The sequence below is a fragment of the Streptomyces sp. NPDC032472 genome (assembly GCF_040636955.1).
Taxonomy (GTDB): Bacteria; Actinomycetota; Actinomycetes; order Streptomycetales; family Streptomycetaceae; genus Streptomyces.
This window is the reverse complement of sequence record NZ_JBEZVK010000058.1, coordinates 1-43,320: the sequence shown is the minus strand read 5'-3', so window position 1 is coordinate 43,320 and position 43,320 is coordinate 1. Positions and strand designations below refer to the sequence as shown.

The following is a 43,320-nucleotide window of genomic DNA, read 5'->3' as shown; positions in this document are numbered from 1 at the left end:
TGAGGCGCGGGTCCGGGCAGAGCCCGGTACCCGGCGAAGCCGGGTTCCTCGGGGCGCCGCCCCAACCCCGCGCCTCAAACGCCGGCGAGGCTGAAATGGCCGACCTCCCGTCACGCCTTCGGCACACCCAGCCGGGGCTGAGCGGGGCTCCGCCCCACGCCCCGCGCCTCAAACGCCGGCGGGGCCGGAATGCCGGATCCCGTCCCACGCGTCGGCGAAGCCGGCCCGGCCTCCTGGGGCGCCGCCCCAGACCCCGCGCCTCAAACGCCGACGCGGCTGAAGCGGCCGGCCTCCCGTCACGGCCCTCGGCGAAGCCGGTCGCCCGCGTCGGAGCCGCAGCCGGCAAATCCAGCCCCGCCGGCGATTGAGGCGCGGGTCCGGGCAAAGCCCAGTGCCCGGCGGAGCCGGGTTCCTGGGGGCGCCGCCCCGTATCCCACCGTTCCCGCATCAGAAGGAGAGACACCCCATGACCATGACCACCGCTTCCCCGACCCTCCGCAACGTGATCGGCCTCGACAACGGCCTGCCCCGACTCGCCGACGCCACCCTCGTCATGATCGACTTCCAGAACACCTACCGCACCGGCGTCATGGCCCTCGAAGGCGCCGACCAGGCCCTCGCCGCCGGCGCCCGGCTGCTCGCCGCCGCGCGGGCCGCCGGGACGCCGGTGGTCCACGTCGTCAACGACGGCGGCCCGGACACCCCCTACGACATCCGCGCCGAGATCGGCGCGATCAGCCCGGAGGTGGCCCCGGCCGACGGCGAGCCCGTCGTGGTCAAGGGGTTCCCGAACGCCTTCCACGGCACCGATCTCCAGGAGACCCTGCGCACGCTCGGTGCCGGCGCCGGCACCGACCTCGTCCTGGCCGGCTTCATGACGCACATGTGCGTCTCGTTCACCGCCCAGGGCGCCCACGCCCTCGGCTACCGCCCCACCGTCGTCGCCGAGGCCACCGCCACCCGCCCGCTGGCCGCACCCGACGGCACGGTCGTGCCCGCAGCCGTCCTCCAGGCGGCCGCCCTGACCACGATCGCCGACCTGTTCGGCCCCGTCGCCCCCACCGTGGACGACCTCACCGCCTAGGTACCGCCGGCCCATTCGGGCGGTATGCCCTCGGGTGGCCAGGAAGGCCGCCGGCCGCGGTGGGTGGGCCGTGGGGACTACGTCCGACGCCGCGGCCCACCTGCGACCGGGGCCTGATCCGCCCACGCAGGTCAACGGCATAGCGTGCTGCTCGGGTCCGACCACCATCCGCCCCGAGGAGAGAACATGAGCACCACCGCGCCGGTATCGCTGGTCACGGGCGCCAACCGGGGAATCGGCCGGGAAACCGCCCGCCGGCTCGCCGCGCTCGGCCACACCGTCCTGCTGTGCGCCCGCCGTCCGGAGGACGCCGAAGAAGCCGTCGCCGCCCTGGCCCCGGCCGTGCCCGGCAGGCTGCTGCCGCACCGGCTGGACGTGACCGACGCCGAAGGCGTCCGTACCCTCGCCCGCACCGTGGAGGTGGAGTTCGGGCGCCTCGACGTCCTCGTCAACAACGCCGCCATCAACTACGACACCGCCCGGCGCGCCGTCTCCGTCGACCTCGACGAGGTACGCCGCACCCTGGAGACCAACCTCTTCGGCGCCTGGCGGACGGCGCAGGCGTTCCTGCCGCTGCTGCGCCGCTCGGCCCACCCCCGTCTGGTGAACGTCTCCAGCGAGTCCGGTTCCCTGGAGCACATGTCCGGCGGAACCCCCGCCTACGGGGTCTCCAAGGCGGCCCTCAACGCCCTCACCCGGAAGCTCGCCGACGAGTTGCGCGCCGAGCGGATCCTGGTCAACGCCGTCTGTCCCGGCTGGATCGCCACCGACATGGGCGGCCCGGGCGGCGCCCCCGTCGAGCAGGGCGCCGCCGGGGTCGTGTGGGCTGCCACCCTGCCCGACTCCGGCCCCACCGGCGGCTTCTTCCGGGACGGCGAACCGCTGGCCTGGTAGGCGGCGCGGTTGCGCCGGACGCGGGCGCGCCGGTCACAGCGCTAGGCCGGCTCGGCGCGCTCGGCGGCCACGTCCGGCCTGACCAGGTGGGCCGTCAGGGCCGTGCCGAGGGGGGTGCAGCCCGGGGACCAGGCCACGTAGCCGTCGGGGCGTACGAGGAGGGCCTCGTACGGGACTTCGGTGACGGGCCGCGCCTGCACCACCCGCAGCAGCGGCTCGAAGGCGCGGGCCTCGCCGCCGTGGCGGAGGTCCGCGTCCTGCCCGAACAGGAGCAGCAGGGGCCGGCCTCCCTGGAGCAGGGTGATCACGTCAGTGGTTCCGGCCGGGGTGGTGAGGGCCAGGTTCGGGAGGAACGTTCCTTCCCCGCCGGCCGGCGCGCTCTCCGTGCACCCCGGCAGCACCGTGTCCTGGGCGCTGATCATGTTCCTGAGGTGCCCGGCGACCCGGTCCGCGCTCAGCAGCCCGCTGAACAGCGAGCGCAGCGCGTCCAGTTCGGGCCCGGGCCGCATCAGGGCCAGCTGGGCCCGGGTGTTGTCGATGACCCGCTGGGCGGCGGGCCTGCGCTCCGCGTCGTAGCTGTCGAGCAGGCCCGCCCCGGCTCTGCCGCGCACGGCGAGGGCGAGCTTCCAGCCCAGGTTCAGGGCGTCGAGCACGCCCGTGCTCAGGCCCTGGCCGCCGATCGGGAAGTGCGTGTGCGCCGCGTCCCCGGCGAGGAAGACCCGCCCCTGGCGGAAGTTCCGGGCCAGGCGGGCGAAGTCGCTGAAGCGGCTGAGCCACCGCGGCTCGTCCATGGCGACCTCGCGTCCGGCGATCCACGCCACCTCCCGTTCCAGCTCCGCCAGGGTGGGCTCCCGGTGGCGGTCGGTGTGGGCGCGGGCGCAGTTCAGCGTGCGTATGTGGGTGCGGGGACCGCGGGCCCGACCGGCCACCCCGCCGCCCGCCCCACCCGTCTCCCCCCCGGCCTCCCCGGCGGCCCCCGCGCCGCCCCCCGCCGGCGCCGCTTCCGTCTTGGCCACGATCCAGCCCCGCGGCGTCCGGTGCCAGCCGTCGGCCAGGGCGCCCGGCTCCCGGAGGGTGACGGTGCCCATCAGGGCGGCCACGGTCGCCGGGTGCGTGTCCGAGGCGATGCCCGCCCCTTCGCGGACGAGGCTGCGCACACCGTCGGCTCCCACCAGGTACCCGGCAGTGCAGTCGACCGGGCCCTGCGGCCCCTCGGCCCGCACCGTGACCCCGTACGCGTCCTGCCCGATCCCGGTGACCCGGTGTCCGCGCAGGATCCGTGCGCCCGCCGCCCGGGCCCGGGCCTCGAAGAGCCGCTCCAGCTCCGCCTGGGGGCACTTGAGGATGGGCCCCGGCTCGCCTTCCGGGGCGGTGATGACCAGCCCGGGCAGGCCGGCGAAGTGGAAGGGACTGCCGCTCCCGTCCCCCGAGGGCCCCGCGGACGGGGACCCGTGCTCCGGCAGATGGCCGCGCCGGGCCAGGCACTGCACCGCCCGGGCGTGCAGGGTCGTCGCCTTGGGCCGATCGGCGACGGCGGTCCGCGCTTCGAGGAGCGCGGTGTCGATTCCGTACCCGGCCAGCTCGGCCGCGACCAGCAGGCCGACCGGCCCCCCACCGATGATCACCACGTCTGCCTCTACCCGCATGCGCTGCGCCCCCTGGTCCGGTCTTCGAAGACAAGCCGTGCCGTGCGCGACGTCCCCCGACGCGCGCGAGCCGCGGCCGGGCGGCGGGATCCCGCGGCGCGGCACAGCCGGGCGCGGAGCGCGGAAGGAGTCGGGCGCGCTCGGTTCGTCCGGGGCGACGCGGCGAAAATATACCGGATGGCCGGTTCTTTTATAGGGGTTGTCGTACAAAGCCGGTGCGGCGCGCGCGGATCCGTCCCCCGCGTCGTCCCCGCTACGTCCCCGCTACGCCAGCGGTCCGCGCAACGCCGTCGACACCGACGACATGGGGCCGCCCTCCGACCGTTCGGTCTTGCGCCCCTTGCTGCCCGGCGCCAGCGTGCGCGCGTCCACGGCCTCGGCGGGCGCCCCCTTCGCGTACAGCCCCTCCGGCTCGGTGTCCCGGTCGTGGGGCAGCAGCCAGAAGACGCGGCGCCGGAAGGTGCCGGAGGAGCGGGACGGCTTGGCCCGCGGCCCCAGTTGGGCGTAGCCGACCATCCGGCCGTCGCGGTGGTAGGCGGGTTTGCCGCGGCGGGTGGGGAGCCTGTCCAGGCTCTGGCGGACGTAGTCGAGCCCGCTGACGTCCTCCAGCCAGACGAGCTCGACCTCGTGGATGATCTCGTCTTCTGTGATGAGGGAGCTCATACCGTCTCCTCGTGCGCGAGCAGGCCGATGCCCGGGTAGAACTTGCGCTGGTTGGACAGGATCATCTCCTTGGGCGACGCCAGCCCCACCGTCTCGCGGACCCGGGCCGCGAAGGCCCGGGAGGAGATGGCGGGGGCGCCCTCATTCTGGCACCAGCCGCGGTAGGCCGCGTAGAGCTGCGCCTGTTCCACCCTCAGGTCCGGCTCGAGGCGGCAGGATTCGCCGAGGAAGCGCCCCGTGTGGTCCTCGGTGTCGGCGTACGCGGTCGTCGCGATCCGCACCCGCTCGGGCCCGGTGAGGTCCTTGTCGCCGCCCAGGTAGCGGCCGGCGCCCGCGATGAGCCAGTTGAGGATGCCGGGGCCCTCCTCGGTCACCAGGATGTCCGCCAGGTTGTCGATCTTGCGGTCGTCGGACACGACGCGCTCGAACGGTATGAGCCGCATGCGCCGCCAGAACGCGAAGCCGCCGGTGCCGACCTCGGGCCGGTGGTTGCCCAGCAGCCACAGCTTGTGCGTGGGCTGGAAGCCGAAGAAGTCCTGCCGCATGCGCCGCGCCTTGATCCGGTCGCCGCCGGTGAGGAGCTTGACGCGGGCCTCGTCGAACTTGTCGCCCGGCTTGACCTCGCTGCACACGATGACGCGCCGGCCGTGCAGTTCGGCGAGGTCGGTGGGGTGGCCCTCGTAGGGCCGCGCCATCAGGAAGCCGGGCGGGGCCGCGTCCGCGTAGTCCCCGAGCAGCTTCATCAGCACGTCGAGCAGGACGGACTTGCCGTTCTTGCCGGAGCCGAACAGGAACGGCATCACCTGGCCGCCGACGTCCCCGGTGACGGAGTAGCCGAGCAGCAGCTGCAGGAACCCGATCATCTGCGCCCCCTCCGGCCCGCCGCCGAAGGTGTCGACGAGGAAGCGGTCCCAGCGGGGCGTGGGGATCGGCTGCGGCGCGACGGTGGTGGAGCGGGAGTGGAAGTCCCTGCCGGGGACGGGGGCGCGCAGGCGCCCGGTGAACAGGTCGACGATCCCGGCGGGCGTGCACAGGGCGTAGGGGTCCGCGTCCAGGCGGGCGGCGTTCAGTATCATCCCGGGCGCCGACTTGGCCTGCGTGAGCATGGCGTTGATGCCGCTGGTGCTCAGGGCCCGGCGCCGGTGCTGGTGCAGGGCGGTGGCGGTGTGGGTGCCCGTCGGGTCGGTGGTGGCGATGGACTCGGCGAGGTCGCCCGCGGCCCACAGGACGGTGTCGTCCTCGTCGATCAGCCAGCGGGTGCTGTCCCAGCGGTACCAGCCGAGGCCCGGGACGTGCCGGTAGTCGTCGGCGTAGAGCCGGACGAACAGCTTGGCGTTGCCGCGGTCGCTGAGGGTGTCGGGCAGCAGCCCGTCGGCGGTGACGGTGGCCCCGGTGACGGCACCGGCGGAGGCACCGGCGACCACGCCCGGAACCACGGCCGGTCCTGAGGTCGGCCCCGGGACCGGTCCCACGTCGGCTGCGGTGGTCCCGTCGGGCTCCTGCGCAGGCCCGAGCGCGAGGATCTGCTCGGCGACCGCCTGTGCGTCGAACTCCTTGACCGCGGCGCTGACCGCGGCGCTCTGCCGCTCGGCGGTCACAGGCGGCCCCCGGGCGGCGTCAGGGGCCGCTGCAGGCCCGCGCTGAGGCCGCTGCGGATGATGGCCCCGTAGCGGCGCTCCTGGCCGGGACGGGCGTGCTCGGCGGCGTCCGCCAGGGCGCGTTCGGCGTCGGCGGGGGTGAGCAGCCCGGCGGCGACCAGGCCGCCGGCGGTGTACGCGGCGCGGTTGAGCTTCTCGGAGAAGGCCGCCCCCTCGGGTACGGCGGCGCAGGCGGCCACGATCGCCAGCACGGTGCCCAGGGCCTTGCCCGCACCCCGGCCGAGATGGCCGAACTGCCCGCCGCGGGCGGCGAGTACGGCCTGCCGGGCCCGGGGCGGGACGGGGCGCGGGGCGGGCACGTCGGCCGGCGGGAGGTGCCCGGTGCGCTCCAGCTCGCGGGCGAGCCAGGCGGGCAGCGGTGCGGGCTCGCAGGTGTCGCCGACTCGGGTGTAGGTGCCCGCGGCGGTGACGGTGCCGGGCGCGACGATGTAGCCGCCGTGGGCCCGTACGTCGACCTGCCAGGCCAGGGCGCGCCCGGAGCCGGAGCCGGTGGAGCACTGCCAGCGGTGGCTGCCGCGGGCCCGGTACCAGACGTGCAGCCCTCCCGAGGGGGTGCGCACCCGCAGGGTCGCGGTGTCGGCGGCGGGGCTCTGCTCGCGGCGCAGGGCGGCCAGTACGCCCAGCGTGTGGTAGCCGTTGGCGAGCCCCGTGAGGTCGACCTCGTCGGAGACGGCTATGCCCGGCAGGAGCCGGCTGCGGTCGGGCAGGGGCTGCTCGTGGGCGTCGATGTCGAGGACGACCAGGCCGGCCGGGCCGCAGGAGATCCCGACGCCGAGGGCGGGCTGCTCGCCCCACCAGCGCTCGATGCGGGAGAAGTCGAGGGTGGCGGCGTGGAAGCCGTGGCACCAGCGGCCGGAGCGGATGCACCCGCAGTCCCGGCGGTCGTGGCCGGGGGCCCGGCAGGCCTCGCAGTTGCCCGCGGGGGTCTTGCGTCCGGGAGCCAGCGGGTGGACGGGCCAGCCCTTGCTGGCGCACCAGCGTGCGGTGGCCAGCGAGCGCCCGACCGCAGGGCCCGGCTGCTCTGAGTCGCTGCGCGAAACGAGCAGCTCAGAAGCCATTCCCATCCCCTGTCAGCGACCGAAGCGACTCAACGACGGACTTACCTTAGCGAAGGTCAGGTGCGGAAGAGGCACCTCCAGCCACAACAACCCCGCGCCCCCCGGCGGCAGTTCGGGGACGACTCGCTTCCGCTTCTGGCGGCTTCCAGCGGCCGGGCCCCTCCGCCCCCGAGCGACCGAAGCCCTCCGCCCCCAGCGACTGAAGCGTCTTCGGTCGCTGTCACAGTAGCTCGAAGGAACCACAGGTCAGAGCCACGACACAACCGAAATAGCGACTGAAGCGACTCAAGACCCCTATATATGACGCTCACACGCGCACGCATGCCCGCGCACACGCGCACACGGGAATGTCTTCATATACCCGGACCTTGAGTCGCTTCGGTCGCTGATGCCCCTCCAAACCCACTCTGACCTGCGGTTCTTCTCAGCGACCGAAAGCTACCGAAGCCCCGTTCAGTCGCTGGCTTTCAGTCGCTGCGCCGCCTCCGGGCCGGTTCCGGGACCCCGAACGGGTCGAGCAGTCGTCAAGCAGGATTCGATCGCCCCCCCGTGTGGGGGACCCCAACGCCCCTGCCCCGCCCGCGGCTTCGGTCGCTTCGGTCGCTACGGTCGCTCCCGGACCCCGAGGCCTCGGCGGCCCCGCGCGAAAGGAAGCCCGACACGTGCACACGACCACCCGCCCGACGGCCCGCTTCGAGCAGGAACGGCCCCGGCTGCGGGCCGCGGCCTACCGGATGCTGGGCTCGCTCGCCGAGGCCGAGGACGCGGTCCAGGAGGCCTGGCTGCGCTTCGACCGCGCCGACACGGACGAGGTGGAGAACCTGTCGGGCTGGCTGACCACGGTCGTCTCCCGCATCTGCCTGAACATGCTCCGCTCGCGCGCGACCCGGCGGGAGGAGCCCCTGGTCCCGGAGGTCCGCGTCCCGGACCCGGTCGTCACCCGCGAGCACGTCGTCGACCCCGAGAGCGAGGTGCTGCTCGCGGACTCCGTCGGCCTGGCGCTGATGGTCGTGCTGGAATCCCTCTCACCCGCCGAGCGGATCGCCTTCGTCCTGCACGACATGTTCGCCGTGTCCTTCGACGAGATAGCCGAACTCCTCGACCGGACCCCGGCGGCGACCCGGCAGCTGGCCAGTCGGGCCCGCCGCCGGGTCCAGGACCAGGCCCCGGCCCCCGACCCGGACCGGGCCCGCCAGCGCGAGGTCGTCGACGCCTTCTTCGCCGCCTCCCGGGACGGCCGCCTGGAGGCCCTGGTCGCGGTCCTGGACCCGGACGTCGTCCTGCGCTGCGACGGCGGCACGCTGCGGGCCGGCCAGAGCGTGGTGCTGCGCGGCGCCGCGACGGTGGGCTCGCAGGCCGTCACGTACAGCAGCCTGTGCCCGTTCGTCCGCCCGGCGCTGATCAACGGGGCCGCGGGCGTCGTGGTCGTCAAGGACGGCCGCCCGCTGTCGCTGATGGCCTTCACCGTCACCGACGGCAGGATCGCCGCCATCGACGTGATCACGGATCCCGAGCGCCTCGTGGCCCTCGGCCTGGCCGGCTTCGACGCCGCCTGACCGGGACCCGTAGGCGGCACCCGCCCACGTACGTCCGGCCCCGGCGCGGGGGAACGCCGGGGCCGGACGGGATGGGGGGAGTGACTTGGGCTACGAGGCCCAGGCGCCCGGAGGCTGGTAGCCGGGCAGCGCCCGCGGCCACAGCGGCACCGGGGCAGGCACGGCCTCGGGCTCCGGCTCGGGCGCCTGCATGCGCGCCGTCAGCAGCACCGCGAGCGCGGCGAGTTCCTCCATGGTGGGCGCACCCTTGACGATGCGCAGCGAGGCCAGGGGCAGTTCGGGATGCGTCACAGTGGCAGGTTTCCGTGTTTGCGGGCGGGCAGGGCGGCCTTCTTGGCGCGGAGCATGGTGAGGGCGTCGATCAGTCGGGTGCGGGTGTCGGCCGGGTCGATGACGTCGTCGACGAGGCCGCGTTCGGCCGCGTAGTACGGGTGCATCAGCTCGGTCGTGTACTCCTTGATCCGCTGGGCCCGTACGGCGTCGGGGTCGTCGGCCGCCTTGATCTCGCGGCGGAAGATGACGTTGGCGGCGCCCTCCGCGCCCATTACCGCGATCTCGTTCGAGGGCCAGGCCAGGGCGAGGTCGGCGCCGATGGAGCTGGAGTCCATGACGATGTAGGCGCCGCCGTAGGCCTTGCGCAGGACGAGGGAGATCCGCGGGACGGTGGCGTTGCAGTAGGCGTACAGGAGCTTGGCGCCGTGGCGGATGATGCCGTTGTGCTCCTGGTCGACGCCGGGCAGGAAGCCGGGGACGTCCACGAGGGTGACGAGCGGGATGTTGAAGGCGTCGCAGAACTGCACGAACCGCGCGGCCTTCTCGCTGGCCTGGATGTCGAGGACGCCGGCGAGGGCGCCCGGCTGGTTGGCGACGATGCCGACGACCTGCCCGCCGAGGCGGCTCAGGGCGCAGACCACGTTCTGCGCCCAGGCCGTGTGGACCTCGAAGTACTCGCCGTGGTCGACGATCTCCTCGATGACGGCGCGGATGTCGTACGCCGCGTTGGCGCGGGCCGGGACGAGGTCGAGGAGGCTTTCGCAGCGGCGGTCGGCGGGGTCTTCGAGGTCGCCGGAGGGGGCGAGTTCGCGGTTGTTGGAGGGGAGCAGCGACAGCAGGTGGCGTACGTCTTCGAGGCAGCTCTGCTCGTCGTCGTAGGCGAAGGTGGCGACGCCGGAGGAGCCGGCGTGGCTGTCGGCCCCGCCGAGGTGTTCCATGGTCACGGCCTCGCCGGTGACGGCCTGGACCACGTCCGGGCCGGTGATGAACATCTGCGAGGTGCCCCGCACCATGAACACGAAGTCGGTCAGCGCCGGGGAGTAGGCGGCGCCGCCGGCGCAGGGGCCGAGGATCACGGAGATCTGCGGGATGACGCCGGAGTTGCGGACGTTGCGCTGGAAGATGCCGCCGTAGCCGGCGAGCGCGGTGACGCCCTCCTGGATGCGGGCGCCGGCGCCGTCGCAGAGGCCCACGATGGGGGCTCCGGCTGCCTCGGCGAGGTCCATCAGCTTGTGGATCTTCTCGGCGTGGGCCTCGCCCAGCGCACCGCCGAAGATCCGGAAGTCATGGGCGTACGCGAACACGGTGCGGCCGTGGACCTTGCCCCAGCCCGTCACGACGCCGTCGGTGTGCGGCTTCTTGAGCTCCAGGCCGAAGCCGGTGGCGCGGTGGCGGCGCAGGGCCTCCGTCTCCGTGAAGGTGCCTTCGTCGAAGAGGATGTCGATGCGCTCGCGGGCGGTCAGCTTGCCCTTGGCGTGCTGGGCCTCGGTGGCCCGCGGGTCGGGGCCGTCGACGATGCTGCGGCGCAGGGAGTTCAGCTCGGCGGTGCGCTCGCGCAGGGACGGCGCGGGGGCGGGGCCGACGGCGGTCCGGGGCGCGGCCGGGGCAGGGACGGGGGCCGGGGGTGGCGGAGTGTGGACCGGCCGTTCCTCGGTGATGCTCATGCGGACCCCTTTCGGCGCGTGTGCGCCCGACTGGCTGGTTGGGCGCCGGTGAGGGTCGGCCGAGGCGCTAAAGGGGGGCTTGGGCGGGTACTTGCGCCGCTTCAGCGGACCCCGGCGGCGTTCTCGGCGGCGACCGCTGTACGGGTGTCCTGCTCCGGGGCCGTGGCGGGCTCTGACGCGCCCGTGGTGCGGCGGCGGCCGATGCGGAGGGCGAGTACGCCGGCCAGCGCGGCCAGGGCGGGCAGTACGGCCATGCCGGCGACCACGCCGACCTGGGCGGTGTGGCTCTGGACGGCGGCGTGCCCGGTGTCGGAGGAGGCGTAGCCGGAGGCGTCGAGGGCCAGGGCGTACAGGAACGGGCCGACGGCCAGGCCGAGGGACTCCGCGCCTCCGAAGAGTCCGGCCAGGGCCCCCGCGCGGGACCGTCCGGCCTCGGAGGCGGTGGTCTCGGCGAGCATCCCGTACAGGAACAGCAGCTGGCCCGCGTGGCCGGTGCCGAGCAGCAGGAAGACCGGCAGGGCGCAGGCGGCGGGCAGGAGCGCAGTGGCCGTCAGGAGCAGGCAGGCGGCGGCGAAGACGGCGGTGGCGGCCCGCAGGCCGGTGCGCTGGCCCCAGCGGGCGCCGGCCCGGGTCCACAGCGGCACGGTGAGCAGGTTGGGCAGGACGAAGGCGGCGACCAGGGCGCCGGTGAGGCCGGGGGCGTGCAGGGCGTGCTCGGCGAAGTAGGGGCCGCCGGCCAGCAGGCAGCCTGTGGCGGCCACTTGGAGGATCACACAGAGCAGCAGGGCGGTGAACTCCCGCAGGCCGCGCAGCAGGACCCAGGGCCGCAGCAGCCCGGCCCGGGCCGGTCCCGTGTCGGCGGCCCCGCTCCCGGCCCCGGACCCCGGGCGCACACCCGCGTGCGCCCGGGTCGCGCCGTGCGTGGCCAGGGTGCCCGCGAGGATCAGGGCGGCGCCCAGCAGCCCGGCCCAGCGGTGGGCGGCGAGCCCGCCGCCGGCCGCGGCGACCACGGCCGGAGCGAGCGCACCTGCCGAGAGGGCGGCCACGGCGATGCCCGCGACCCGGGCGCCGACGAGCCGGATCCGCTCGGCGGGGGTGGCCGCGAGGTCGCCGGGCAGGGCTGCGTACGCGGCGTGGAAGAACGCGAACGCGGTGGCCGTGAGCAGGAATCCGGCGGTGGTGAGCAGGGCGCCCGTCAGGCCGCGGGCGAGGCCCGCGAAGGTCAGGGCGAAGCCGGCGGCCGCCCCGGCCCCGCCGAGCAGGAGGTGCGCGGTGCGGCGGCCGCGGTCGCCGAGGCGCCCGGCGGTGGGGGTGAGCAGGACGTCCCAGATCTTCGGGAGCAGGACGAGCGCGCCGGCGAGGGCCGCGCCGACCCCGAGGGTGTCCGTGAGGTAGGGCAGGAGCAGCAGGCCGGGCAGGGTCGTGAAGACGCCGGTGACCATGGAGCCGCCGGCGTAACCGAGCCGAATCCGTGTGCCGCGGGCAACCGGCATGATCCGTTCCTCCAAGTCAGCATGATGCGGGCAAGAATGCGACTGATCATGACGAGTTGGACGCGGGGCACCAGTCGGGGATTCCCCGGGCAGCCCCTGCGCGGCGCATGCGCGCATATCGCGGCCGGCTCGGACTTGACGGAAACCGCGCCGGGACCGGCCCCGTCCTCCGGTCGTCCTTGAGTGGCCCTTGAGCGGCGCTTGGGGCGCCGAGGCGATTCCTGGCGCTTTGCGTGTACCTTGCCGCGACTTTGCTGCCTCCATACCCTGTCCGTGAATTCCCTGACACAAACCGCACTTCACCTGCGGTTGCCTGAACTTCCTGCCATGCAGGCTCCGGTCAGCAGGCAGAGCTGGGAGGGGGAGGAGTGATCGGCGAGGCTGGTGCGCAGTTCCATTGACGGAGGAGGGCACCGTGTCGTACGTGTCGCTCGAGGACACGGGCCGGACGACTTCCGCATCGGCTCCGCATGCCCGCGAGTGGGCGCTGCTGGGCGAGCAGCGCAGGCTCTGTCGGACCTCGGCCAGGTTTGTCGCGCTGAGCGGGGAGCCCTGGATCGGCAAGAGCCATCTGCTGGGCCGGCTGGCGTCGGAAGCCCGGCGCGATGGGTGGACGGTGGCCCGCGGGCGGTCCCCGCGGGGAAACCGCGGGCTTGCGTTCGGGAGCTTGGTGGACGCGCTCGACGATCATCTGGCCGCGGCCGACGGGGATCTGTTCGAGCGGCTCGGCGGTGAGCACGTACAGCACCTGGCGCAGGTGTTCCCGGCGCTCGGGGGACCCGGACTGCCGCAGGAGTACGAGGTGTTCCGCGCGGTACGGGCCCTGCTGGAGCTGCTTGCGGAGCGGACCGGGGTGCTGCTCGTCCTCGACGACGCGCACCGAGCCGGGTCGGAGGTCTGCGACCTGCTGGAGCACCTGCTCCACCATCCGCCCGCCGGTCCGGTGCTCACGGTGGTGGCGTACCGCAGCGGCCCGGCCGCGCGGGGCCTGTCCGGGCTTCCCGACCAGGCGGCTGCCCCGCTGACCCGGATCGGGCTGCGGCCACTGGGCGACGCGGCCGCGCGCGGGCTGCTGCCGGCCGCGCTGAGCCCGCTGCGCCGCGATCTGGTGCTGCGCGACGGGGCGGGCGTACCGGGCCTGTTGCGGGCGCTGGCCCAGGCGGAGACCGAGGGCCCGCGGTCGGTGCGCGGGCCGTACAGCGCGCTCGAACTGTCCACCGGTGTCCCGCCGCTGCTGGCCCCGCCGCCCGGTCTCGACCTGCACGCGCTGAGCTCCCTGGCCTGGCGCACCGCGTGCGCCGCGTCGGTGGTCGGCGACCCCTTCGCGCCCGGCCCGGTCGCCGATACGGCGGGCCTGCCGCCGGCCGACGTACTGCGCGGGGTCGACGAGTTGTACGGCGAGGGGCTGTTGGTGCAGGCCGAGCCGACCGGACGGTTCGCCTTCGCCCGTCCGGCGGTGCGGGCCCTGGTGCACCATGCCTCGGGGGCGGGCTGGCGGCACGGTGCCCGGGAGCGGGCCGTGACCGCCCTGCGCGAGGACCCGGGCAGCCCGGTGCCCGCTCTGTCGGCGCTGCTGGAGCACGCGGCCCCGCTCGGCGGCGATGACCTGGACCTGCTGGAACGGGCGGCGGACGAGGGCCTGTTCCTCCAGCCCGCCCGGGCCGTACGGGCGGCCCGGCGGGTTGCCGTGCAACCGGACGCCCCGCTCTCGGCGCACCTGCTGCTCCAGCGGGCGCTGGTCGTGGCCGGTCGCCCCGCCGAGGCCGTGGCGGGTTACGCCCGGCTGTGGCCGCACCTCCCGGACGCCCCGGCGGCGGAGGCGGCCGGGGCCGTGGTGTGGCGGGCCCGGGCGCTGCGGCTGCTGGGGCAGTACACCCAGGCCCGCGCCGTACTGGAGGAGCCGGGCGGCGGCGACGGGCCGGACACCGCGTACGGTGCCGTGCCAGGCGCGCCGCGGGGTCCGGAGCCGGATCCGGAGCGGGAAACGGAACTGGCCGCGCTGCTGCTGGAGGTGGCGGCCGCGCCCGCCGCGCTGGCGGCGGCCCGGCGGGCCGTGGCGGCCTGCCCGGATCACCTGCCGGCCCGGCGCGGGCACGCCCTGGCGCTGCTGGCGGCTGCCGCGGCGGCCACCGGTTCCGCGGACCTGGCGCGGTCTGCGGCCGACGAGGCCGGGTTGCTGCTGGCGGGGGTCCGCGAGTCCGCGGCGGCCCGGCACCTGGAGGCGCTGCGCTGGCTGGGCGGCGCCGAGGGCGGCCTCGGCGAACCGGTCCGGGCCCGGGACCATCTGGAGCAGGGATTCCGCATGGCGCTCCGGCACGGCCAGGGGCATCTGCTGGGGCGCCTTGCCCTGGATCTGTCGCACTGGTGTCTGGAGTCCGGCGACCCGGTGGCGGCGACCCGTCACGCCGAATTCGCCGAGGCGGAATTCCTCCGCTTCGGCAGCCGAGTGCTCGTGCTCACGTCGAACGCCTTGCGCAACCGCATAGCACGGTCATTCGACGAAAAAGAACGGAAAACTCCCTCAGTTCGGCTGAGCGGCCGCGAGGAGGAAATCGCAGAATTGGTCGGACCCGGTCTCACCAATCAGCAGATCGCCGACCGGCTGAGCATCAGCGTGAAGACCGTGGAGACCTACATGGCCCGGATATTCAAGAAACTCGGCGTGAATTCCAGGGCCCAGGTTGCGCATTTCATCTCGGGCCGGCACTCCGGCCGCTGAACCGCCCGACTCGGCCCGGCGGGCGCGGCTTCGACGGCAGCCCTGCCGCCCCCGGGCGACCGGACACATGCCCGAAGTGTTTGCCAGCGAAAGGACCTGCCGGACGGGCGGCAACACCGGCGCCCCGTCGTGCGGCCAGGAGGCCGACGCGGCGGGGCGCCGCTTTCGGGACCCCGCCGCGCGGAGCGAAAAACCCGTGCGTTCCGTCCGGGTCGACCACAGGGACGGGAGGCCGACCGCGACGGCCGAACCTCTCCGGAACCACCGGCAGGCGCCGCTCGACCGTCGACAAATATGTAGACAAACGGGCAGGTCGCCCCCGGCGACCTGCCCGTCCTACGCCATCGGCGGCGGACCTTCCGGTCCGCCGCCGACTGTTCTTCACTTCTCTTCACGTCCACTGGTCGTCACGCATGCCCGACTCCCCCGTTGTCATCCGCTCGCCATCCACTGTTCCTGCAACCTGCGCGATCAGGACCAGTCGTCGTCCAGCACAACGTACTTCGTTGCATCTGAAACCATCTCACCCTTGGCCGTCACGGCCGCTCCACCCTGCCCCGCCGTCGCGGCTTCCGAGACGCCGACCCCCGCCGTGGCAAGGAATCCGGCGACAACCAGAACGCCGGTCACGATCTTTCGAACTACTACCGTGCCCATCGATACCCCCGTGTGTGCTGCGGTCTCGGGCACTACCTTGCGTTCCCCGGGCATTCGATTCCAAGGCAAACCCGATGTCGTAAACTTGCCTGACAACAAGTTCGCGCCGCCGCGGGGGAGTAACGCAGGATGTCGGATAGCGCCCTCTCTGTTCCTGGTTTCGCCGAATTGGACGACAGCAGTGCCCTGGCCTACCGCAAAGCGGTCCTCCACGGCCGCTATGTCCGGGAGGAGATCGCCGGGTCCCTGGGAACCAGTACCGAGGAGGCCGCGGCCATCGAGCAGGTCCTCACCGCCCTGAGCCTGCTGCGTCCGATGCCCGGTGAGCCCGATCTGCTCGTTCCGGTCAGCCCGGACGCCGCCGCGACCGACCTGGTGGGGGCGACGGAGAGTCACATACGCGAGCTCCAGCAGGCGGTGACCGATGTCCGCACGCGGATGCGCTCGCTGCTGCCCGCGTACTTCGAGAGCCGCCAGCAGCGCAACCAGACCGAGGCCATCGACGTGATCAGCGACGTCGAGGTGCTGCAGGCGATGCTCGACGAGTGGGGCGAGCGCTGCCGCACCGAGGTGCTCACCGCGCAGCCCGGCGGCCCCCGCTCTTCCGAGGCTCTGGCCCGGGTGCGGCCCAAGACCCTGCACCGCCTGGAGCGGGGCGTGCAGATCCGCCACCTCTACCAGCACACGGTCCGCCGGGACCTCGGCACGACCGCCTACGTACGGGCGATCACCTCGGCGGGCGCCGAGGTGCGCACGACGGACGAACTCATCGACCGGATCGTCGTGTACGACCGGGAGGTGGCCTTCCTGCCCGAGCAGCACGTGGTGGGGCGTCAGGCCGGCGCGGTCGTGGTGCGCGAGCCGACGCTCGTGGCGTTCGTGTGCAAGGTCTACGACCACCTGTGGTCGGGAGCCACGCAGTTCACCGCGGACGCGGAGGACACCCCGGAGGTCACCGACGACCTCAAGCGGTCCATCGTCAGGCTGATGGCCCAGGGCTACAAGGACGAGCTGGTCGCCCGGCGCCTGGGCATGTCGGTGCGCACCTGCCGGCGCTACATATCCCAGATCATGCTGGACGTGGAGGCCACCAGCCGCTTCCAGGCCGGTGTGAACGTCGCCCAGACCGGGCTCCTGGACCACCACGGCTGACCACAGCTGACGCACACTCCCGTGCCGGGTGGGTCAGTAGGTGACAGTCAGGAAGCTGCCAGCGGCACGGGCTGGATCCGGCCGGGGCCGGAACGGCAGCCTGTCCTGACGGGAGGCGAAGGACGCACTCCCTCCTGAGGGAGGCGGCGATGGAGAGCACCGCGGTGGCCCCCTGGCCGCTGACGACCACCGCCGCACGCCACCTGGTGCACCGGCCGGGCCGGTCCGCCGGATCGGGGGCCGGCGACGAGGAGTTCGTCCTCACCGGACCGCTCCCCGGCCCGGACCCGCTGGGCGGCACCGCCGCACCGGGGGCCTTCCACGACCTGCAGGCGGCCGCCGAGATGCTCCGCGAGGTGGGCGAGGTCATCGGGCAGGAGCACTTCCGGGTGCCCGCCGACCGCACCGGCATCTTCTACCGGTTCGCCCTCGACGCGGGCGACCTGGAGGCCTGGCGCAGGGGCCCCGGCGAGGCCGAGCTCACCGCCCACGTGCGGGTGTCCGCCGAGAAGGTCCTGGACGGGGTGCCGCGCGCCCTGGAGTTCACGGTCCGCCACGAGATCGACGGGGCCGACGCCGGACACGGCTCGGCCCATCTGCTGTTCCTGCCGCCGCTGCTGCACCGCAACCACCGCGAGAACAGCCGGACGGCGACCCTCAAAGCAGCGGCCGCCGCCGGCTCCGGCGGCGTCCCGGCCCAGGCCCCCGGCGGCCGGCCCGTCGCCCCCGCCGAAGTGGGGCGCACCGACCGCGCGCACGTCCTGCTGCGGGGCGCGGCCGCGAGCGGCGACGGCCGGCTGACGGCCGAGGTGTGCCCGCCGCGCCAGTGGCCGGGCAGCTCCCCCGCCGACACGCACGCCTCCTCCGCGATGCTGCTGGAGACCGTACGCCAGGCCTCGCTGCTGGCGGTGCACCGTACGGGCGGGGCCCCGCCCGAGCGGCTGACGCCGGCCACGCTGCAGCTGCACTTCCGCGGCTACGCCGAGGCCGACCTGCCGCTGCGCGCGGCGGTGGTCACGGGCCCGGCCGCGCCGGACCCGCGGGGACGGCGGCTGGTGCCGCTGACCCTGACGCTGGCCCAGGCGGGGCGGGCGGTCCTGGAGGCCCGTACGACGGTGGCCGAGGACCGCTGAGGACCCCGGCGGGTGCCGGGCCGTGCGGCGCGCGCCGGCTGCGCAGCGCGTCCTCGATCGCGGCCGCGGCCTCCACGTCCAGCATCGTGGTGACCTCGGTGTCCAGGGTCCGGCCGAAGCCCGCGTCGTACACGGCGACGCTGACCCGGTAGCCGGCGCCGCCGTCGCGGCCCTCCAGGGCGAGGGTGCGGAAGGTCCACTCGGTGCCCGCGCCGGCGGTGCCGTCGGGGCGGTGCACCAGGGTGGGCTTCCCGTCGGGCCCGAAGCCGAACTCGGTGAAGCGGAACTGCATCCCCTGCCCGATCGCCTTGCTGTACGCCTCCTTCAGCGTCCACAGCCGCACCAGGTGCGGGTTGCGCTCCTGCTCCGGCAGCTCGGCCAGCCGCAGCCGCTCGTGCGGGGTGCAGATGTGCCGGTCCAGGCCGCCCGCGTACAGGCGCCGGTCGGCGCGCTCGGCGTCGACGCCGACCAGGCCGCGGGTGGTCAGCCCCACGAGCAGCAGGTCCTCGGTGTGGCTGAGGCTGATGTCGATCTGGTCGCAGCCGCGCAGGTACGGCCGCCCGGTCGGCCCGTACATCAGCTCCAGGTCGGCCGCGTCCGCGTGCAGGGCGGCGGCCGCCGCGTGCTTGAGCAGGGTCCGCGAGGCGGCGTACCGCTCGCGGATCTCGGGGTGGGACAGGTCGAGGTAGCGGGCGTAGTCCCGGCCGAGCACGGCCCGCAGCGCCTCCTCGCCGCCGTAACGGGGACGCCAGTCGGCGAGGGTGCCGTGGACGAGCGCGGTGCCGTGGGCGCGCAGGTCGGCGCGGACGGCCGCCGGGTCGGCGCCGCCCGGGCCGAAGGGGATGGGGTCGCCGAGCGCCGCCGCGACGGGCGTGCCCGCTGCTGCCGTCATGCCGGGGTCCGCTCGCCGTGGGCCAGGGCGTGGATCTGGGCGAGGGTGCGGGAGCGCAAGACGGCGGCCACCGGGATCCGGCGGCCGGTGTCCTGCTCCAGGAGCATCACCAGCCGCAGCAGGTGCACCGAGTCCCAGGCGGGCAGGGTGTCGAAGTCCTCGGCGGCCTGCTGGACGGTGACGTCCAGGCCGAGCTCCTCGCGGAGCAGGTCCAGGAACCCCGCGAGGTCCGCCGTGCGGTCGGAGCCGCTCATCTGAGTCCTTTCGTGGATTCCCCGGCTTCAGCCGGGGGCGGAAACGAAGCCCCTGCGGATCAGGGCAAGGGCTGCAATTCGCCGTCAGGGCGGATCGCAGTGCGTTGACCCGCAGGTTTGATCCTTCACCTATGACCCCGCTAGTTTGTGAGCGTGACCACAGGCCATGTGAAGCGTGCTTTCAAGTACCGCTTCCATCCGACCGATGCGCAGGCAGCAGAGCTGTCTCGCACGTTCGGGTGTGTGCGGAAGGTCTACAACCTGGCGCTTGCCGCCCGTACGGAGGCGTGGGCGCGGCAGGAACGGGTCAACTACAGCCAGACATCGGCCATGCTGACGGCGTGGAAGAAGACCGGGGAACTGGCCTACCTCAACGACGTGTCGTCGGTTCCGCTCCAGCAGGCGCTTCGGCACTTGCAGACGGCGTTCGCCAACTTCTTCGCCAAGCGGGCGAAGTACCCGCGCTTCAAGAGCCGGAAGAAGGCGCGGAAGTCGGCCGAGTACACCACGTCCGCGTTCCGTTTCCGTGCCGGGCGGCTGACTCTCGCGAAGATGGCGGAGCCGCTGGACATCGTGTGGTCTCGTCCGCTTCCCGAAGGGGCGACGCCGTCCACGGTGACTGTCTCGCAGGACGCGGCCGGGCGCTGGTTCGTGTCCCTCCTGGTGGAAGACCCGGCCGTCAAGCCGCTTCCCGCCACCGGTACCGCGGTCGGCATCGACGTCGGTTTGGACCACCTGCTGACGCTCTCGACCGGGGAGAAGATCGCTAATCCCCGGCATGAGCGCAGGGACCGTGCGCGGCTCGCCCTGGCCCAGCGCCGCCTGGCGAGGAAGGCCAGGGGCGACGGCGCGAACCGGGCCAAGGCCCGGCAGCGGGTCGCGAAGATCCACGCCCGAATTGCCGACCGCCGCCGGGACCACCTGCACAAGCTGACCACTCGACTCGTGCGTGAGAACCAAACGCTCGTGGTCGAGGACCTGACCGTGCGCAACATGGTCAGGAACCGGGGCCTGGCCCGTGCCATCAGCGACGCGGCGTGGGCGGAGTTCCGGAGCATGCTGGAGTACAAGGCTGCCTGGTACGGGCGGGAAGTGATCGCGGTGGACCGCTTCTTCCCGTCCTCCAGGCTGTGCTCGCATTGCGGCATCCTGCAAGAACGGATGCCGCTGCACGTACGCACCTGGACGTGCGCGGACTGCGGCGCGACCCATGACCGGGACGTGAACGCAGCGGAGAACCTTCTGGCCGCCGGGCTGGCGGTGACAGTCTGTGGAGCCGGTGTAAGACCTCAACGGAGCACTCCGAGCGGGCAGTCGGCGACGAAGCAGGAAACCCCACGGCGCGAGCCGTAGGAGTCCCCCTCCTTCAGGAGGGGGAGGAAGTCAAGCACTGTCTCCTTCGTCGGGTCCTGCGGGCGTGAAGCGGGCCCGCAGGCGCAGGTGGGCCGGTACGGGGGGCGGTTCGGCCAGGTCGTGGGCGAAGCGCAGCCCGTCCGGGGCGGTGTCACGGGCTCCTGCTCCCGCCCCTGTTCCCGCTCCCGCTGCTGTTCCTGTTCCTGCCGGCTCCTCCGTGAAGCCGAGCGAGGGGTACAGGTCGCGGACGCGGCCGTTGGCGCGGGTGGGCACGTACCGGGCGTGGACCGCGGGGATCCCCCGGGCCTTGGCGTGGTGCAGCAGCGCGGCGAGCGCGCCGTGCTCGACGCCGCGGGCCAGGGCCCGGCAGCTGAGCAGCATGTTGTCGATGTGCAGGCTGCCGTCGGCGGCGGTGCGGGTGAACAGGGCGCCGACCAGCCCGCTGTCGCCGAACCGGTCGCGCAGGTGCACGGCGAGCAGCAGCCGGTCGGGGCGGGCGGCGAGTTCGGCGACGGCCTCGGGGGGCAGCCGTTCGCCGGTCAGGTTGAACTGGTTGGTGCGCAGGGTGAGCTGGGCGAGGCGGTCGAGCTCGCGTGGTTCGGGCGGGGCGATGCGCACCTCGAGCTCCAGCTCGCGCAGGTAGTCCTCGTAGGAGCCGGTGTGCTCGCGCAGCTCCTCGCGGGCGGCGGCCTGGCGGTACTGGCCGGTGCGGTGGCGGTCGTCGTCGGTGGTGTGCGGGGTGTCGAACCAGCCGTCGGCGAGGAGGCGTTCGACGTGCAGGGCGGGCTCGTCGGCGCTGAGCGGGACGACGGGGGTGCCGGGCAGGTGGCGGCGGATCAGGGCCCGCTCGGCGGCGGAGTCGTCGGCGAGGACGAGGGCGTCGGCGGCGATGCCGAGGCGGGCGGCGATGTCGCGGAGGTTGCCGTCCTTGGGATCCCAGTTCGCGTTGATCCGTACGAAGTCCTCCGGGCGCAGGACCATGTCGGGGTGGTCGCGCAGCACGTCGAGGACGGGTGCCTCGTCGTTCTTGCTGCTGACGGCGAGCAGCACGCCCTGCGCGGCCAGCTGTTGCGCGGTGCGCTGCAGGGCCGTGTACGGCTCTCCGCGCAGGCCCCCGCCGGGGGCGATGCCGTCGGGGCCGTCCTCGCTGAGGATGCCGTCCCACAGGGTCCGGTCCAGGTCGAGGACCAGGCACTTCTTGGTCATGCCGCGGCGGGCGCGCAGGACGTGGACGGCCTCGCGGGCGAGGGCGGCGAACAGGTGCGGGCCGAAGGCGGTGCGGGCGTAGAGCTCCAGGCGGGTGTCGGTGGCGGGGCCCTGGGCGGCGGCGACCAGCGGATCGAGGTCGACGACGTGCAGGCCGGGGTGGTCGGCGGTCAGGCGCAGCAGCCGGGCGTTGAACTCCCGCCACACCGCGCCGAGCAGGGCGCGGCGGCCGAGGCCGACGATCCGGCGGGGGTGGCGGGCGGGCAGGGGCAGGGTGGTGAGGACGAGGGCGCCGGTGCCGTGGGCGGTGTGCGCGGCGGCGGCGGTGAGGCGCTCCAGCAGGCGTGCGCAGGCCTCCTCGACGTCGGGCACGTCCCAGGGGGAGGGCAGGGCGCCGAAGACGGCGTCGGCCTCCAGGACGCAGAGGGTCAGCTCGGGCCGGGCCCGGCGCAGCGGGCCGTCGGGGTCGGTGAGATCGCGCAGCCAGCCGCCGAAGTCGCCGGTGACCAGGCGGGTGAGCAGACCGTGACGGGCGAGTTCGGCCGTGAGGGGATCGCCGAGCGGGGTCACGGTGGAGTGCCCGGTGAGCGCGACGGTGACGGCGGCCACCCCGGGGTGGTGGGCCAGGACCTCGTCGACGTCCAGCCCGGCCAGCATCCGACCGCAGCGCAGCAGGTCGTCGGTGAGCGCGGCCGGCTCCCGCTCGCCGTCGTCGAGCAGCTCGGCCAGCAGCCCCGGCACGCGGGGCCACTCCTGCCCCAGCAGCCCTGCGTCGCGCAGCGCCCGCAACCGCACGACCACCGTTCCGGCGGCAGGAGCGGCAGGAGCGGCAGGAGCGGCAGGAGCGGCAACCGCATCCGGCAGGGCGGCCGTCGGGGCGGCCGTGGTCACGGGCGTCACTGGTCCTCCCGGGGCTTTTCGAGGGTGAGGCCGGCCTTGATCCATTTGCTGGACTCGACGACCACGGACACGGCCTTCGCGCCCGGGGTCATCTCGGGCAGCAGCCGGTCGAGCTGGAGCAGCGGCAGGGCGTTGCCGGTGTTGCCGGTCTCGGCCACGCAGGAGACCTCGCGGGCGGCGGGGGCGTACAGGCCCTCGACGATGCGCTGCGTCATCCGGCCCGACAGCTGCGGCGGCAGCAGGAAGTCGAGCTCCTCGGCGCGCCACCCGGTGGACTCCAGCAGCTCCCACAGGATCTCGCCGGCCAGGGCGGGGACCTGCGCCTCGATGGCCTTGTAGTCCTCGAACATCATCAGGCGGTCCGGGTCGGGCCGGGCGGCTCCGTGCCAGTCGACGATCTGCCCGGCAGGCCGGCCGAGGCCGGTGAAACGGTTCAGCAGGCTGCGGACGGCGACGCCCTCCCCCAGCGGCTCGGCGCTGACCACCGCGGCCCCGGCGCCGTCTCCGAACAGCACGTAGTTGACGAGCTCCTGGGAGGACAGCCCGGCCACGTCCCGCCCGGCGTCCAGGAAGCGGGCCGTGACGTCCCCGCCCACGACGAGCCCAATGCGGTGGCCCCCGGCCAGCAGGGCGCGGGCCACGTCCAGGGCCTGCACCGCTCCGGCGCACCCGCCCTGGAGCTGGTACGCGGGCAGGTGGTTCAGCCCGAGCCGGTCGGCGACCGCGGTGGCCGTGGTGGGCAGCAGGGTGTCCGGGGTGGCGGTGGTCAGGACCAGGAAGTCCAGCTCCGCCGGCTCCAGGCCGGCCGCGTCCAGGGCCCGTACGGCGGCCTCGGCACACAGGTCGGCGAGGCTGTGCGTGGCGGCGCCGGTGACCGGGTCCCAGCCGAAGTGGCGGGTGCGGGTGCCGACGAACGCGTCGATCCACTCCTCGCTCAGGTGGAACACCTCGTCCATCACGGTGTTGTCGACGGGCGGGCCGGGCAGCGCGGCCCCGGTCCCGGCGAGGTGGAACAGGGGTGCGGTGGCGGTCTGCGAGGTCTGCGCGGTCATATGGCGGCTCCCACCGTGATCCACTCCTGTACGAACTCGGCGAGGGTGCCCACCGAGCGCAGCGCGGGCAGCAGCTGCTGGACCGTGATGCCGGCGGCCTGCGGCAGCCGGGTCTCGATCCGGTCCTTGAGCTGCATGATCATCACGGAGTCGAACCCGAGGTCCTCGTAGAACCTGGCCCCCGCGTCGACCCGCTCGCGCGGGTACTCCCCCACCTGGACGACGGCCTCGACCACGGCGGCGAGCACCGGATCCCGCTCCGCGTCCACGGCGGCGGTGGCGGGCACGGCCCCTCCCCCACCCGCGGCCGGAGCGGCAGTCTCCCCGCGCCCGGCCGGCTCCGCACCGCCGGCCCCCGCCGCGGCCGGCCGGGCCGCCGGCTGCTGCCAGAACCGGTGCTCGGTGGAGAAGGCGTACGGCGCGAGCCGCTCCGCCCTGCGGTGACCGGGCTCGTACAGCTCGTCCCAGGACGGCTCCGCGCCCGCCCGGTACAGGTCGGCCAGGGTCTGCGCGAGCTCGGCGGCCCCCGCGCCGCGCCCGGGGGCCGGGTGCAGCAGCCGGGTGCCCGACGGCAGCCCGGCCCGCCCGGCGAGCTGCACGAGCTGCGGCAGCGGGCCGATCTCCACCAGGCAGGTCGCACCGGTCTCGGCGACCAGCGCGCCCAGCGCGTCGGCGAACCGGACCGGGGCGGCGGCCTGTTCGGCCCAGTACGCGGCGTCCGGCGCCTCCTCACCCAGGACGCGGCCGCGGGAGGTGGAGGCGAAGGGGATCCGGGCGGGCGCCGACGGCGGCGCCTGCCCGAGGATCTCCTCGGCGTCGGCCCGGAAGCCGGGCAGGGCCGGGGCGATCAGCGGGGAGTGGAAGGCGTGGCCGACGCGCAGTTCGCGGCTGTCGATGCCGCGTACGCGCAGCACGCCCGAGGCCCGGGCGAGCGCGTCCCGCGGCCCGGACAGCACCGTGTCGGCGGGCCCGTTGACGGCGGCGAGCGCCAGCTCCGGTTCGACGGCGAGCAGTCCGGCGACGGCGTCCTGCCCGGCCCGTACGGCGAGCATGCCGCCGCCCTCGGGCAGCCGGTCCATGTGCGCGGCGCGCGAGGCGACCAGGCGGGCCGCGGCGTCGAGGTCGAGGAGCCCGGCGGCGACCGCGGCCGGGTACTCGCCGATGCTGTGGCCGAGCACGGCGTCGGGGACGACGCCCAGGTCGGCGAGGGTGGCGGTGAGCGCGTGGGCGACGGCGAACAGCGCGGGCTGGGCCCAGCGGGTGCTGTGCACGGCCGGGTCCTCGGCGAGGATCAGCTCGCGCACCGAGCCCCCGGTGTACGGGCGCAGCGCCTCGTCGACGGCGTCGAGGTGGCGGCGGTAGAGCGGCGACTCCCGGTACAAAGCAGCGCTCATGCCGGGTTCCTGGGCGCCCTGCCCGGTGTAGAGGAAGGCGACGACCGGGGCGTGCCGGACGCGTTCGGCGATGCCGGCGCGCAGCCGCTCGTCCTCGGCGGCGGTGCGCAGGGCGGCGGAGAGGGAGGCGGTGTCGCGGGCGGTGAACGCGGCCCGGTAGGGCAGGCCGGCCTTGACCCGGTTGCTGGACCAGCACACGGCGGCGGCGTCCCCGCGCGGGCGGCGGGCGAGGACGTCGGCCTGGGCGGCCAGGTTGCGGCGCAGCGCCTCGGGGGTGTCGCCGGAGACGGTGAACACCCCGACGGGGGCCTGCGTACGGGCGGGGGCGCCCGCCAGCGGGCGGACCGGGGTGCGGGCCGTGCGCGGGGCGGTGGCGAGGACGGCGTGGGCGTTGGTGCCGCCCATGCCGAAGCTGCTGACGCCGCCGACGACCTCGCCGGCGGGCAGCCGTACGGGGGCGCCCAGCAGCCGAAGGCCCCGTTCGGCCAGGCGCAGCTGGGGGTTCTCGCGGGCGGCGAAGCGGCTGGCGGGCACGATGCGGTGGTGCAGGGCCAGGGCGGTCTTGATCAGGCCGGCGATGCCGGAGGCGCCCTCGGTGTGCCCGATGTTGCCCTTGACGGAGCCGAGCCCGACCGGCTGCTCGCGCGGTACGCCGTGCACCTCACCGAGGGCGGCGCACTCGATGATGTCGCCGAGGACGGTGCCGGTGCCGTGGGCCTCGACGAAGCGGACCTCCTCGGGGGCGATGCCGGCGCGGCGGCAGGCGGCGGCCACGACCTCGCGCTGCGACCAGCGGCTGGGGGCGGTGACGCCGTTGCTGCGGCCGTCCTGGTTGACGGCGGTGCCGCGGATGACGGCGTAGACGCGCTGCCCGTCGGCGATCGCGTCCTCCAGGCGCCGCAGGACGACGACGCCCGCGCCGTCGCTGCGGCCGATGCCGTCGGCGTCGGCGCTGAAGGGCTTGCAGCGGCCGTCGGGTGCGGCCAGGCCCATCTGCCGGTAGACCAGCCCCAGCGCCGGGGTCAGCACCAGGTTGACGCCGGCGGCCAGCGCCGTGCCGCACTCCCCCGACAGCAGGGAGTTGACGGCGAGGTGGACGGCGACGAGGGAGGAGGAGCAGGCGGTGTCGACCGCGAGGCTCGGCCCCTTGAGGTTGAGGTGGTACGAGATCCGGTTGGCGATCATGCCGGTGCTGCTGCCGGCGCCGAGCTGGGGCGTGACGCGGGCGTAGTCGCCCATGTGCAGCTGCGCCCACTCGCTGCCCATGACGCCGACGAACACGCCGGTGTCGCTGCCGGCGAGGGTGGCGGCGGCCCGGCCGGAGTCCTCCAGGGCCCGCCAGGCGCACTGGAGCAGCAGCCGCTGCTGCGGGTCCATGGCGGCGGCCTCGCGCGGGGCGATGGAGAAGAAGTCGTTGTCGAAGACGGCGATGTCGTCCAGGAACCCGCCGTGGACGGCGTCGTCGAAGCCGGCCCCGTCCCGGCGGGCGGCGGGCAGGGCGCCGATGGCGTCGCCGCCGCGCATCAGGAGCTCCCAGAAGGCGTCGGCGTCCGGCGCCCCGGGGAAGACGCAGTCCATGCCGACGACGGCGACGGGGGTCATCGCCGGTGTTCCGGGGCCAGGACCGCGCCGTGCAGGGCCAGTTGGCCGGCGAGCGCGGCCACCGTGGGGTGGTCCCAGGCCAGCTGCGGGTCCAGCGGCAGGCCGAAGACGTCCTCGATGTCGCCGCACAGGCTCAGCGCGCACACCGAGTCCATGCCGTACTCGGCGAGCGGCACGTGCGGGTCGATGGTCTCCGGCAGCCGGTCGAGGTAGACGGCGATGCGGGCGGTCACCCACTGCTGCAGGGGTACGAGGGCGTGCCGGGCCGGGGCGGGCGGGGGCGGGGAGGTGTGCATTCCTGGGCTCCTTGTGCTGTCGGGCTGTCTTCGGGCGTCTCGGGGCGAACGGTCAGCCCGCCAGCGGGGCGTTGTAGAGGTCGAAGCTGCGGCGGTCGCCGAAGCGGGCCAGGACTTCCTGGTGCACCCGGGCGGTGCACTCGGCCGGCAGCTCGGGCACGGGGGTGCCCAGGCGCCGGGCCAGGCGGTGCAGGGCGGCCGCCGCCCAGGAGGGGTCGGCCAGGAAGGGGTCGGGGCCGCCGCGGTTGTGCCGCCACACGCCGAGGACCGCGGCGGCGGCCAGCACCAGGACGTAGCGGTCGGTCAGTGCGAACCAGGCCGGGCCGACGGCCGTGCCCGAGTCGGGCGGCGGCAGGGCGAGGACGCGGGCCCGCAGCTCGGCCAGCTCGGCGCAGAGCCGGCCGGCCAGGGTGTGCAGGGTCCGCTCGGCGGGGCTGGTGCCGAAGGAGAGGGCGGCGGTCTCGGCGAGGGTGGCGCTGAGGCTGTCGCGGCCGCTGGCCAGGGCCAGCCCGGCCGAGTCGAACGCGGGCAGCGGCGCGCCGGGCCGGAACAGCTCGGCCGGTGCCTCGGCCGTCCGGAACCAGGAGGTCCCGGCGAGGGCGGTGAGCTGCGGGATGATCGTGGCCTGGCAGGCGACGGTCCCGGCGTGGCCGAGGCTGACCACGGGCACGTCCCGGACGTGCTTCTGGAAGATCCCGACCGTGCCCTCGCGGGTGTAGACCTCCGAGCCCAGGACGGTGGTCAGGTCGTACATGGTGCCGCTGAGGATGCGCGGCAGCAGGGCCTTGACCGCCGAGGAGTACACGCTCGTCTCGGCGGGCAGCAGGTGCAGGGCCCGGGTGGTGGTGACGGCGAGGCAGTCGTACATCAGGAGGTCGGTGAAGGCCCCGGTCAGCGTGGCGGCGGTGTGCTGCGGGTCGACGGGGGCGCGGCCGGCCCGGCCGGGGCCCTGCGAGTGGTCCACGAGGACGGCGGTGCGCAGCGCGGTGTCCACGGCGGCCGCCGACAGGGAGGCCATCAGGGTGCGGCTGACCTGGAAGGAGCGCAGGGCGGTGACCACGCCGGTGCCGGCTGCGCCGAGCAGGGCGTGGTCGGGCACCGGGCACGCGTCGAGCTCGACGCCCGCGAAGAAGCAGCCGCGCAGGCCGAGGGCGGGCGGGCGGCGGGTGACGCGGTAGCGGTCGGCGGGCAGGGTGTGCGGGTCGAGCAGCAGCGCGGAGTGCGCGGCGGTGGAGCCGGGGCGGTCGTCGGTACGGGCGAACAGCACGAGGGCGTCGGCCCGGTGGAGGTTGAGGACGACGGGCTTGCTGCCGGTGACGGTCCAGCCGCCGGACGGGGCGGGGGCGGCCCGTACCTGACTGCGGACGAGGTCGTTGGTGTGGGCGGTCTCGTGCTGGGCGATGGCCGCGCGGGAGCCGGCCAGCATGCGGCCGGCGAGCCAGTCGCGCTGGGCGCGGCTGCCGTGCATCCAGACGTCGTTGGCGGCCATGAAGGAGGTCATGCCGTAGCCGGCGCCGAGCGCGACGTCGCGGCGGAACACCGGCCGCATCAGGCGCAGCAGGGTCTCGGCGGAGTCGAAGCGGCCGCCGAGGGAGGTGGGCACGTACTCGCGGTTCATCCCGAACCCGTCGAGCAGGGCCTCGCCGTCGGCGCTGGGCACGGCCCGCCGGTCGGCGGCGAGCAGCGCGTCGTGGCCGACGGGGTTGGCGGGGTCGGCGGGGTCCCCGAGGAGGGCCTCCAGCCGGGCGACCCGCTCGTCGGCGGCGGCCTGCGCGCTCGCGGCCGCCTCGTACGCATCCACGGTGGCGGGCGCGGGCGCGGGCGCGGCGGGGGCGTACGGGCGGGCCGGGTCCGCCGGGGCCGCGGGCCGCAGGGCCTGCGGCACCCTCATCGGGCGCCGCCCGGGGCGGTTTCGCGGCCCGGGGAGAAGGCGTACAGGCCCTGCGGGTGGGTGAGGGCGCGGACGGCGGGGTCCACGGTCTCGAAGAGCGGGGACAGCCGGCCCTCCAGGAACAGCTTGCGCATCAGGCTGCGCTGGACCTTCCCGCTGGTGGTGCGCCGCAGGGTGCCCGGCCGGACCAGGACGATGTTGCCGGCGGGGACGTCGAAGTCCCGGCCGACCAGCGTCTGGATGCGGTGCACCAGCTCCTGGAGGCGGTCCGCGTCGGCGCCCGCCGCGCGGACCTCGTGCACGACGACCAGCTGCTCGCGGTCGGTCTCCACGGTGAACACCGCGCCGTGGCCGGCCCCGAGCGCCGGGCTGAGGTCGCGCACGGCCCACTCGACGTCCTGCGGGTAGATGTTGCGCCCGTTGAGGATGATGACGTCCTTGAGCCGGCCGGTGACGTACAGCTCGCCGTCGGCCAGCGCCCCGAGGTCGCCGGTGCGCAGCCAGCCGCCGGAGCCGCCGGCGAGGCGGCCGTGGAAGGTCTCGGAGGTGTCCAGCGGGCGGCCCCAGTAGCCGCGGGCCACGCTGTCGCCGCGCAGCCAGATCTCGCCGACGCGCCCCTCGGCCAGCTCGCCGCCGGCGACGGGGTCGACGATGCGGACGTCGAAGTCCTCGGCGCGGATGCGGCCGCTGGAGACCAGGGTGCGCCCGCCCGTCCCGGGGACGGCGGGGGCCAGCACGTCCTGCTCCAGGGCGGCTTCGTCGACGGTGAGCCTGTTGTGGGCGGTGCCGGGGGCGCCGCCGGAGACGACGAGGGTGGCCTCGGCCAGGCCGTAGCCCGGGTAGAGGCTCTCGGCGCGCAGCCCGGCCGGGGCGAAGCGGCGGGCGAAGGCGTCCATGGTGGCGGCGCGGACCGGCTCGGCGCCGCACAGCGCGAGGCGCCAGGTCGACAGGTCCAGCGTGGCGAGCTGCGCGTCGGTGACGCGGCGGGTGCACAGGTCGTAGCTGAAGTTGGGGCCGCCGCCCACGGTGAGCCCGTAGTCGCCGATGGCCTGCAGCCAGCGCATGGGGCGCCGGATGAACGAGGTCGGCGACAGGTGCACGGAGAAGGAGCCGAGGAACAGCGGGTGCAGCAGGTGCGCGATGAGGCCCATGTCGTGGTAGTGCGGCAGCCAGCTGACGAACCGGTCGTCTCCGGTGGTGCCCAGCATGTGCTGCAGCGCCTCCTGGTTGGCCATCAGGTTGCGGTGGCTGACCATCACCCCGCGCGGCTGCGAGGTGGAGCCGGAGGTGTACTGGAGGAACGCCAGGTCGTCCGGCCCGGTGCGCGGCGGCTGCCAGGCGGCCGGGTCGGCCGCGGGGTCCTCGACGTCGGTGGCCAGGCACACGGTCTCGCCGCGCCCGGCCATCGCCAGCCACAGCGAGGCCTCGGGGGCGTTGGCTGAGTCGGTCAGCACCATGCGGGCGCCGGTGTCCTTGAGGATGCCGGAGACGCGCTGGAGGCGCTCGCCGCGGTCGCCGGGCAGCGGGGCGGGCACGGCGACGGCACCCGCGTACAGGCAGCCCATGAACGCCTTGAGGAAGTCGGGGCCGGGCGGGTACAGCAGCAGGACGGGCTGGCCCTGGGCTCCGTGCTCGCACAGCCGGACCGCCAGGGCGCGGGCCTTGCGGTCGAGTTCGGCGTACGTCACGTGCTCGGCGCCGCCCGCGTCGTGCAGGAAGACCTGCGCGTCGGCGCTGCCCCGGCTCGCGGCGCGGTCGCGCACCAGATCCGTGAACGTGCTGAATCCAGCGGTCAACTCGGGCCCCCTCGTGACATTTCCCCGGCAATGCCACGGCATGGTTCCCGGACGGCCTAAAGCAGGGCTTGCGGACGGCTGCGGCACCGGCAAAGGGGTGCCCGCGGGCGGGCGGCGGGGGCGGGAGGGGTCGACGGCCACCGGGCAGGGGCCGGGTCACCGGTGGTCCGGGCCGTTATAGGGGTGTGGAACCGGCCGGGCCGCCCCCCGGCCGACCTACATTGGGCTGGTGCGCGCCGGTCCGGCATGCCGCCGCCCCGGCAAGCCGCGCAGTGCAGTACAGCGCAGAACAGCCAAGGGGGCGGGGGAGCATGCGATTTCGGGTTCTGGGTCCGCTGGAGGTCACCGCGCCGGGAACGGGCGGCGCCGCCCTCGCACCGCGGGCCGCGAAGATCCGGGTGGTGCTCGCCGCCCTGCTCGTGCGGGCGAACGAGACCGTCTCGGTGGACGGCCTGATCGACGAGCTGTGGGGAGAACACCCGCCGCGCACGGCGATGACCACCCTGCAGGTGTACGTCTCCCAGCTGCGCAAGCTGCTGCACGAGGCCGACCCGGAGTACGGGCGGGACTCCCTGGTCACCCGGGCGCCCGGCTACCTGCTGCGCGTGGACCCGGCCCAGCTGGACCTGGCCGCCTTCGAGGAGCTGCACCAGCGCGGCCGCGAGGCGATGCAGCGCGGCGACCACGCGGCCGCGGCCGACTTCCAGCACCGGGCGCTGGCGCTGTGGCGCGGCCCGCTGCTCTCGGACACCCCGCACGGGCCGCTGCTGGACAGCACCGCCGGCCGGCTCGCGGAACTGCGGACCTCGGCGCTGGAGCAGCGGGTGCGGGCCGAACTGTGGCTGGGGCGCCACCAGGACCTGGTCGGGGAGCTGCAGGAGATCACCGCGGAGCTGCCGATGCGCGAGGAGTTCCACGCGCACCTGATGGTGGCCCTGTACCGGTGCGGGCGGCAGGCGGACGCGCTGCGCGTCTTCGCCCGGGTGCGGCGCGCCCTGGTGGACGAGCTGGCGATCGAGCCGGGCCGGCCGCTGCAGCAGCTGCACCGGCGGATCCTGACCGGGGACGCGGCGCTGCTGCGCCCGCCGGGGCTGGCGGCGGGGGCGGAGGCGGGGGCCGATGCGCCTGCAGCTGCGGGCGGCGGTGCGTCGGCCGTCCCGCAGCCGCCGCGGGCCTCCGAGGCCGTACGGGAGGCCGCGCGGCGGGAGCCGCAGGATCTGCAGAATCCCCAGGCCGGGCCGGCGCCGCGGGCGACCGCACTTCAGGCGACCGCCCCGGAAGCCGTGCCGCCCGCCCCGCCCGCCTCCTTCACCGGCCGCGAGGAGGAACTGGACGAGCTGAGCGGGCTGCTGCGCACCCTGCCCGTCGGCGGGGCGGTCGTGCTGACCGGCGCGGCCGGCACCGGCAAGACCGCCCTGGCCCTGGCCGCCGCCGACCGGCTGGCCCCGCTCTTCCCGGATGGCCGTGTCTTCCTGGACCTCGAAGACCTCGACCTGCACTCCCCGGCCGCCCATCCCCTCGTACGACTCCTGCGCGCCTGCGGAGCCGAGGGCCCGCTGCCCGCACACGAGGCCGCGCTGCGGGAGCTCCTGGACGGCATCACCCGGGGCCGGCGGATGCTGTTCGTGCTGGACGGGGCCGCGGACGCGGACCGGGTGCGGCCGCTGCTGCCCGCCACCGCCGGCAGCGCGGCCCTGGTCACGGCCCGGCGGGAGCCCTCGGCGCTGACCGGGCGGGTGCTGACGCTGCGCGAGCCCGCCCCGCGCGAGGCGGGGCAGCTGTTCCTCGCCGCGGCGGGCCGGCCCGCCGACGCCGCGGACGGGGCCGCCGTACGGGAGGTCGCCGCGCTGTGCGGGCAGCTGCCGCTGGCCCTGCGCGCCGCCGCCGAGCTGCTGACCGCCCACCCGCACTGGACGCCGGAGACGCTGGCGGCACGGCTGCGCGACGAACCGGGCCGGCTGGCCGAACTGGGACGCGTCGACCGGGACTTCACGGCCCGGCTGCGCGCACCGTACGAGGGCGCGGACGATCCGGGGCGCGCGGCGTTCCGGCTGCTGGGGCTGCTGCCGGCCGGGCCGTTCACCGCCGAGGCCGCCGCGGCCGTTCTGGGCCTCGCGCCCCAGGCGGCCCGTACGGTACTGGCCGGCCTGGAGCGGGAGCGGCTGGTGGAGCCGGAGGCCGTACCGGACGAGCCGGAGCAGCACTGGCGGCTGCCCGAGCCGCTGCGGCTGCTGGCCGCCCAGGAGCTCGCGGCGCACACCCCGCAGGACCGGATCCGGGCGGCAGCGGCCCGGCTGGCGGACACGTACACGCAGGACGTACGGCGCCTGACCGCCGAACCCTCGGACGAACGGCGGCTGCAGTGGTTCACCCGCCGGGAGGCGGCCCTGCTGGCGGTGGTGCGCACGGCGCACCGCAACGAACTCTGGCCGCAGACCATCGAACTGACCACCGCCATGACGGCATTCGTGGAGGCCAGGGCCTCGTGGGAGGTGTGGGAGGCCGGGCACGCCCTGGCCCTGGAGGCGGCGCAGCGGCTCGGCGACCTGGCGGCGGAGGCCCGGCTGCTGCGCTCGCTGGGCGACCTGTCCTGGCAGCGCAGGCGGCTGTCGGCGGCCGGCGACTACTACGAGCAGGCCCTGCTGACCGCGGACGCGGCCCCGGCGGTCGCCGAGCGCGGCCGCGCCCTGGTGGGCCTGGCCGACCTCCAGCTCGACGCGGGCGCGGTGGAGGGCGCGGCGGCGCTGCTCTCCCCCGCCCTGGACGCGGTCGCGGAGGACCCGCGAGGAACCTGGGAGGCGCGCCGGGTCCTGGCCCTGGTGGCCCTGGAAACGGACGGCCCCACCGCAGCCCGCCCCCACTTCACGGCATGCCTGGACCTGGCAACCACCCTGAACGACACCCGCCTCCACTCCTACGCCCACCGCTGGCTCACCCGCCTCACCACCCCCACCTCCCCCCACCCCACCTGGCGAGAAATCCGCCCGGGCATCTGGCGCACAACCCCGGCGGCCTGACCCAAGATCGCCGGGCGGTAGGGTCGTTGTGCAACACGACGCGAAGGGGAGCTTGTGGCGCGGGTTGCGGTGGTTGGTGGGGGGATCAGTGGGCTGGGGACGGCCCTCATGCTCGGGCGGCGGGGCCATGCGGTCACCCTGTTCGAGCAGGACGGGCGGGAGGCCGGGGAGGACCTGGACCGGGACTTCTTTCAGTGGGACAGGCCCCGGGTCCCGCAGGCCGTGCAGCCCCACTCGCTGCTGGCACCCGTGCGGACCGTGCTGCGCGCCGAGGCCCCCGATGTGTACGCCGACCTGCTGGCGCGCGGAGCCCGGGAGTACCACGAGTTCGACTGGTTTAGCGGGCATGGCGGGCTTCCGCCGCACCGGGACGGCGACGAGGACCTGGTGACCCTGCGCACCCGCCGCATCGTGCTGGAGGCCGCCTTGGCCGCGGCCGTGCGGCGGGAATCCGGCGTTGATGTGCAACGGGGCCTGCGGGTGGACGGGCTGGCCGTCCGCGAGGGCCGCCCTCCGCGGGTCACCGGTGTGCGGGTGGGCGCGGACACGTGCCTGGCGGACCTCGTCGTCGATGCGTCCGGGCGCCGCTCGCCGGTTCCCCGCTGGCTGATCGAGGCCGGCTGCCGGCCGCCCGTGGTCGACAGCCACCGCACCGGAATCGCCTATCTGTGCCGCTGGTACCGCCTGCGGGCCGACGGCCCGCGGGAGCCGGGGCGGGTGAAGACCGGTTCGGCAGCACCGTTCGCGCTCGCCGGCGTCTTCCCTTCCGACAACGACACCTTCGCGGTGCACCTGGTGCTCTCCACCGGCGATCCGACCCGCGGCGCGCTCACCGACCCCGCCGTGTTCGAGGCCGCCGCGCGCCGCTTCCCCGCCACCGCCGCCTGGCTCGACCTGGCCCCCGAACCGCAGTCGGCCGTCCTGGCGATGGCCGGCCTCGACAACCGCTGGACCGCCCTCGCTGACGGTGACGGACCCGTCGTCACCGGCCTCGTCAACGCGGGTGACAGCCTCATCCACACCAACCCCACCTCGGGCCATGGCGTGTCCCTCGGTCTGCGCGCGGCCCAGTACCTCGCCACCCATGCCGACCAGGTCGCCGCGGACCCCCTCGGCTACCACGCCTGGACGGAGCGGTCCCTGCGCCCGTGGTTCGACGCACAGGTGGCGGCCGACCGGGCCACCGCGCAGCGCCTCGCCGAGAGCGCACCGCCCCCGGACCGGCGGGCCGCTGCCGTGGCCGCCTGCGCCTTCGACGACCCCGTCGTCATGAGGGCCCGGGCGCAGGTGCGCCATCTCGTGCGCACGGCGGACGAGGCGTACGGCACCGACGAGGTCGACCGGCACGTCAGCGCATGGCTGGCTGCCCGCCCGGACTTCTCCCCCCGGTACGACGGCCCGACCCGGGACCAGTGGGAGGAGACCCTCGTACCGGTCGGCTAGTTCGAGTCGACTGCGGCTTCGATGCGGTCGAGCTGTGCCGCGAGGAGCTCCTCGAACGCGGCGCGGCGGTCCGCCCCGAGGGGGCGGACGTCGCGCGCGAAGTGGGCCAGGGCCGGGAAGCGTTCGGGGTCGGCACCCAGCACCGCCACGCGGAACAGCTCCATGCCCTGTTCGCGCTCATCCGGGGTGACCGTGCTGACTCCGGCCTCGGAGGCGATCAATGCGGCGATGAGGACCGCGAGCCGGTGGTAGCGCGCCGGGATCTCCTCGTCGGGCAGTCCCGACGCACGCAGGGCCTGCAGCACCTCTTCCATGACCAGCCGGGAGCCGGTGCCGCCTGACGCGTAGCGTCCCCAGACCGCGGCGAGCTGGGGCTGCCCGCCGAAGGCGTCCCTCAGACGCAGGGCCAGGGCCGTGATGCGCTGCTTCCAATCGCCCTCGGGGCGGTGACCCTCCATGGCGGCGAGGAGGATCCGGTCGGCGACCGCGCGCAGCAGTTCGGTCTTGCTGCGGAAGTGCCGGTAGAGGCTGGAGGAGTCGGTCCCGAGGACCGCGGCCAGCTTGCGCACGCTGAACGACTCCGCGTCGCTCGTGCGCAGCAGCTCCGCCGCCGCATCCAGGATCTCCTCGGTCGACCAACGCCTTCGGCCTGCCATCCCGCTCCTCTCGCCGATGCTCGCCGATGCTCACCCTACCTGTGCACTCGCCGTTGCACGCACCGCGTGCATAATGAGGACATCGGTAGGTCGACCCCCCGGGGCGGCGTGCCCGCTCGCGCCCTGCTGTCCGAGTCCGGCCGCCGATGCGGCGCCGGCCCCGGGACCACGAAAGGACGGATGACGTGAAGAACCCCCTGGATTCCGCGGCGCTGGACGCGGCCCTCGAGAACGTCCACCGCGCCGGGATGCCCGGCCTGTTCGCCGAGGTGCGGGACGGCGAGCAGGTCTGGCGCGGCGCCGCCGGGGTCGCCGATGTCGCCACCGGCCGCCCCGTCACCCCCGACATGCGCCACCGCGTCGGCAGCATCACCAAGACCTTCACCGCCGCCGCGGTGCTGCAGCAGGTCGAGAGCGGCCGGATCGGGCTCGACACACCGGTCGGCCGGTACCTGCCGGAGCTGGTTCCGGGAGAGCGCGGCCACGCGATCACGGTCCGGATGCTGATCAACCACACCAGCGGCCTCGCCGAGTACCTCCCGTACGCCTACCCCTCCCTCAAGGCGTACCCCGACCTCGCGCACACCGGGCCCGAGAGCCTGGACGACCACCGGCTCACCCGGTTCGACCCCCTCGAACTGATCGAGATGGGGGTCACCGCACCTGCAGTCGGCGCCCCGGGCGGCAGTCCGGGGGTGTACTCCAACACCAACTACCTGCTCCTCGTCCAACTCCTGGAACGGGCGACCGGCACCACGGCCGAGCAGTACATCACGCGGAACGTCATCGAGCGCGCCGGGCTCCGGGACACCGAATTCCCCACCGGACCGCACGTCGACGGGCCTCACTCGCGGCTCTACGAGGCGTGGTTCGGCATGATCGACCCGCCGCTCGACTACAGCGTCTACGACATGTCGTGGGTGGGGCCGTCGGCTTCGCTGGTGTCGACCGTCTCGGACGTCAACCGCTTCTACGGCATGCTGCTGGCCGGACGGATCGTCAGCCCGGCGTCGCTGGAGCAGATGCAACGCACCGTCCCGATCGTCTCCCAAGAGGGAAAGGTGATCGAGTACGGTCTCGGCCTGCACCCGATGGAGGCTCCCGGTCAGGACACCTTCTGGGGCCACGGCGGCACGGTCTGGGGCGGTGGAGCGCTGGCCATGACGCGTGCCGACGGCGGGCGGCAGATGGCGGTCGCGGTGAACATGCAGAGGTGGAACAGGCTCGACTCCTCCGGCAAGCCGCAGCCCCATCCCATCGACGAGGCGCTTGCGCGCCTGTTCCACGTGGCGATGTACGGCTGACCCGGATTGCAGGGCCTTGCCACTGCCCCCGGATATGGCCCAGGGCCGTCAGACCCCGGTGGTCTGACGGCCCTGTTCGGCCCGTTCACGGTCAGGCCTTGTCGAAGGTGTTCTTGGCCCAGAGGTAGGAGAGCACGGCGATGCCGGCGCACCAGGCGGTGGCGATGGCGGCGCTGTTGCCGATGGGGGTGCCGAGGAGGAGGCCGCGGACGGTTTCCATGATCGGGGTGAAGGGCTGGTACTCGGCGAACCAGCGGATCGCGGTCGGCATGGACTCGGTCGGGACGAAGCCGCTGCCGAGGAAGGGCAGCAGGATCAGCGGCATCGGGGCGTTGCTGGCGGCCTCGGGGGTCGGGGACTTCAGGCCGAGGGCGACCGACAGCCAGGTGATGGCCACGACGAACAGGGTGAGCATGCCCGCGGCGGCCAGCCATTCGACAGCGGTGGCGTTGGGGTCGAAGCCGATGGCGAGGGCGACGCCGATGATGGCGGCCAGCCCGATGAGCTGCTGGATGACGCTGCCGACGACGTGGCCGGTGAGGACCGAGGCGCGGGAGATCCGCATGGTGCGGAAGCGGGCGATGATGCCCTCGGTCATGTCGGTGGCGACCATCACGGCGGTGCCGGTGGCGGCGGTGGCCGCCCCCATGAGCAGGATGCCGGGGACGACGTAGTTGACGTAGACCTCGCGGCCGCCGCCGAGGCCGGCGCCGAGGGTGCCGCCGAAGACGTAGACGAAGAGGAGCAGGAGGACGACGGGCGTCGCGATCAGCTGCACCGTCATCGACGGGTAGCGCAGCAGGCGCTTGAGCTGGCGGCGGACCATGGTGGAGGAGTCGCGCGCGGCGAGGGCGAGGGTGCTCATCGGAGGGTCTCCTTCTGCTCGGTCTGCTGCTCGGTCTGCTGCTGCCCGGTGAGGGTGAGGAACACGTCGTCGAGGTCGGGTGTGTGGACGCTCATCCCGGCGACGTCGACGGAGCGTTCGTCCAGGAGGGCGAGGAGTTCGCGGATGGTGCGGACGCTGCCGTCGCTCGGGACCTGCAGGGTGAGGGCCTCGGGGTCGGCGGTGGCCGCGCCGCCGATGAGCCGGCGGGCCGCGTCGAGCAGGTGGGCGTCGGTGAAGGTGAGCCGGACGTGGCCGCCGGGGATGAGCCGCTTGAGTTCCTCGGCGGTGCCTTCCGCTATCAGCCGCCCGTGGTCGAGGAGGGCGATCCTGTCGGCCAGTTCGTCGGCCTCCTCCAGGTACTGGGTGGTGAGGAAGATGGTGACCCCGCCGGCGACGAGCTCCCGGACGATCCCCCACATCGAGCGGCGGCTGCGCGGGTCGAGGCCGGTGGTGGGCTCGTCCAGGAAGATCAGGCGGGGGTCGCCGACCAGGGTCATGGCCAGGTCGAGGCGGCGCTGCATGCCGCCGGAGTAGGTGCCGGCCGGCTTGCGGGCCGCGTCGACCAGGTCGAAGCGGTCGAGGAGTTCGGCGGCCTTGCGCTTGCCGTCGCTGCGCGACAGGTGCTTGAGGTCGGCCATGAGGAGCAGGTTCTCCTCGCCGGTGAGGAGCTTGTCCACGGCCGAGTACTGGCCGGTGACACCGATCGCCCCGCGTACGTCGTCCGGCCGGCGGGCCAGGTCGTGGCCGGCGATTCGGACGGTGCCGGCGTCGGCCGCGACCAGGGTGGACATGATCTGGACGGTCGTCGTCTTGCCGGCGCCGTTCGGGCCGAGCAGCGAGAAGATGGTTCCTTCGGGGACGGCCAGGTCGATGCCGTCGAGGACGGTCTTGTCGCCGTAGGACTTGCGCAGTCCGTGCGCGGCGATGGCCAGGTCGGTCATGAGGGTGCTCCCTGTCGGCAGGCGGGGCGGGCGGGGCGAGCGGGCGGGGCGAGCGGGCTGGGCGGGACGGGCGGGGCGGGGCGCCGGCGCGGGCTCAGAGGCTGCGGGCGGTGATGTCGCCGTACGAGGTGGTGGCGCGGATGGCGAGTTCGGCGGCGCCGTCGTTCTTGAGGGTGTTGCCGATGCGGCCGTAGGAGGTGCCGGCGTCGAGGGTGGCGGAGACGCCGCGGGCGGCGGTGACCGAGATGTCGCCGGACTGGGTGCTGAGCACGAGCCCGCCGCGCACGGCCTCGGCGATGCGGATGTCGCCCCGTGCGGTGCTGATCTCGGCGGGGCCGCCCAGCCGGCCGACCTCGACGTCGCCGTCGACCGCGGTGAGGCGCAGGCTCGCGGCCTCGTCGATCTTGATGTTCCGGTACGCGCCGTCGAAGGCGATGTCGCCGAGGCGGCCGACGCCGCGGAGCTCGCATGCGGCGCTCTTGGCCTCGATACGGGAGCCGGCGGGCAGCTGGACCGTGACCTCGACCGCTCCGGAGGAACCGAAGAGCTGGTTCTTGGGCTCGGGGGTGCGGATCTGCAGGACGCCGTCGGCGTAGGTGACCGTGGTCTGCTCGGCGGTCTGGACGTCGCGGTTCTTGGCGGGGTTGGCGGGCCGGACCTCGACGGTGGCGTCGGCCCGGTCGGCGGCGATGAGCTGGATGCGTCCGGCGGGGACGTCGAGGATGGCCGAGACCGGGGCGGCGGTGGCGAACTTCTGCATGGTGGTGAGCTCCTTCGTCTGTGACGCGGACCCCTCGGCCCGTCGTTTCCAACGAGGGAAAAGCTACGTTGCGTTCAAGAAGTCGGCAACAACTTCGTTGCGCAGAATCAGCATATTCGCAGCTCAAGGCCCGAAAATCGTTGCAATGGATTAGAGTTCAATGCAACAACCCAGCGCCGCTCGTTGCAATGAACTGGATGTGAACGCTATGCTGGGGACGTCACGCACCACGAAGGAGGCCGCGATGCCCGGAGGCAGGCTCACCCAGCAGGAACGCCAGCAGATCGCGCTGGGACTGGCCGACGGCCACGCGTACGCGGAGATCGCCAGACGCCTGGACCGCCCGACCTCGACGATCACGCGCGAGGTCATGCGCAACGGCGGCCCCGCCGGCTACCGCGCCGACCTCGCCCACCGCGCCACCGAACAGCGCGCCCACCGCCGCAGGAAGGCCGCGCCCCGGGACCCGAGCGCGGCCCCGCAGGCCCACGGCCGCGACGCGGAGGCGGTGCGCGCGTACGAGGAGACGCTCACCACCGTCTTCATACAGTCGGGCACGCCCAAGATGATGGCCCGGGTGATGGCCTGCCTGTGCATCAGCGATTCGGGCAGCCTCGGCGCGTCCGAGCTCGTCCAGCGCCTCCAGGTCAGCCCGGCGTCCGTCTCCAAGGCGGTCGCGTTCCTCGACAGCCAGGGCATGGTCCGCCGGGAGCGCGACGAACGCCGCCGCGAGCGCTACGTCATCGACGACGACGTCTGGTACCAGTCGATGATGGCCAGCGTCCGCTCCACCGCCCACGTCGCCGAAACCGCACGGCAGGGCGTCGGCATCCTCGTCCCCGGCACCCCGGCCGCCACCCGCCTCGAGAACGTCGCCCGGTTCCTCGACTTCGTCTCCGAGAGCCTCGCCCGCGCCGCGGAACAGGCCCGCGAAGTCCTCTACACCAAGCCGGAAACCGGGGCTGAGGAACAGCGGAACGAAGACCGGCGCTGAGGGCTGCGGCGCTCAGGTCGCAGACCGTCCTCGCGGGGCGGCGCGATGGGCACGCCGGTCCGCACGCCGGTCCCGGTGACCTTCATCGCGCCGACTCGACGCCGAGCTCGGCGAGCAGGCCGCGGATGCGCTGCTCGATCTCGTCTCGGATCGGCCGGACGGCCGCGACTCCCTGCCCGGCCGGGTCGTCGAGCTGCCAGTCCAGGTAGCGCTTGCCGGGGAAATAGGGGCAGGCGTCGCCGCAGCCCATGGTGATCACGACGTCCGAGGCCTGCACCGCCTCGGCGGTGAGGACCTTGGGGGTCTCGGCTGAGATGTCGATGCCGACCTCCTGCATGGCTTCGACCACGGCCGGGTTCACCGTGTCGGCGGGGGCGGATCCGGCCGAGCGGACCCGCACCCGGTCTGCGCCGAGGTGGGTGAGGAAGGCTGCGGCCATCTGGGACCGGCCGGCGTTGTGCACGCAGACGAACAGCACGGAGGGAACGGCGGAGGTGCTCATCAGGCCAGGGCGCTTTCTTCGGTGGTACGGGCGGCGAGCTGCTGCCTGCCGTGGGGGACGACGGCCCCGTCCTCGCCTGCGGGGGCCGGGCGGCCGAAGCAGAGCGCGACCAGGCCGAGGCCGGCGGCTGCGCCGAGCAGCTGAGCGGCGAGGAACGGCAGCACGGAGGTGGGGGCGATCCCGGCGAAGGTGTCGGTGAACGCCCGGCCGATCGTGACGGCCGGGTTGGCGAAGCTGGTGGAGGAGGTGAACCAGTACGCCGCGCCGATGTAGGAGGCGACCAGCAGCGGCGCCAGGTGGGCGCGGCCGGCGCGGGCCAGGCCGAAGACGAGCCAGACCAGCCCGGCGGTGGCCACGACCTCCGCAAGCCACAGGTGCCCGGCGAACCGGTCGTGGCCGGCGAAGTGCGCCAGGGGCCTGCCGAACATGGCGTCGGCCAGCACCGCTCCGGCGATCGCCCCGGCGACCTGGGCGGGCACGTACGCGGCGACATCGCGCGGGGTGGGGGCGTCGCCGGTGCGGCGGCCGGTGAACCAGGCCGCGAGGGTGACCGCCGGGTTGAAGTGCGCCCCCGACACGGGGCCGAGCAGGGCGATCAGCACGCCGAGGCCGAAGACGGTGGCGAGGGAGTTGGCCAGCAGCTGCAGCCCGACGTCACGCGTCAGTTCGGTGGCCTGGATGCCGGAGCCCACCACCACCGCGACCAGCGCGGCCGTGCCCAGCCCCTCGACCGCCGCCCGCCGCAGCAGCGGGGCCGGCGCGCTCACGCGGGAGCCTTCGCGGTTACGGCGGGGATCTGGAGCAGGGCGGAAAGCCTCGCCAGGGCCTCGGGGAGCACCCAGTAGTACACCCAGGTCCCGCGCCGCTCGGAGCCGACCAGCCCTGCCTCCCTCAGCACCTTCAGATGGTGGGAGATCGTCGGCTGGGACACGTCGAACGGGCCGATGAGGTCGCACACGCACGCCTCGCCGCCCTCGTGGGAGGCGATCAGCGACAGCAGTCGCAGCCGGACGGGGTCCGACAGCGCCTTGAACATCCGCGACAGTCCGGCCGCGGTCTCCTCGTCCAGCGGCTCGCGGACCATCGGCGTACAGCATGCGGCGGCGTCCTGCCCGATCACCGGCAGGCCAGCTTGTTTCGACATACCTCAATATTGACAGTCGTCGATCCCGGTGGCAAGGTCGACTGTATCGACATCTGTCGATACAACTCGTTCGATGGGAGACCGCCATGTCCCGTGTCCAGCTCGCCCTGCGCGTCGCCGACCTCGAAGCCTCGATCGCCTTCTACTCCAGGCTGTTCGGCACCGAGCCCGCCAAGCGCCGCGAGGGCTACGCCAACTTCGCCATCACCGAGCCCCCGCTCAAGCTCGTCCTCATCGAGGGCGAGAGCGGCGAGGACACCCGCCTGGACCACCTCGGCGTCGAGGTTTCCTCCACCGACGAGGTCACCGCGGCCACCACCCGGCTCAAGGAGGCGGGCCTGGCGACCTTCGAGGAGAACGACACCTCCTGCTGCTACGCGCTCCAGGACAAGGTCTGGGTCACCGGCCCCGGCAAGGAGCCGTGGGAGGTCTACGTGGTCAAGGCGGACGCCGACTCCTTGGAGAAGGCCGGCGCCGCCCCGGACGCCTGCTGCGGCAGCTGATCCGGCTCCCCGGGCGGCGGCACCTCTAGGCTTCCCCTGGAGACAGGCAAAGGGAGCACCGTGGCGGACGAGCAGGAGCTGGGCGAGATCCAGCGGCGGCACTGGCAGGAGACCTACGCCGCCCACCCTGGCATGTACGGCGAGGAGCCGTCCGAGCCCGCGGTCCAGGCGGCCGCCGCGTTCAAGGCGGCGCAGGCCCGTGACGTTCTGGAACTGGGGGCCGGGCACGGCCGGGACGCGCTGTTCTTCGCCCGCGAGGGCTTCACCGTCCGGGCAACCGACTTCAGCCCGGTCGGGCTGGAGCAGTTGCGCGACGCCGCGCGCTCCCAGGCAGTCGACGAACGGGTGACCACCATGGTCCACGACGTGCGCGAGCCGCTGCCGTTGCCCGACGCCTCGGTGGACGCGGTCTTCGCGCACATGCTGCTGTGCATGGCCCTGTCGACGAAGGAGATCCACGCCCTGGTCGGGGAGGTCCGCCGTGTCCTGCGGCCCGGCGGGGTGTTCGTCTACACCGTGCGGCACACCGGCGACGCCCACTACGGCGCCGGCACCGCGCACGGCGACGACATCTTCGAGCACGGCGGATTCGCGGTCCACTTCTTCGGCCGCGAACTGGTGGACGCCCTTGCCGACGGCTGGACCCTCGACGAGGTCCACGCCTTCGAGGAGGGCGAACTGCCCCGCCGGCTGTGGCGCGTCACCCAGACCCTGAAACGCGAAGGCCCCGACGGCACGCACGCCCCGGCGGCCGAGGTGGCCGACGGGGCGTGAGCGGGGGGCGGTGGGTCAGTAGCGGTAGTGGTCCGGCTTGTACGGGCCGTCCACGTCGACGCCGATGTACGCGGCCTGCTCCGGGCGGAGCGTGGTGAGCTTGACGCCGA

General features: G+C 74.2%; 37 protein-coding genes. 13 read left to right on the top strand and 24 right to left on the bottom strand.

The window, feature by feature from the left end:
- The first annotated feature begins 472 nt into the window (after positions 1 to 472).
- Positions 473 to 1,084, top strand: coding sequence for an isochorismatase family protein (locus tag AB0F11_RS29320; protein ID WP_362179952.1), 612 nt, complete (start codon positions 473 to 475; stop codon positions 1,082 to 1,084).
- Positions 1,085 to 1,270: 186 nt separating this feature from the next.
- Positions 1,271 to 1,978 carry an SDR family oxidoreductase gene (locus tag AB0F11_RS29315; protein ID WP_362179946.1) on the top strand — a complete coding sequence of 236 codons (708 nt, stop codon included), beginning with the start codon at positions 1,271 to 1,273 and terminating at the stop codon, positions 1,976 to 1,978.
- 41 nt (positions 1,979 to 2,019) lie between these two features.
- On the opposite strand, the gene AB0F11_RS29310 is transcribed toward AB0F11_RS29315, so the two are convergent.
- The 4 genes from AB0F11_RS29310 to AB0F11_RS29295 form a co-directional block, all read right to left on the bottom strand.
- Entirely contained in the window at positions 2,020 to 3,624 is a 1,605-nt protein-coding gene (locus tag AB0F11_RS29310) for an FAD-dependent monooxygenase (RefSeq protein ID WP_362179943.1), read from the bottom strand.
- Between the two features lie 264 nt (positions 3,625 to 3,888).
- Positions 3,889 to 4,287 carry a DUF6009 family protein gene (locus AB0F11_RS29305; RefSeq protein ID WP_362179941.1) on the bottom strand — a complete coding sequence of 133 codons (399 nt, stop codon included), beginning with the start codon at positions 4,285 to 4,287 and terminating at the stop codon, positions 3,889 to 3,891.
- Positions 4,284 to 5,711, bottom strand: coding sequence for a phage/plasmid primase, P4 family (locus tag AB0F11_RS29300; RefSeq protein WP_362179949.1), 1,428 nt, complete (start codon positions 5,709 to 5,711; stop codon positions 4,284 to 4,286). The genes AB0F11_RS29305 and AB0F11_RS29300 overlap by 4 nt, the downstream gene beginning before the upstream one ends.
- 170 nt (positions 5,712 to 5,881) lie before the next feature.
- Positions 5,882 to 7,003 carry a bifunctional DNA primase/polymerase gene (locus AB0F11_RS29295; protein WP_362179938.1) on the bottom strand — a complete coding sequence of 374 codons (1,122 nt, stop codon included), beginning with the start codon at positions 7,001 to 7,003 and terminating at the stop codon, positions 5,882 to 5,884.
- 662 nt (positions 7,004 to 7,665) lie between these two features.
- Between AB0F11_RS29295 and sigJ the strand changes: the two genes are divergently transcribed.
- Positions 7,666 to 8,559 carry an RNA polymerase sigma factor SigJ gene (sigJ, locus tag AB0F11_RS29290; protein ID WP_362179935.1) on the top strand — a complete coding sequence of 298 codons (894 nt, stop codon included), beginning with the start codon at positions 7,666 to 7,668 and terminating at the stop codon, positions 8,557 to 8,559.
- Positions 8,560 to 8,649: 90 nt separating this feature from the next.
- Here the strand turns inward: sigJ and AB0F11_RS29285 are convergent, their stop codons facing one another.
- The 3 genes from AB0F11_RS29285 to AB0F11_RS29275 all read right to left on the bottom strand — a co-directional run bounded on the left by AB0F11_RS29285 (position 8,650) and on the right by AB0F11_RS29275 (position 11,989).
- Positions 8,650 to 8,850 (bottom strand): acyl-CoA carboxylase epsilon subunit, encoded by a 201-nt coding sequence (locus AB0F11_RS29285; protein ID WP_362179932.1) that lies wholly within the window; start codon positions 8,848 to 8,850, stop codon positions 8,650 to 8,652.
- Entirely contained in the window at positions 8,847 to 10,496 is a 1,650-nt protein-coding gene (locus tag AB0F11_RS29280) for an acyl-CoA carboxylase subunit beta (RefSeq protein ID WP_362179929.1), read from the bottom strand. Before AB0F11_RS29280 ends, AB0F11_RS29285 begins: the two co-directional genes overlap by 4 nt.
- 101 nt (positions 10,497 to 10,597) lie before the next feature.
- Positions 10,598 to 11,989, bottom strand: a complete 1,392-nt coding sequence (locus AB0F11_RS29275; protein ID WP_362179926.1) for an MFS transporter — start codon at positions 11,987 to 11,989, stop codon at positions 10,598 to 10,600.
- 415 nt (positions 11,990 to 12,404) lie between these two features.
- On the opposite strand from AB0F11_RS29275, the gene AB0F11_RS29270 reads away from it, so the two are divergent.
- Entirely contained in the window at positions 12,405 to 14,708 is a 2,304-nt protein-coding gene (locus AB0F11_RS29270; protein WP_362179923.1) for a LuxR family transcriptional regulator, read from the top strand.
- Between the two features lie 471 nt (positions 14,709 to 15,179).
- Here AB0F11_RS29270 and AB0F11_RS29265 read toward each other — a convergent pair whose 3' ends face one another.
- Positions 15,180 to 15,398, bottom strand: coding sequence for a hypothetical protein (locus AB0F11_RS29265; protein WP_362179920.1), 219 nt, complete (start codon positions 15,396 to 15,398; stop codon positions 15,180 to 15,182).
- A 135-nt stretch (positions 15,399 to 15,533) separates the two neighbouring features.
- On the opposite strand from AB0F11_RS29265, the gene AB0F11_RS29260 reads away from it, so the two are divergent.
- Both AB0F11_RS29260 and AB0F11_RS29255 read left to right on the top strand, forming a co-directional pair.
- Positions 15,534 to 16,517, top strand: coding sequence for a hypothetical protein (locus AB0F11_RS29260; protein ID WP_362179917.1), 984 nt, complete (start codon positions 15,534 to 15,536; stop codon positions 16,515 to 16,517).
- Between the two features lie 149 nt (positions 16,518 to 16,666).
- Entirely contained in the window at positions 16,667 to 17,650 is a 984-nt protein-coding gene (locus tag AB0F11_RS29255) for an AfsA-related hotdog domain-containing protein (RefSeq protein WP_362179915.1), read from the top strand.
- Here AB0F11_RS29255 and AB0F11_RS29250 read toward each other — a convergent pair.
- Together AB0F11_RS29250 and AB0F11_RS29245 are read right to left on the bottom strand one after the other, a co-directional pair.
- Positions 17,532 to 18,542: a 4'-phosphopantetheinyl transferase superfamily protein gene (locus AB0F11_RS29250; RefSeq protein ID WP_362179912.1), complete on the bottom strand. Its 1,011-nt coding sequence runs from the start codon at positions 18,540 to 18,542 to the stop codon at positions 17,532 to 17,534. The two genes, AB0F11_RS29255 and AB0F11_RS29250, sit on opposite strands and share 119 nt — an antisense overlap.
- Positions 18,539 to 18,796 (bottom strand): acyl carrier protein, encoded by a 258-nt coding sequence (locus AB0F11_RS29245; RefSeq protein WP_362179908.1) that lies wholly within the window; start codon positions 18,794 to 18,796, stop codon positions 18,539 to 18,541. Before AB0F11_RS29245 ends, AB0F11_RS29250 begins: the two co-directional genes overlap by 4 nt.
- Before the next feature lie 147 nt (positions 18,797 to 18,943).
- On the opposite strand from AB0F11_RS29245, the gene AB0F11_RS29240 reads away from it, so the two are divergent.
- Positions 18,944 to 20,149: an RNA-guided endonuclease TnpB family protein gene (locus AB0F11_RS29240; protein WP_362179905.1), complete on the top strand. Its 1,206-nt coding sequence runs from the start codon at positions 18,944 to 18,946 to the stop codon at positions 20,147 to 20,149.
- A 30-nt stretch (positions 20,150 to 20,179) separates the two neighbouring features.
- On the opposite strand, the gene AB0F11_RS29235 is transcribed toward AB0F11_RS29240, so the two are convergent.
- From AB0F11_RS29235 to AB0F11_RS29210, 6 genes are read right to left on the bottom strand one after another with little or no spacing between them, the layout of a single operon-like run.
- Complete coding sequence (locus AB0F11_RS29235; protein WP_362179902.1) at positions 20,180 to 22,246, bottom strand: HAD-IIIC family phosphatase; 2,067 nt, start codon at positions 22,244 to 22,246, stop codon at positions 20,180 to 20,182.
- Between the two features lie 5 nt (positions 22,247 to 22,251).
- Positions 22,252 to 23,307, bottom strand: coding sequence for a 3-oxoacyl-ACP synthase III family protein (locus tag AB0F11_RS29230; protein ID WP_362179900.1), 1,056 nt, complete (start codon positions 23,305 to 23,307; stop codon positions 22,252 to 22,254).
- Positions 23,304 to 26,303 (bottom strand): beta-ketoacyl synthase N-terminal-like domain-containing protein, encoded by a 3,000-nt coding sequence (locus tag AB0F11_RS29225; protein WP_362179897.1) that lies wholly within the window; start codon positions 26,301 to 26,303, stop codon positions 23,304 to 23,306. Before AB0F11_RS29225 ends, AB0F11_RS29230 begins: the two co-directional genes overlap by 4 nt.
- Positions 26,300 to 26,599: an acyl carrier protein gene (locus AB0F11_RS29220; protein ID WP_362179894.1), complete on the bottom strand. Its 300-nt coding sequence runs from the start codon at positions 26,597 to 26,599 to the stop codon at positions 26,300 to 26,302. The genes AB0F11_RS29225 and AB0F11_RS29220 overlap by 4 nt, the downstream gene beginning before the upstream one ends.
- A gap of 52 nt (positions 26,600 to 26,651) precedes the next feature.
- Positions 26,652 to 28,490: an acyl-CoA dehydrogenase gene (locus AB0F11_RS29215; protein ID WP_362179891.1), complete on the bottom strand. Its 1,839-nt coding sequence runs from the start codon at positions 28,488 to 28,490 to the stop codon at positions 26,652 to 26,654.
- Complete coding sequence (locus AB0F11_RS29210) at positions 28,487 to 30,286, bottom strand: fatty acyl-AMP ligase (protein WP_362179888.1); 1,800 nt, start codon at positions 30,284 to 30,286, stop codon at positions 28,487 to 28,489. The genes AB0F11_RS29215 and AB0F11_RS29210 overlap by 4 nt, the downstream gene beginning before the upstream one ends.
- A 311-nt stretch (positions 30,287 to 30,597) precedes the next feature.
- Here AB0F11_RS29210 and AB0F11_RS29205 point away from each other — a divergent pair, with 311 nt between their 5' ends.
- Together AB0F11_RS29205 and AB0F11_RS29200 are read left to right on the top strand one after the other, a co-directional pair.
- Positions 30,598 to 33,303 (top strand): AfsR/SARP family transcriptional regulator, encoded by a 2,706-nt coding sequence (locus tag AB0F11_RS29205; RefSeq protein WP_362179885.1) that lies wholly within the window; start codon positions 30,598 to 30,600, stop codon positions 33,301 to 33,303.
- A gap of 54 nt (positions 33,304 to 33,357) precedes the next feature.
- Positions 33,358 to 34,746 (top strand): FAD-dependent oxidoreductase, encoded by a 1,389-nt coding sequence (locus AB0F11_RS29200; protein WP_362179883.1) that lies wholly within the window; start codon positions 33,358 to 33,360, stop codon positions 34,744 to 34,746.
- On the opposite strand, the gene AB0F11_RS29195 is transcribed toward AB0F11_RS29200, so the two are convergent.
- Positions 34,743 to 35,402: a helix-turn-helix domain-containing protein gene (locus tag AB0F11_RS29195; RefSeq protein WP_362179880.1), complete on the bottom strand. Its 660-nt coding sequence runs from the start codon at positions 35,400 to 35,402 to the stop codon at positions 34,743 to 34,745. The genes AB0F11_RS29200 and AB0F11_RS29195 overlap by 4 nt on opposite strands.
- Before the next feature lie 185 nt (positions 35,403 to 35,587).
- On the opposite strand from AB0F11_RS29195, the gene AB0F11_RS29190 reads away from it, so the two are divergent.
- Complete coding sequence (locus AB0F11_RS29190; RefSeq protein ID WP_362179877.1) at positions 35,588 to 36,706, top strand: serine hydrolase domain-containing protein; 1,119 nt, start codon at positions 35,588 to 35,590, stop codon at positions 36,704 to 36,706.
- Between the two features lie 91 nt (positions 36,707 to 36,797).
- Here AB0F11_RS29190 and AB0F11_RS29185 read toward each other — a convergent pair whose 3' ends face one another.
- The 3 genes from AB0F11_RS29185 to AB0F11_RS29175 all read right to left on the bottom strand — a co-directional run bounded on the left by AB0F11_RS29185 (position 36,798) and on the right by AB0F11_RS29175 (position 39,293).
- A complete protein-coding gene (locus AB0F11_RS29185; protein WP_362179874.1) occupies positions 36,798 to 37,571 on the bottom strand; it encodes an ABC transporter permease in 774 nt (257 codons plus the stop codon).
- On the bottom strand, positions 37,568 to 38,533 hold the full coding sequence (locus AB0F11_RS29180; RefSeq protein ID WP_362179871.1) for an ATP-binding cassette domain-containing protein: 966 nt from the start codon (positions 38,531 to 38,533) through the stop codon (positions 37,568 to 37,570). Before AB0F11_RS29180 ends, AB0F11_RS29185 begins: the two co-directional genes overlap by 4 nt.
- 94 nt (positions 38,534 to 38,627) lie before the next feature.
- On the bottom strand, positions 38,628 to 39,293 hold the full coding sequence (locus AB0F11_RS29175) for a DUF4097 family beta strand repeat-containing protein (RefSeq protein ID WP_362179868.1): 666 nt from the start codon (positions 39,291 to 39,293) through the stop codon (positions 38,628 to 38,630).
- Positions 39,294 to 39,537: 244 nt separating this feature from the next.
- On the opposite strand from AB0F11_RS29175, the gene AB0F11_RS29170 reads away from it, so the two are divergent.
- Complete coding sequence (locus AB0F11_RS29170; protein WP_362179865.1) at positions 39,538 to 40,287, top strand: helix-turn-helix domain-containing protein; 750 nt, start codon at positions 39,538 to 39,540, stop codon at positions 40,285 to 40,287.
- A gap of 82 nt (positions 40,288 to 40,369) precedes the next feature.
- On the opposite strand, the gene AB0F11_RS29165 is transcribed toward AB0F11_RS29170, so the two are convergent.
- From AB0F11_RS29165 to AB0F11_RS29155, 3 genes are read right to left on the bottom strand one after another with little or no spacing between them, the layout of a single operon-like run.
- Entirely contained in the window at positions 40,370 to 40,789 is a 420-nt protein-coding gene (locus AB0F11_RS29165; protein WP_362179862.1) for an arsenate reductase ArsC, read from the bottom strand.
- Positions 40,789 to 41,556 (bottom strand): MIP/aquaporin family protein, encoded by a 768-nt coding sequence (locus AB0F11_RS29160; RefSeq protein ID WP_362179859.1) that lies wholly within the window; start codon positions 41,554 to 41,556, stop codon positions 40,789 to 40,791. Before AB0F11_RS29160 ends, AB0F11_RS29165 begins: the two co-directional genes overlap by 1 nt.
- Entirely contained in the window at positions 41,553 to 41,933 is a 381-nt protein-coding gene (locus tag AB0F11_RS29155; protein ID WP_362179856.1) for a metalloregulator ArsR/SmtB family transcription factor, read from the bottom strand. Before AB0F11_RS29155 ends, AB0F11_RS29160 begins: the two co-directional genes overlap by 4 nt.
- Before the next feature lie 86 nt (positions 41,934 to 42,019).
- On the opposite strand from AB0F11_RS29155, the gene AB0F11_RS29150 reads away from it, so the two are divergent.
- Together AB0F11_RS29150 and AB0F11_RS29145 are read left to right on the top strand one after the other, a co-directional pair.
- Positions 42,020 to 42,436, top strand: coding sequence for an ArsI/CadI family heavy metal resistance metalloenzyme (locus AB0F11_RS29150; RefSeq protein WP_362179853.1), 417 nt, complete (start codon positions 42,020 to 42,022; stop codon positions 42,434 to 42,436).
- Between the two features lie 60 nt (positions 42,437 to 42,496).
- Complete coding sequence (locus AB0F11_RS29145) at positions 42,497 to 43,210, top strand: class I SAM-dependent methyltransferase (protein ID WP_362179850.1); 714 nt, start codon at positions 42,497 to 42,499, stop codon at positions 43,208 to 43,210.
- A gap of 15 nt (positions 43,211 to 43,225) precedes the next feature.
- Here AB0F11_RS29145 and AB0F11_RS29140 read toward each other — a convergent pair.
- Positions 43,226 to 43,320 (bottom strand): adenosylhomocysteinase (locus tag AB0F11_RS29140; protein ID WP_351034276.1); only part of this gene is annotated, 95 nt, incomplete at its 5' end.

Bases quoted from the DNA above. Each gene is read 5' to 3' on its own strand.
- AB0F11_RS29195 (WP_362179880.1), bottom strand. From the start codon at position 35,402: ATGGCAGGCCGAAGGCGTTGGTCGACCGAGGAGATCCTGGATGCGGCG.
- AB0F11_RS29255 (WP_362179915.1), top strand. From the start codon at position 16,667: ATGGAGAGCACCGCGGTGGCCCCCTGGCCGCTGACGACCACCGCCGCA.
- AB0F11_RS29155 (WP_362179856.1), bottom strand. From the start codon at position 41,933: ATGTCGAAACAAGCTGGCCTGCCGGTGATCGGGCAGGACGCCGCCGCA.
- AB0F11_RS29295 (WP_362179938.1), bottom strand. From the start codon at position 7,003: ATGGCTTCTGAGCTGCTCGTTTCGCGCAGCGACTCAGAGCAGCCGGGC.
- AB0F11_RS29215 (WP_362179891.1), bottom strand. From the start codon at position 28,490: ATGAGGGTGCCGCAGGCCCTGCGGCCCGCGGCCCCGGCGGACCCGGCC.
- AB0F11_RS29230 (WP_362179900.1), bottom strand. From the start codon at position 23,307: ATGACCGCGCAGACCTCGCAGACCGCCACCGCACCCCTGTTCCACCTC.
- AB0F11_RS29205 (WP_362179885.1), top strand. From the start codon at position 30,598: ATGCGATTTCGGGTTCTGGGTCCGCTGGAGGTCACCGCGCCGGGAACG.
- AB0F11_RS29185 (WP_362179874.1), bottom strand. From the start codon at position 37,571: ATGAGCACCCTCGCCCTCGCCGCGCGCGACTCCTCCACCATGGTCCGC.
- AB0F11_RS29175 (WP_362179868.1), bottom strand. From the start codon at position 39,293: ATGCAGAAGTTCGCCACCGCCGCCCCGGTCTCGGCCATCCTCGACGTC.
- AB0F11_RS29315 (WP_362179946.1), top strand. From the start codon at position 1,271: ATGAGCACCACCGCGCCGGTATCGCTGGTCACGGGCGCCAACCGGGGA.
- AB0F11_RS29245 (WP_362179908.1), bottom strand. From the start codon at position 18,796: ATGAGCGGCTCCGACCGCACGGCGGACCTCGCGGGGTTCCTGGACCTG.
- AB0F11_RS29280 (WP_362179929.1), bottom strand. From the start codon at position 10,496: ATGAGCATCACCGAGGAACGGCCGGTCCACACTCCGCCACCCCCGGCC.
- AB0F11_RS29170 (WP_362179865.1), top strand. From the start codon at position 39,538: ATGCCCGGAGGCAGGCTCACCCAGCAGGAACGCCAGCAGATCGCGCTG.
- AB0F11_RS29180 (WP_362179871.1), bottom strand. From the start codon at position 38,533: ATGACCGACCTGGCCATCGCCGCGCACGGACTGCGCAAGTCCTACGGC.
- AB0F11_RS29275 (WP_362179926.1), bottom strand. From the start codon at position 11,989: ATGCCGGTTGCCCGCGGCACACGGATTCGGCTCGGTTACGCCGGCGGC.
- AB0F11_RS29150 (WP_362179853.1), top strand. From the start codon at position 42,020: ATGTCCCGTGTCCAGCTCGCCCTGCGCGTCGCCGACCTCGAAGCCTCG.
- AB0F11_RS29250 (WP_362179912.1), bottom strand. From the start codon at position 18,542: ATGACGGCAGCAGCGGGCACGCCCGTCGCGGCGGCGCTCGGCGACCCC.
- AB0F11_RS29310 (WP_362179943.1), bottom strand. From the start codon at position 3,624: ATGCGGGTAGAGGCAGACGTGGTGATCATCGGTGGGGGGCCGGTCGGC.
- AB0F11_RS29320 (WP_362179952.1), top strand. From the start codon at position 473: ATGACCACCGCTTCCCCGACCCTCCGCAACGTGATCGGCCTCGACAAC.
- AB0F11_RS29305 (WP_362179941.1), bottom strand. From the start codon at position 4,287: ATGAGCTCCCTCATCACAGAAGACGAGATCATCCACGAGGTCGAGCTC.
- AB0F11_RS29220 (WP_362179894.1), bottom strand. From the start codon at position 26,599: ATGCACACCTCCCCGCCCCCGCCCGCCCCGGCCCGGCACGCCCTCGTA.
- AB0F11_RS29165 (WP_362179862.1), bottom strand. From the start codon at position 40,789: ATGAGCACCTCCGCCGTTCCCTCCGTGCTGTTCGTCTGCGTGCACAAC.
- AB0F11_RS29225 (WP_362179897.1), bottom strand. From the start codon at position 26,303: ATGACCCCCGTCGCCGTCGTCGGCATGGACTGCGTCTTCCCCGGGGCG.